Source organism: Nocardia sp. NPDC058705 (assembly GCF_042749305.1).
Lineage (GTDB): Bacteria > Actinomycetota > Actinomycetes > Mycobacteriales > Mycobacteriaceae > Nocardia.
The window spans coordinates 227,858-283,127 of record NZ_JBHYRN010000004.1; the positions used below are offsets into that span (position 1 = coordinate 227,858).

At 67.6% G+C, this 55,270-nt stretch carries 61 protein-coding genes (2 of these 61 cut by a window edge); 24 read left to right on the forward strand and 37 right to left on the reverse strand.

The window, feature by feature from the left end; genetic code table 11:
* The 3 genes from ACFW6D_RS08525 to ACFW6D_RS08535 form a co-directional block, all read right to left on the reverse strand.
* A protein-coding gene (locus ACFW6D_RS08525) for a DUF1622 domain-containing protein (RefSeq protein ID WP_379326120.1) crosses the window boundary here: on the reverse strand, nt 1-326 show its 5' portion. 22 nt of this gene lie to the left of the window's left edge; the window shows 326 of its 348 coding nt (coding positions 1-326); the start codon lies at nt 324-326; its stop codon lies off the left edge, out of view.
* Nucleotides 327-462: 136 nt separating this feature from the next.
* Nucleotides 463-1,947, reverse strand: coding sequence for a PH domain-containing protein (locus ACFW6D_RS08530; protein ID WP_379326299.1), 1,485 nt, complete (start codon nt 1,945-1,947; stop codon nt 463-465).
* 38 nt (nt 1,948-1,985) lie between these two features.
* The gene (locus tag ACFW6D_RS08535) at nt 1,986-2,486 is read right to left on the reverse strand and encodes a PH domain-containing protein (protein WP_379326122.1); all 501 of its coding nucleotides are present in this window, start codon (nt 2,484-2,486) and stop codon (nt 1,986-1,988) included.
* A 151-nt stretch (nt 2,487-2,637) separates the two neighbouring features.
* On the opposite strand from ACFW6D_RS08535, the gene ACFW6D_RS08540 reads away from it, so the two are divergent.
* From ACFW6D_RS08540 to ACFW6D_RS08570, 7 genes are all read left to right on the forward strand, one after another.
* On the forward strand, nt 2,638-5,238 hold the full coding sequence (locus ACFW6D_RS08540; RefSeq protein WP_379326124.1) for a bifunctional FO biosynthesis protein CofGH: 2,601 nt from the start codon (nt 2,638-2,640) through the stop codon (nt 5,236-5,238).
* 95 nt (nt 5,239-5,333) lie between these two features.
* The gene (locus tag ACFW6D_RS08545; RefSeq protein WP_379326126.1) at nt 5,334-5,585 is read left to right on the forward strand and encodes an Arc family DNA-binding protein; all 252 of its coding nucleotides are present in this window, start codon (nt 5,334-5,336) and stop codon (nt 5,583-5,585) included.
* A complete protein-coding gene (locus ACFW6D_RS08550; protein WP_379326128.1) occupies nt 5,582-5,998 on the forward strand; it encodes a type II toxin-antitoxin system VapC family toxin in 417 nt (138 codons plus the stop codon). Before ACFW6D_RS08545 ends, ACFW6D_RS08550 begins: the two co-directional genes overlap by 4 nt.
* 111 nt (nt 5,999-6,109) lie before the next feature.
* Nucleotides 6,110-6,433 carry a ferredoxin gene (gene fdxA, locus ACFW6D_RS08555; protein WP_056813450.1) on the forward strand — a complete coding sequence of 108 codons (324 nt, stop codon included), beginning with the start codon at nt 6,110-6,112 and terminating at the stop codon, nt 6,431-6,433.
* 26 nt (nt 6,434-6,459) lie between these two features.
* Entirely contained in the window at nt 6,460-7,545 is a 1,086-nt protein-coding gene (dapC, locus tag ACFW6D_RS08560) for a succinyldiaminopimelate transaminase (protein WP_379326130.1), read from the forward strand.
* An 84-nt stretch (nt 7,546-7,629) separates the two neighbouring features.
* Nucleotides 7,630-9,324 carry a serine/threonine-protein kinase gene (locus ACFW6D_RS08565; RefSeq protein ID WP_379326301.1) on the forward strand — a complete coding sequence of 565 codons (1,695 nt, stop codon included), beginning with the start codon at nt 7,630-7,632 and terminating at the stop codon, nt 9,322-9,324.
* A 20-nt stretch (nt 9,325-9,344) separates the two neighbouring features.
* Complete coding sequence (locus ACFW6D_RS08570; protein ID WP_379326132.1) at nt 9,345-9,716, forward strand: DUF4186 domain-containing protein; 372 nt, start codon at nt 9,345-9,347, stop codon at nt 9,714-9,716.
* A 51-nt stretch (nt 9,717-9,767) separates the two neighbouring features.
* Here the strand turns inward: ACFW6D_RS08570 and ACFW6D_RS08575 are convergent, their stop codons facing one another.
* Complete coding sequence (locus tag ACFW6D_RS08575) at nt 9,768-10,619, reverse strand: oxygenase MpaB family protein (RefSeq protein ID WP_379326134.1); 852 nt, start codon at nt 10,617-10,619, stop codon at nt 9,768-9,770.
* A 125-nt stretch (nt 10,620-10,744) separates the two neighbouring features.
* On the opposite strand from ACFW6D_RS08575, the gene ACFW6D_RS08580 reads away from it, so the two are divergent.
* A complete protein-coding gene (locus ACFW6D_RS08580) occupies nt 10,745-12,172 on the forward strand; it encodes an acyl-CoA synthetase (protein ID WP_379326136.1) in 1,428 nt (475 codons plus the stop codon).
* Here the strand turns inward: ACFW6D_RS08580 and sigJ are convergent.
* The 4 genes from sigJ to dapD all read right to left on the reverse strand — a co-directional run bounded on the left by sigJ (nt 12,161) and on the right by dapD (nt 15,892).
* The gene (gene sigJ / locus ACFW6D_RS08585; RefSeq protein ID WP_379326138.1) at nt 12,161-13,054 is read right to left on the reverse strand and encodes an RNA polymerase sigma factor SigJ; all 894 of its coding nucleotides are present in this window, start codon (nt 13,052-13,054) and stop codon (nt 12,161-12,163) included. The genes ACFW6D_RS08580 and sigJ overlap by 12 nt on opposite strands.
* Complete coding sequence (locus tag ACFW6D_RS08590; protein WP_379326140.1) at nt 13,051-14,130, reverse strand: NAD(P)/FAD-dependent oxidoreductase; 1,080 nt, start codon at nt 14,128-14,130, stop codon at nt 13,051-13,053. The genes sigJ and ACFW6D_RS08590 overlap by 4 nt, the downstream gene beginning before the upstream one ends.
* 135 nt (nt 14,131-14,265) lie before the next feature.
* Nucleotides 14,266-14,832 (reverse strand): hypothetical protein, encoded by a 567-nt coding sequence (locus ACFW6D_RS08595; protein ID WP_379326142.1) that lies wholly within the window; start codon nt 14,830-14,832, stop codon nt 14,266-14,268.
* 109 nt (nt 14,833-14,941) lie between these two features.
* Entirely contained in the window at nt 14,942-15,892 is a 951-nt protein-coding gene (gene dapD / locus ACFW6D_RS08600; protein ID WP_379326144.1) for a 2,3,4,5-tetrahydropyridine-2,6-dicarboxylate N-succinyltransferase, read from the reverse strand.
* Between the two features lie 185 nt (nt 15,893-16,077).
* Between dapD and dapE the strand changes: the two genes are divergently transcribed.
* Nucleotides 16,078-17,172 (forward strand): succinyl-diaminopimelate desuccinylase, encoded by a 1,095-nt coding sequence (gene dapE, locus ACFW6D_RS08605; protein WP_379326146.1) that lies wholly within the window; start codon nt 16,078-16,080, stop codon nt 17,170-17,172.
* A 4-nt stretch (nt 17,173-17,176) separates the two neighbouring features.
* Here the strand turns inward: dapE and ACFW6D_RS08610 are convergent, their stop codons facing one another.
* The gene (locus ACFW6D_RS08610) at nt 17,177-17,962 is read right to left on the reverse strand and encodes a hypothetical protein (protein ID WP_379326148.1); all 786 of its coding nucleotides are present in this window, start codon (nt 17,960-17,962) and stop codon (nt 17,177-17,179) included.
* A gap of 90 nt (nt 17,963-18,052) precedes the next feature.
* Here ACFW6D_RS08610 and ACFW6D_RS08615 point away from each other — a divergent pair, with 90 nt between their 5' ends.
* From ACFW6D_RS08615 to ACFW6D_RS08635, 5 genes are all read left to right on the forward strand, one after another.
* Nucleotides 18,053-18,853: a TIGR00730 family Rossman fold protein gene (locus ACFW6D_RS08615; protein ID WP_379326150.1), complete on the forward strand. Its 801-nt coding sequence runs from the start codon at nt 18,053-18,055 to the stop codon at nt 18,851-18,853.
* Nucleotides 18,847-19,401, forward strand: coding sequence for a TIGR00730 family Rossman fold protein (locus ACFW6D_RS08620; RefSeq protein WP_379326152.1), 555 nt, complete (start codon nt 18,847-18,849; stop codon nt 19,399-19,401). Before ACFW6D_RS08615 ends, ACFW6D_RS08620 begins: the two co-directional genes overlap by 7 nt.
* Nucleotides 19,402-19,410: 9 nt before the next feature.
* A complete protein-coding gene (locus ACFW6D_RS08625) occupies nt 19,411-21,177 on the forward strand; it encodes a long-chain-acyl-CoA synthetase (protein WP_379326154.1) in 1,767 nt (588 codons plus the stop codon).
* Nucleotides 21,178-21,285: 108 nt separating this feature from the next.
* Nucleotides 21,286-22,158, forward strand: coding sequence for a dihydropteroate synthase (gene folP / locus ACFW6D_RS08630; protein ID WP_379326156.1), 873 nt, complete (start codon nt 21,286-21,288; stop codon nt 22,156-22,158).
* A complete protein-coding gene (locus tag ACFW6D_RS08635) occupies nt 22,155-23,093 on the forward strand; it encodes a glucosyl-3-phosphoglycerate synthase (protein WP_379326158.1) in 939 nt (312 codons plus the stop codon). Before folP ends, ACFW6D_RS08635 begins: the two co-directional genes overlap by 4 nt.
* 53 nt (nt 23,094-23,146) lie before the next feature.
* Here ACFW6D_RS08635 and ACFW6D_RS08640 read toward each other — a convergent pair whose 3' ends face one another.
* The 9 genes from ACFW6D_RS08640 to sigE form a co-directional block, all read right to left on the reverse strand.
* Complete coding sequence (locus tag ACFW6D_RS08640) at nt 23,147-23,593, reverse strand: DUF6640 family protein (RefSeq protein WP_379326160.1); 447 nt, start codon at nt 23,591-23,593, stop codon at nt 23,147-23,149.
* 1 nt (nt 23,594) lies between these two features.
* Complete coding sequence (locus tag ACFW6D_RS08645; RefSeq protein ID WP_379326162.1) at nt 23,595-24,188, reverse strand: TetR/AcrR family transcriptional regulator; 594 nt, start codon at nt 24,186-24,188, stop codon at nt 23,595-23,597.
* Between the two features lie 270 nt (nt 24,189-24,458).
* Complete coding sequence (locus tag ACFW6D_RS08650) at nt 24,459-25,535, reverse strand: XdhC family protein (RefSeq protein ID WP_379326303.1); 1,077 nt, start codon at nt 25,533-25,535, stop codon at nt 24,459-24,461.
* 132 nt (nt 25,536-25,667) lie between these two features.
* Nucleotides 25,668-26,234: a hypothetical protein gene (locus ACFW6D_RS08655; RefSeq protein ID WP_379326164.1), complete on the reverse strand. Its 567-nt coding sequence runs from the start codon at nt 26,232-26,234 to the stop codon at nt 25,668-25,670.
* A 116-nt stretch (nt 26,235-26,350) separates the two neighbouring features.
* A complete protein-coding gene (locus ACFW6D_RS08660) occupies nt 26,351-27,208 on the reverse strand; it encodes a hypothetical protein (protein WP_379231346.1) in 858 nt (285 codons plus the stop codon).
* A 181-nt stretch (nt 27,209-27,389) separates the two neighbouring features.
* Nucleotides 27,390-27,809 (reverse strand): Sec-independent protein translocase protein TatB, encoded by a 420-nt coding sequence (tatB, locus tag ACFW6D_RS08665; protein ID WP_379326166.1) that lies wholly within the window; start codon nt 27,807-27,809, stop codon nt 27,390-27,392.
* 33 nt (nt 27,810-27,842) lie between these two features.
* A complete protein-coding gene (locus ACFW6D_RS08670; protein ID WP_379326168.1) occupies nt 27,843-29,375 on the reverse strand; it encodes a trypsin-like peptidase domain-containing protein in 1,533 nt (510 codons plus the stop codon).
* A 10-nt stretch (nt 29,376-29,385) separates the two neighbouring features.
* On the reverse strand, nt 29,386-29,757 hold the full coding sequence (locus ACFW6D_RS08675) for a hypothetical protein (RefSeq protein ID WP_379326170.1): 372 nt from the start codon (nt 29,755-29,757) through the stop codon (nt 29,386-29,388).
* A 139-nt stretch (nt 29,758-29,896) separates the two neighbouring features.
* On the reverse strand, nt 29,897-30,553 hold the full coding sequence (gene sigE, locus ACFW6D_RS08680) for an RNA polymerase sigma factor SigE (RefSeq protein WP_379326172.1): 657 nt from the start codon (nt 30,551-30,553) through the stop codon (nt 29,897-29,899).
* A 376-nt stretch (nt 30,554-30,929) separates the two neighbouring features.
* Here sigE and ACFW6D_RS08685 point away from each other — a divergent pair, with 376 nt between their 5' ends.
* Nucleotides 30,930-31,562 carry an O-methyltransferase gene (locus tag ACFW6D_RS08685; protein ID WP_379231336.1) on the forward strand — a complete coding sequence of 211 codons (633 nt, stop codon included), beginning with the start codon at nt 30,930-30,932 and terminating at the stop codon, nt 31,560-31,562.
* Nucleotides 31,563-31,640: 78 nt separating this feature from the next.
* On the opposite strand, the gene glgC is transcribed toward ACFW6D_RS08685, so the two are convergent.
* The gene (gene glgC / locus ACFW6D_RS08690) at nt 31,641-32,858 is read right to left on the reverse strand and encodes a glucose-1-phosphate adenylyltransferase (RefSeq protein WP_379326174.1); all 1,218 of its coding nucleotides are present in this window, start codon (nt 32,856-32,858) and stop codon (nt 31,641-31,643) included.
* Between the two features lie 111 nt (nt 32,859-32,969).
* On the opposite strand from glgC, the gene glgA reads away from it, so the two are divergent.
* Nucleotides 32,970-34,136: a glycogen synthase gene (glgA, locus tag ACFW6D_RS08695; RefSeq protein WP_379326305.1), complete on the forward strand. Its 1,167-nt coding sequence runs from the start codon at nt 32,970-32,972 to the stop codon at nt 34,134-34,136.
* Nucleotides 34,137-34,257: 121 nt separating this feature from the next.
* On the opposite strand, the gene ACFW6D_RS08700 is transcribed toward glgA, so the two are convergent.
* The 13 genes from ACFW6D_RS08700 to ACFW6D_RS08760 all read right to left on the reverse strand — a co-directional run bounded on the left by ACFW6D_RS08700 (nt 34,258) and on the right by ACFW6D_RS08760 (nt 44,305).
* Nucleotides 34,258-35,190 carry a putative RNA methyltransferase gene (locus ACFW6D_RS08700; protein ID WP_379326307.1) on the reverse strand — a complete coding sequence of 311 codons (933 nt, stop codon included), beginning with the start codon at nt 35,188-35,190 and terminating at the stop codon, nt 34,258-34,260.
* A complete protein-coding gene (locus tag ACFW6D_RS08705; RefSeq protein WP_011211259.1) occupies nt 35,187-35,354 on the reverse strand; it encodes a DUF3117 domain-containing protein in 168 nt (55 codons plus the stop codon). The genes ACFW6D_RS08700 and ACFW6D_RS08705 overlap by 4 nt, the downstream gene beginning before the upstream one ends.
* Before the next feature lie 106 nt (nt 35,355-35,460).
* Nucleotides 35,461-36,093, reverse strand: coding sequence for a DNA-3-methyladenine glycosylase I (locus tag ACFW6D_RS08710; protein ID WP_379326176.1), 633 nt, complete (start codon nt 36,091-36,093; stop codon nt 35,461-35,463).
* Entirely contained in the window at nt 36,090-36,410 is a 321-nt protein-coding gene (locus ACFW6D_RS08715) for a DivIVA domain-containing protein (RefSeq protein ID WP_379326178.1), read from the reverse strand. The genes ACFW6D_RS08710 and ACFW6D_RS08715 overlap by 4 nt, the downstream gene beginning before the upstream one ends.
* A 37-nt stretch (nt 36,411-36,447) precedes the next feature.
* A complete protein-coding gene (locus tag ACFW6D_RS08720) occupies nt 36,448-37,584 on the reverse strand; it encodes an Mrp/NBP35 family ATP-binding protein (RefSeq protein WP_379326180.1) in 1,137 nt (378 codons plus the stop codon).
* A 174-nt stretch (nt 37,585-37,758) separates the two neighbouring features.
* Complete coding sequence (locus ACFW6D_RS08725) at nt 37,759-38,343, reverse strand: hypothetical protein (protein ID WP_379326182.1); 585 nt, start codon at nt 38,341-38,343, stop codon at nt 37,759-37,761.
* Nucleotides 38,340-38,816 carry a hypothetical protein gene (locus ACFW6D_RS08730; protein WP_379326184.1) on the reverse strand — a complete coding sequence of 159 codons (477 nt, stop codon included), beginning with the start codon at nt 38,814-38,816 and terminating at the stop codon, nt 38,340-38,342. Before ACFW6D_RS08730 ends, ACFW6D_RS08725 begins: the two co-directional genes overlap by 4 nt.
* Nucleotides 38,817-39,542, reverse strand: coding sequence for a WXG100 family type VII secretion target (locus ACFW6D_RS08735; protein WP_379326186.1), 726 nt, complete (start codon nt 39,540-39,542; stop codon nt 38,817-38,819).
* On the reverse strand, nt 39,539-39,871 hold the full coding sequence (locus tag ACFW6D_RS08740) for a hypothetical protein (protein WP_379326188.1): 333 nt from the start codon (nt 39,869-39,871) through the stop codon (nt 39,539-39,541). Before ACFW6D_RS08740 ends, ACFW6D_RS08735 begins: the two co-directional genes overlap by 4 nt.
* A gap of 117 nt (nt 39,872-39,988) precedes the next feature.
* Nucleotides 39,989-40,843, reverse strand: coding sequence for a lytic transglycosylase domain-containing protein (locus tag ACFW6D_RS08745; RefSeq protein WP_379326190.1), 855 nt, complete (start codon nt 40,841-40,843; stop codon nt 39,989-39,991).
* Nucleotides 40,844-40,939: 96 nt separating this feature from the next.
* Nucleotides 40,940-42,298, reverse strand: a complete 1,359-nt coding sequence (locus ACFW6D_RS08750; RefSeq protein WP_379326192.1) for a lytic murein transglycosylase — start codon at nt 42,296-42,298, stop codon at nt 40,940-40,942.
* A 112-nt stretch (nt 42,299-42,410) separates the two neighbouring features.
* A complete protein-coding gene (locus tag ACFW6D_RS08755) occupies nt 42,411-43,001 on the reverse strand; it encodes a DUF1003 domain-containing protein (protein WP_379326194.1) in 591 nt (196 codons plus the stop codon).
* Nucleotides 42,998-44,305, reverse strand: a complete 1,308-nt coding sequence (locus ACFW6D_RS08760) for a magnesium transporter MgtE N-terminal domain-containing protein (RefSeq protein ID WP_379326196.1) — start codon at nt 44,303-44,305, stop codon at nt 42,998-43,000. Before ACFW6D_RS08760 ends, ACFW6D_RS08755 begins: the two co-directional genes overlap by 4 nt.
* Nucleotides 44,306-44,357: 52 nt before the next feature.
* On the opposite strand from ACFW6D_RS08760, the gene ACFW6D_RS08765 reads away from it, so the two are divergent.
* The 3 genes from ACFW6D_RS08765 (at nt 44,358) to ACFW6D_RS08775 (ending at nt 46,445) form a co-directional block, all read left to right on the forward strand.
* Nucleotides 44,358-45,287 (forward strand): HpcH/HpaI aldolase/citrate lyase family protein, encoded by a 930-nt coding sequence (locus ACFW6D_RS08765; protein WP_379326198.1) that lies wholly within the window; start codon nt 44,358-44,360, stop codon nt 45,285-45,287.
* Between the two features lie 77 nt (nt 45,288-45,364).
* Entirely contained in the window at nt 45,365-45,859 is a 495-nt protein-coding gene (locus tag ACFW6D_RS08770) for a general stress protein (RefSeq protein ID WP_379326200.1), read from the forward strand.
* A gap of 4 nt (nt 45,860-45,863) precedes the next feature.
* Nucleotides 45,864-46,445, forward strand: coding sequence for a suppressor of fused domain protein (locus ACFW6D_RS08775; protein WP_379326202.1), 582 nt, complete (start codon nt 45,864-45,866; stop codon nt 46,443-46,445).
* Here the strand turns inward: ACFW6D_RS08775 and ACFW6D_RS08780 are convergent.
* Nucleotides 46,442-47,521 (reverse strand): magnesium and cobalt transport protein CorA, encoded by a 1,080-nt coding sequence (locus tag ACFW6D_RS08780; RefSeq protein ID WP_379326204.1) that lies wholly within the window; start codon nt 47,519-47,521, stop codon nt 46,442-46,444. The two genes, ACFW6D_RS08775 and ACFW6D_RS08780, sit on opposite strands and share 4 nt — an antisense overlap.
* 78 nt (nt 47,522-47,599) lie before the next feature.
* Between ACFW6D_RS08780 and ACFW6D_RS08785 the strand changes: the two genes are divergently transcribed.
* The 5 genes from ACFW6D_RS08785 to ACFW6D_RS08805 all read left to right on the forward strand — a co-directional run bounded on the left by ACFW6D_RS08785 (nt 47,600) and on the right by ACFW6D_RS08805 (nt 52,225).
* Nucleotides 47,600-48,454, forward strand: coding sequence for a PHP domain-containing protein (locus ACFW6D_RS08785; protein WP_379326309.1), 855 nt, complete (start codon nt 47,600-47,602; stop codon nt 48,452-48,454).
* Nucleotides 48,451-48,717: a hypothetical protein gene (locus ACFW6D_RS08790; RefSeq protein ID WP_379326206.1), complete on the forward strand. Its 267-nt coding sequence runs from the start codon at nt 48,451-48,453 to the stop codon at nt 48,715-48,717. The genes ACFW6D_RS08785 and ACFW6D_RS08790 overlap by 4 nt, the downstream gene beginning before the upstream one ends.
* Nucleotides 48,718-48,768: 51 nt before the next feature.
* Nucleotides 48,769-50,325 (forward strand): FAD-binding protein, encoded by a 1,557-nt coding sequence (locus ACFW6D_RS08795; RefSeq protein WP_379326208.1) that lies wholly within the window; start codon nt 48,769-48,771, stop codon nt 50,323-50,325.
* Between the two features lie 398 nt (nt 50,326-50,723).
* Nucleotides 50,724-51,944 (forward strand): NADP-dependent malic enzyme, encoded by a 1,221-nt coding sequence (locus ACFW6D_RS08800; protein WP_379326209.1) that lies wholly within the window; start codon nt 50,724-50,726, stop codon nt 51,942-51,944.
* 71 nt (nt 51,945-52,015) lie between these two features.
* On the forward strand, nt 52,016-52,225 hold the full coding sequence (locus tag ACFW6D_RS08805; protein WP_379231306.1) for a hypothetical protein: 210 nt from the start codon (nt 52,016-52,018) through the stop codon (nt 52,223-52,225).
* A 42-nt stretch (nt 52,226-52,267) separates the two neighbouring features.
* Here the strand turns inward: ACFW6D_RS08805 and ACFW6D_RS08810 are convergent, their stop codons facing one another.
* The 4 genes in view from ACFW6D_RS08810 to ACFW6D_RS08825 are tightly spaced (at most 25 nt apart) and all read right to left on the reverse strand, a layout consistent with a single transcriptional unit that may run on beyond the window.
* Nucleotides 52,268-52,978, reverse strand: coding sequence for an ABC transporter permease (locus tag ACFW6D_RS08810; RefSeq protein ID WP_379326211.1), 711 nt, complete (start codon nt 52,976-52,978; stop codon nt 52,268-52,270).
* Complete coding sequence (locus ACFW6D_RS08815; RefSeq protein WP_379326213.1) at nt 52,975-53,628, reverse strand: ABC transporter permease; 654 nt, start codon at nt 53,626-53,628, stop codon at nt 52,975-52,977. Before ACFW6D_RS08815 ends, ACFW6D_RS08810 begins: the two co-directional genes overlap by 4 nt.
* Nucleotides 53,625-54,773: an ABC transporter ATP-binding protein gene (locus tag ACFW6D_RS08820; protein ID WP_379326215.1), complete on the reverse strand. Its 1,149-nt coding sequence runs from the start codon at nt 54,771-54,773 to the stop codon at nt 53,625-53,627. The genes ACFW6D_RS08815 and ACFW6D_RS08820 overlap by 4 nt, the downstream gene beginning before the upstream one ends.
* A 25-nt stretch (nt 54,774-54,798) precedes the next feature.
* Nucleotides 54,799-55,270, reverse strand: partial view of an ABC transporter substrate-binding protein gene (locus tag ACFW6D_RS08825; protein ID WP_379326311.1) — the 3' portion only. The gene runs 413 nt beyond the window's last position; the window shows 472 of its 885 coding nt (coding positions 414-885); the start codon falls outside the window, past its right edge; its stop codon occupies nt 54,799-54,801.

Here is a 55,270-nt window from a genome sequence, read left to right on the forward strand (position 1 = left end):
GGCCATCGGCCGGTCAGTTCGAGTTCGAGCGAGTAGCTCAGGAACGTCCGCACCAGCACGATCAAGGCCAGTACGCCGACGCTGGTGAAGGTCGGGGCGATGGCGACCGTGCGGATGATGTCGGCGGCGACCAGGAATTCCAGACCGAGCAGAATCGCCCGGCCGAGGCCGCGCCGATAGGTGCGATAGGCGAGGTCGAAATCCTGGCGGCCTGCCAGTTGCCGCAGGAACCGGATCGTGCCGACCAACCCGCCGATGACGATCGCCGCGACACCCGCCGCGTCGAGCACCTGTCCTGCGGTCTCGATTACCTCGGTGAACTGCACGACACACCCCTTGCGTCAGCGGCACGGCGATCGTGTGGAACGCTACGCCGCATTGCGGCACCACGCCGCTATCGGGGTTCGGCGGGTCTGTGCACCGTCGTGGGGGTCGGTCGCGAGTAGCGGTCTCGCGGTCGATTCAGCGTTTGCCGAGTCGTCCCGGGGTGACCGTCTCGATCAGTTCGGCGGCCTGCTCGATCGGGATGTCGACCACCGAATAGGCCTTCTTGCCCGCGGCCGTTGCCGCGACGACGGTCGCCAGGCCCGCGCGGCGTTGCCAGAAGGTCTGACGCACGGTCCAGCCGATGATGCCCGGTGCTTCGAGACAGTCGCGATTGCGATCGAGGCTGCCCCGGCGGGTGATCAGCCAGGTCGGGCCGGTGGTTCCCGGAAGCACGCGATGGCCGAGGCCTCGATAGCGGTCTTCGGCGAGCGCGGCCATGATCAGGGCGAAGACCACCGGCAACGTCCAGGTCCACGCCGGTAGGTGACCGCCCGCGATCGTGATGGCGAGCATGGCGACGATGATGCCGCCGACAGGCCACGCGGCGCGGGTGTAGCGGCGACGGCGGGCAGCGGGGCCGTGCAGGTGCAAGTCGATGGTGCCGAGGGTGGTGCCGGTGATGGGTTGTGGGGCAGTCGAATTCTCGGGGTTGGGTCGGCGGCGGGTGCGCAATAGTTCGTCGAGGGTTTGTTCGACGGCGGTGCGTGGGGCCTGGGGGAGGATCTTCTGGCGGGGGTTCTCGCCGGTCATGATCATTTCGAGCTGGGCAGCGTGTGCGGCGCGCAGCAGGAGTGGTTCGTTGAGGGTGGCGCCGCGGAAACGGGCCAAGTCGAGGGTGATCTGGCGGGTGGTGAACAGGCCGTGGCGCAGGTGCAGGGTGGTGCCGTTGTCGAGCACGCGCAGGCGGTACCAGGTGGCGAGGTATTGGGCGCAGGCCGCCAGGCTCACCAAAACCAGTGACAGCACGGTCAATCCGACGATCACGATGGTGACCCCGGCCGCACTGTCGTCCCCGAGCCCTTGCACCGCAGAGCTTTTCGAGATCACTTCGATGAGCCCGTACTGCCCCGCGAGCCCCACGATCGGCGCGAAGATCGCGAGCCCGGTCAGCGACAACGGCGCGTACCGCACCCACGCCGGCTGCCAGTGCCCGATCTCCACACCGGATTCCGCGCTCTGGTCCGGTGACGAAACCTGCACGTCCTCCGGCGCGTGTCGCGCTGTGTGCGAGAGCAATTCGGCCCGCAAAGTAGGAATCCGACTCGTGTCGAGCGCGTCGAGCTTGAATTCCTCGCCCTTGGCGGCCTGATTTCCAGTCCCGATCGCCAGCACCGCCAGCCCCAGAACCCGGTGCAGCAGATCGGCTTCCACATCCACCGACCGAATCCGCGGCCGCGGCACCGACAAGGTCCGGCGCGCCACGATCCCACTGCGCAACTGCACATGATCACCGTCGATCCGATACGACGTGGTGAACCACCGCGCCACGCCGAACGCCGCGACCAGCGACACCGGGATCAGACTCCACAGCGGATTTCCGCTGGTGGTGCCGACGATGATCGTGCCGAGCAGCACCGGAATGTATTTCACGATCTCGGTCACCGGATACACCAGCAGCATGCGTGGGTCCAGCCGCTGCCACGCGGTCTCGGTGCTGGTCACGTCGCGTCCCCGCGGTGCTGGGCGGCGATGGCGGTCAACCGCAGCACCGTCTCCTCGGCCACCGGCAGATCCAGGGCACTGATCTTCACCGCCCCCGCCGACGACGCGGTGGTCACCGTGACGGTCGCCAACCCCAGCATCCGTTCCAGCGGCCCACGCTCGGTGTCCACGGTCTGCACCCGCGAGATCGGCGCGACCCTCGAGTCCTGATCCAGCCACCCCACCCGCGTGTACACGGCCTCATCGGTGACCTCCCACCGATGCACCGCGTACCGCCACGCCGGAATCACCACGATCCCGACCACCGCGAGCGCCACGACCGCCAGCCCGGCGACCGCCTGCCACCCACGATGCCCGTCGTCGAGCACCGCCCACACCGTGAGCGCCACGATCGCGATGACGATCCCGATCACGTTCTCCAACGCCCACAGCAGCTTGGCCTTGGAACTCGGACGCCAGGCCGGTTCGGCCAGAATGGTGGAGCGCGGCAACGACATGCTGACCATGCTTCCATGCCGGTCCGACGAGTTCACCCGCTCGGGAATACCCGCGGTCACACCCGAGGTTGTCGTCGGACAAGGACGACCACGCCGCGCCCGCCGGGAGCGGCGTGAGCAGCCGACCACACGTCCGGGAGAGAAGTAGCGCATGATCGACGGGGTGAGCGACCTTCCGAAGCCGAGCGTTCCGATGCCGCCGCCGAATCCCGCCGCGATGCGCCGGGCCCTGCGCCGGGCCCGCGACGGCGTCACGTTGAACGTCGACGAGGCCACCGTCCTGCTCCACGCCACCGGCGACGACCTCGTCGACCTGTGCGCCAGTGCGGCACGGGTTCGCGACGCCGGTCTGGAATCGGCGGGCCGACCCGCCACGATCACCTATTCGCGCAATGTGTTCATCCCGCTCACCAAGCTGTGCCGGGACAAGTGTCACTACTGCACGTTCGTCACGGTGCCGGGCAAGCTGCGCGCCGAGGGCAAGGGCATGTTCCTCGAACCCGACGAGGTCCTCGAGATCGCCCGCCAGGGTGCCGCGTTGGGATGCAAGGAAGCGCTGTTCACCCTCGGTGACCGGCCGGAGGACCGCTGGCCCGAGGCCGCGCAGTGGCTCGACGAACGCGGCTACGACTCCACCCTCGACTACCTGCGCGCCGTGTCCATCCTCGTGCTCGAGGAAACCGGTCTGCTGCCGCATCTGAACCCCGGCGTGATGAGCTGGAACGAGATCTCGCGCCTCAAGCCCGTCGCCCAGTCCATGGGCATGATGCTCGAGACCACCGCCACCCGGCTGTTCACCGACAAGGGCGAATGCCATTACGGCAGTCCCGACAAGGACCCCGCGGTCCGGCTGCGTTCGATCACCGACGCGGGCAGGCTCTCGGTGCCCTATACCACCGGCATCCTGGTCGGCATCGGGGAGAATCTCACCGAGCGGGCCGAGTCGATCATGGCTATTCGCAAGCAGCACAGGGAGTTCGGGCACATCCAGGAAGTGATCGTGCAGAACTTCCGGGCCAAGAACGACACCGCCATGCGCGATGTGCCCGACGCGGGCGTCGAGGAGTTCCTGGCGACCGTCGCGGTGACGAGACTGCTTCTCGGACCGGATGTTCCGGTGCAGGCACCGCCGAACCTGGTGTCGCACAGTGATTGCCGGGCGTTGATCGACGCGGGCATCGATGACTGGGGTGGGGTGTCGCCGGTGACGGTCGATCACGTCAATCCCGAACGTCCGTGGCCGAACCTGGATACCCTGCGCGAGATCACCGAGGCGGCCGGGTTCACCCTCGTCGAACGCACCTCCGCGCACCCGAAATATGTTCGCGCGGGACATCCTTGGATCGATCCGCGTATCGGCGCGCACGTCGACGCGCTCACCGACCCCGCGACCGGGCTGGCCAGGCCCGATGTCATGCCGGTCGGTCTGCCGTGGCAGGAACCGGATGAGTCGTGGGATTCCGTCGGCCGCGTCGACCTGAACACCGCCATCGACACCGAGGGCCGAAACACCGACAGCCGCAGCGATTCCGGGCTCGGTCAAGAGGTTGTCGGCGCGTTCGGTGACTGGGAGACGATTCGCGAACACGCTCGTGACCTGGCCGTCGTCGCGCCGGAGCGTCTGGATTCCGAAGTGCTCGACGCCCTGCGAGCCGCCGAGAAGGACCCGGCCGGTCTCACCGACGACCAGTACCTCGCGTTGGCGACCGCCGACGGTGCGAATATGGAAGCTGTTGCAGCACTGGCTGATTTGCTAAGGCGCGAGGTCTCCGGTGACGAGGTCACCTACGTCGTCAACCGCAATATCAACTTCACCAACATCTGCTACACCGGCTGCCGCTTCTGCGCCTTCGCTCAGCGCAAGGGCGACGCCGACGCGTTCACCTTGAGCACCGACGAGGTCGCCGATCGCGCGTGGGAAGCCCACGTCGACGGCGCCACCGAGATCTGCATGCAGGGCGGCATCGACCCGGAACTGCCCGTCACCGGCTACGCCGACCTGGTCCGCGCCATCAAAGCGCGCGTCCCGGAGATGCACGTCCACGCGTTCAGCCCGATGGAGATCGTCAACGGTGCCTCCCGGGGCGGCCATAGCATCCACGACTGGCTCTCGGCGCTCAAGGAGGCCGGATTGGGTTCGATCCCCGGAACGGCCGCCGAAATCCTCGACGACGAGGTCCGCTGGGTGCTCACCAAGGGCAAACTCCCCACTTCGGCCTGGATCGAGGTCATCACCACCGCGCACAAACTGGGCATCCCGTCGAGCTCGACGATGATGTACGGGCATGTGGACAACCCGAAGCACTGGGTCGGCCACCTGCGGGTCCTGCGCGGCATCCAGGACGAAACCGGCGGCTTCACCGAGTTCGTGCCACTCCCGTTCGTCCACCAGAGCGCGCCGCTCTACCTCGCAGGCGCCGCTCGCCCCGGCCCGACCAACCGCGACAACCGCGCCGTCCACGCCCTGGCCCGCATCATGCTCCACGGCCGCATCCACAACATCCAGACCAGCTGGGTGAAACTGGGCACCCTCGGCACCCAGGCCATGCTCACCGGCGGCGCCAACGACCTCGGCGGCACCCTGATGGAGGAAACCATCTCCCGCATGGCCGGCTCCCAACACGGCTCCGCCAAAACCGTCGCCGAACTCACCGAGATCGCCGCGGGTATCGGTCGCCCGGTCCGCGAACGAACCACGACCTATGGGGCCATCGAGCATGCCCCGCGAGCACTGCCGCTGACAGTCAGCTGATCGCGCCCGGTTTTCTCTGGTCAAGGGACCGCGCCGGGCGTAAAGTTGGCGTCAATGAAGGCATTGGCGCCAATGACTGCACCGGGAGGGTTGTGATGGCGAGGTTGACGGTTCGTGATCTGCCCGACGATGTGCGGGAGGCGTTGCGGGTGCGCGCCGCGCAGCACGGGCGCAGTACCGAGGCGGAGGTGCGGCAGATCTTGATCGATGTCGTGTTCCCCACGGTGCAGGTGGAACTCGGCTCGCTGCTCGCCGATATCGGCCGCGAGGTGACCTTGACCGACGACGAGGTCGACCAGCTCACCGCGCGCGACAAGACCCCCGCCGCGCCGCTGGAGTTCGGATGATCATCCTCGATACCAACGTGGTCTCCGAACCGCTGCGCACCGCACCCGATCCTCGCGTGGTGAAGTGGCTCGACGATCAACCGCTACACACCCTGTACCTGTCCGCGGGGACGGTCGCCGAGATTCGCTTCGGTATCGCGGCGATGCCGGCGGGCAGGCGCCGTGACCTGCTTTCGGAGCGGGTGGAGACGAAGGTGCTGCCGCTTTTCAGCGGTCGCATCCTTGCCTTCGACCTCGCGGTATCGGAGTCCTACGCGAAACTCATGGCGAGGGCGCGGGCCGCCGGGCAGGCCATTGCTCCCGCCGACGGCTACATCGCCGCGACGGCGCTGGACGCGGGCATGTCGGTAGCGACGCGGGACGGCGTACCGTTCGTGGCAGCGGGGGTGCCGGTGATCGACCCCTGGGCATGACTGCGTCACAACATAGTTAGGGCAGGCTGACCTGGGAGTAATGTGGGCGGTCGGGATAGTGTTTCGGGGGCGGAGTAACCCCGCAGGTGAGGACAGACTAGGAGAACGGCAGTGCCGTACATCATCGCTGAACCGTGCGTTGACGTGAAGGACAAGGCGTGCATCGAGGAATGCCCCGTGGATTGCATCTACGAGGGCGGTCGCATGCTCTACATCCAACCCGACGAGTGCGTGGACTGTGGTGCGTGTGAGCCGGTCTGCCCCGTAGAGGCGATCTTCTACGAGGACGACACTCCGGACCAGTGGAGCGGTTACATCAACGCCAACGTCGACTTCTTCAACGAGCTGGGATCCCCCGGTGGCGCGACCAAGGTCGGTGTGGTCGATTTCGACCCCGCCTTCATCAAGGCGCTGCCCCCGATGGCCGAAGAGTGAGCGCGGGGGTGCCCACGCGTGGCCGTGTGAGCAGTCTGCTGCCTGATTTCCCGTGGGACACGATCGCCGCGGTGAAGCAGAAGGCGGCCGCTCATCCGGGTGGTCTGGTCGATCTGTCCGTCGGTACGCCGGTGGACCCCGTCGATCCGGTGATCCGGGCGGCACTGGGCTCGGTCGCGTCCGTGCCCGGATACCCGACCACGCACGGCACCCCTGAGCTGCGCTCCGCCGCCGTCGCGGCGCTGGCGCGCAGATTCGGCGTCACCGGCGTCGATCCGGCGGCGGTGCTGCCGGTGATCGGCACCAAGGAACTCATCGCCGGGCTGCCCAGGCTGCTAGGGCTGGGCCCCGACGATCTGGTGGTGATCCCCGAGATCGCCTACCCGACCTACGAGGTCGGCGCGCTGCTGGCGGGCGCGAAGCCTTGGCGCGCAGACGGTCTCACCCAGATCGGCCCGCAGAACCCGGCGCTGATCTTCGTGAACTCGCCCTCGAACCCCACCGGCAAGGTGCTGCCCATCGAGCACCTGCGCAAGGTGGTAGCGTTCGCTCGCGAGCGCGGCGCGATCGTCGCCTCCGACGAGTGCTACCTGGGCTTGACCTGGGAGGGCGAGGCCGTCTCGATCCTCGACCCGCGCGTCTGCGACGGCGACCACACCAACCTGCTTGCCATCCACTCCCTGTCGAAGACCTCGAACCTGGCCAGCTACCGCGCCGGTTTCGTGGCAGGCGATCCCGAGTTGGTGGCCGAACTGCTCGAGGTGCGCAAGCACTCGGGCATGATCATGCCGTTCCCGATCCAGGCCGCGATGACCGCCGCGCTCAGCGACGACGTGCACGAGGCCGAACAGCGCGAGCGTTACCGCGCCCGCCGCGACATCCTGCGAAAAGCCTTGCAGCAAGCAGGCTTCCGCATCGACTTCTCCGAAGCCGGTCTCTACCTGTGGGCTACGCGCGGCGAACCGTGCCGCGTCACCCTCGACTGGCTGGCCGACCGTGGAATCCTCGCGGCCCCAGGCGATTTCTACGGCCCCCGTTCGCCCGAACATGTGCGTATCGCACTGACCGCCACCGACGAGCGCATCGCCCAGGCCGTCGAACGCCTGTCCTGAGCCGTACGCAGCCCAGGTGGTCCGAACTCGCCGCAGTTAGGGTCAGGCGGTCGGCGTGACATCGGATCGAAAGGCTTGCAACGAATGCACGGGGTGGAGTTCGAGGCGGGCACGGTGTTCGCGGGGTATCGGATCGACCGGCTGCTCGGCCGGGGCGGCATGGGCACCGTCTATCTCGCGGCGCATCCGCGACTGCCGCGCCGGGTCGCGCTGAAACTGCTGAATCGCGAACTGTATTCGGATCACGAGGTGCGCGGCAGGTTCGAACGCGAGGCCGATGTGTCGGCGCACCTGGACCATCCCGGCATCGTATCGGTGCTCGATCGCGGCGTCGAAAACGGCCTGATGTGGATCTCCATGCAGTACGTCGACGGCACCGACGCCTCGGTGTTCCGCCACGAACCGATGGACCCCGCCCGTGCGGTCGGCATCATCGCTCAAACCGCCGACGCTTTGGACTACGCCCACGAGCGCGGCGTTCTGCACCGAGATGTGAAGCCCGCCAACATCTTGCTGGCCCCCACCCGCACCGGCGACCGCGTCCTGCTCACCGACTTCGGCATCGCCCGACTGCGCGGCGACGCCCGCCAACTCACCCGCACCGGCGCCTTCCTCGCCACCCTCGCCTACGCGTCCCCCGAACAGCTCTCGGGCACCCTGGTCGATCACCGCTCCGACCAGTACTCGCTCGGCTGCACGCTGTTCACGCTGCTTACGGGCGAAAGCCCCTTTCCCGCAGACAATCCCGGTGCGGTCGTCGCAGCTCACCTGACCAAACCGGTGCCGCGCGCCGCTGCCGTGGTCGGTGACCTGCCACCCGGAATCGACGAGGTGATCGCGCGGGCGATGGCGAAAGATCCTGCCGAAAGATTCAGCAGCTGTTCGGCCTTCGCGCACGCGGCGACAGCGGCGAGTGCATCCGGGACGCCCCAGCCTGCCGGTCACGGCGGCGGACTGGAGGGTGCCGTTGCGATGAGCGCACCCGGGACCCTCCAGCCGGGCGGTCAGGAACGTTGGTCGGCGCGCACGGAGGTGGGCGCGCCCGGTCGGACACTGATCGGTCCACCGGATTCTGCGCAGCAGCCGAGTGCGCAGCGCGCGACGGCCGCCGAACCCGTTAGCGGAGTATCTGTTTCGAGCGCCGGCTCCAACATGCCGACGACTCGCGCCGTGCCGCAGGTTCGGTCCGAACCGCTCGGGTCAGCTCGTCCGCATCGTGCGGTGTCCTCGCGGTGGCGGGTGCTGGCGGTGAGCCTGATCGTGCTCGCGATGGTCGCCGGGGTCGGCGTCATCGGCGTCGGCGCGATCTACTGGAAGTTTGTGCGCCCCAACCGAATGGCTCCAGCACCGAACTGGGGTGAGCACGCGTCGGTAGCAGCGGGCTTTACCGAGTTGATCCCGTCCGGACCGACCGGACGCGGCTGGCGGGAAGCCACCTGCTTCGCGACCCCGTCGCTGGTCGTGCTTCCCGGCGACCCGGCCCCACTGCGCCAGATCACCTGCACCGATGTCGACGGCCGCACCGCCTGGTACACCGAATTCCCGACCACCGCCGACGCCGACGCCTACCTCACCCGCCACACCACCGAAGACACCACCCGCGAGCTCCCCGGCACCAGCGTCACCGCCTACCGCCCCCGCGACCCCGCCGCACCGTTCACCCTCGCCGCCCGAGAACACAGCAACCCACTCAGCGCGAACACGGTCGTAGAGGTGTCGTGGCCGGATCATTCCTACGACGAAGCCCGCGACAGCTGGTGGCAGCAAGCCCCCTTCTGACTGTGACACCATCGATGGCGATGGACGAGTTGGATGCCAGGCTGCGCCGAATCGGACAGCACCCCTTTCGCGCGAAGTTCCGGCTCTACGGCCGGGACCGGGCGATAGTCGATCTGCGCGGTATCGTCACCGTCCGCAAGCATGCCGAGGAGCTGATCGCCACCCGGTTGGCCCCCGCCGAACCCCGCAATGACGGCAAGCAAACGCCCTATCGCGGGCATCCCGTGTTCGTGGCGCAACACGCGACCGCGACGTGCTGTCGCACCTGCCTGTCGAAGTGGCACGACATCCCGGCCGGTCATGCTCTCACGGACGCCGAGCGAGGCTATGTCGTCGACGTGATCTGCCGCTGGATCACCGCCCAGTACGTCCCCGCCCAACCCCCGCCCTGAACCGCGCGCCCAGCCGGTGAGACGAGCACGGTTAGCGCGGGGTGACCCTTGTCAGATGAGGGGCTTGCCTCGGCGGTTGCGGCGGCGCATGTCGGCGAGGCAGGCGTTGAAGGGGAAGTTGCGGATGGGGCGGGGCATCTGGCCCCAGATGGTGCCGGTGGTGCGAAGTAGGCGGTTGAGGCGGCGTTCGTCGGTGGGGGTCCAGGACAGGCCGAGTTCGTCGCGGATGTGTTGGGGGAGTAGGCCGGTGGTGAACCAGCGGTGGAAGCGGGCGAGGAGTAGACGCAGGGGTGGGGTGACCATTTTCAGGTCGAGCAGCCGGTCGAAGTAGGCCTTGATGGTGGGGTCGACGCTGGTTTGTGGCAGGTGTTCGGCCCAGTAGGCGGCGAAGGCGGCGCGGTCGGCGGGCCACATCTCGCGCGGGACCTGGAGGGTGGTGGCGAGGTGGTGGGCGTAGTCGTAGAAGTCGTCGGCGATGGTGTCGTCGACGGGGCCGTAGATGCGGTCCATCACGTCGATCGAGCCCCAGTACAGGCAGGCCGCCACCCACAGCTGCAGGTTCTTGTCGAAGGCGTTGTATTTCACGGGGCTGTCGGCGGTGGAGTGGACGTGGCGGTGCGCGCCGTTGATGGCAGTGCGGTAGGCCTCGCGGTCGGCGTCGGTGCCCATCAGTGCCACCGACAGGTAGGTGAGCGTGGTCCGGGTGCGCTTGACCGGGTGCAACATGATGCTGCCGCTGTGCACCGTCGATTCCGCGACGCCGTAGCCGACGGGAGCCAGGCTGAGCTGCATGATCACATTGGCGGTCGCGCCGTAGAAGGCGGCGGCGCCGTCGATGTAGTCGCGGATGTCGAAGGGTACCGGTTCGGATTGCTGTGAACGTGAGCGCGACAGGATGGTCATCGTTGACCCCGTTTTCGTCGAAGAGAGCGTGAGAGAGTTATACGTTGAATGTCTCATCATGTCGCCGGGGTGTCAACGGAGGCGGCGGCAGCAGGCGCCGAACCGCGTCGCGTTAGCGTTGACGGATGCCCTATGGTCCGCCGCTGCTGCTCGCGTCACTGAATCCGGCCGCCGTCGCCGCCGGGGATGACATTCCCGACGCCGTCACCATCGATGATGCCACTCTGTCGCGCAGTGATCTGCTGGGTTCGGCAACCTCGGTGGCGGAACGGATCGCCCGCGCCGACCGCGTCGCCGTGCTGGCCGAACCGACGCTGCGCACCGTGATCGCCGTGGTGGGCTGCCTGATCGCCGGGGTGACCGTGGTTCCGGTGCCGCCGGACGCGGGAGTCGCCGAACGCGCGCACATGCTGCGCGACTCGGGTGCGCAGGCCTGGCTGGGTGCGGCGCCGGACGACGCGGATCTACCGGTGGTACCGGTGCGACTGCACGCGCGTTCATGGCACACCTATCCCGAACCCGCCCCTGCGGCAACCGCTTTCATCCTCTACACCTCGGGCACCACCGGCGCGCCTAAAGGTGTGATGCTCAGTCGCGGCGCGATCGCCGCCGGACTCGACGCCCTCGCGGACGCATGGGCGTGGACGAGGAAAGACACACTGGTACACGGACTTCCTCTGTTCCACGTGCACGGGCTGATCCTCGGTCTCCTCGGGCCGTTGCGGTTCGGAAGCCCGGTGATCCACACCGGCAAGCCGACCCCTGAGGCCTACGCGGCGGCGGGCGGCAGCCTGTACTTCGGGGTGCCGACAGTGTGGTCACGCGTGGTCGAAAAGCCGGAACTGGCAAAGGAACTGGGCAAGGCGCGGCTGCTGGTCTCGGGCAGTGCGCCGCTGCCGGTGCCGGTGTTCGAGAAGCTGGCCGAGCTCACCGGGCAGCCGCCGGTGGAGCGGTACGGGATGAGCGAAACCATGATCACGCTGTCCACCCGGGCAGACGGCGAGCGCAGGCCGGGCTGGGTCGGCACGCCGGTGCGCGGGGTGGAGACGAGGCTGCGTGACGAAGCGAGCGAGCCAGTTCCGCACGACGGTACGAGTATCGGTGGCCTGCAGGTTCGCGGGCCGATGCTGTTCGACGGCTACCTGAACCGACCCGACGCCACCGCGCAGGACTGGACCGAGGACGGCTGGTTCCGCACCGGCGACGTCGCGGTGATCGACCCCGACGGCTTCCACCGCATCGTCGGGCGCGAGTCGATCGACCTCATCAAATCCGGCGGCTACCGCATCGGCGCTGGCGAGATCGAGACGGCGCTGCTCGGCCATCCGGCGGTCGCCGAAGTAGCCGTGGTCGGACTGCCCGATGCCGATCTCGGCCAGCGGATCGTGGCCTTCGTCGTCGCGCGCGACGGGGGCTCCGACGCACTCGGTGACGAGCTGACTGCCTATGTGGGCGAACAGCTTTCGGCCCACAAGCGCCCGCGGGAGGTCCGCTTCGTGGATTCGCTGCCGCGTAATGCGATGGGCAAGGTGCAGAAGAAGCTACTGGCTTGATCCCGGAATCCGTACAGCGCTGAGCTTTTCGGGGTTGCGCATGCTGTACAGCGCGGTGACGACACCTCCGCTGACCTCGATGGACGTCACCTGATCGAGCACACCGTCGACGGTCGCCAGAATCGAGGGCATCGCGTTGTAGATGCCGAAGTACACCCCCATCTCGCCCATCCGCTGCCCCTTGGCGAGCAGACCGATGACCAGCCTGGCCACCTTGTCCTGGCCGAGCACCGGTCGCCGCACGGCGTTCACCACCCCGCCACCGTCGCCGAGGAACACCACGTCGGGAGCGAGCACGTCCATCAGCGCCTGCACATTGCCGGTGGCGGCGGCGATCGAGAACCGCTCCACCACCGACTGCGCCTCGGCGGGGGTGGCTATCGCGGTGTGGCGCTGCGCGTGCACCCGGTCGCGGGCGCGCTGATTGAGTTGGCGCACAGCCGCTTCCGACTTGTCCACCGCCGCCGCGATCTCCGAGTAATCGAACGCGAACACCTCGCGCAACACGAACACCGCACGCTGCAGCGGCGTCAGCTTCTCGAACACCAGCAGCATCGCGGTGGTCACCGCCTCGCCGGTCAGCACATGCTCGACCCCGCCCTCGGCCTCGGTGGCCAAGGGCTCGGGCAACCACGGCCCGATGTACTCCTCGCGTCGGCGCGCGGCTGAGCGCAGCACGCCCAATGCCTGCCGCGTGACGATCTGGGCGAGGTAGGCCCGCGGATTGTCGATCAGTGCCAGGTCGACCCCGCGCCAGAGCAGGTAGCTGTCGTGCAGGACGTCTTCGGTGTCGACCACCGAGCCGAGGATCTCGTAGGCGATCGAGAACAGCAGTCGCCGGTTCTCGGTGAAGGTGTGCTCGATCGCCGTCTCACGAATCACCGCTTCGGACCCCGCAACCACACGGTGTTGCCGGTGCGGGAGGCGGTGGCGGCGAAGCGGCACACGCGTTCTTTGACGAACGCCGCGATCGGTCCGCTGACGAACAACCGAGACGCCGTGTCCGCGCGGTCGGTGACCTGCTGCAACCCGTCGTGCCTGCCGAGGCTGATCCCCTGCCCGACGTAACCCAGCGAAAAGGGCTGCGGCTCACGTCCTTTGATCATCCGCACCAGTGTATTGGCGGCGTGAGCACCCTGGGGTGCTGCCGTGGCGCACGCCATCCGCATGCCGGGCACCGCCGCGCAGTCGCCGACCGCGAAGATCCGGGGGTCGCTCACGCTACGCAGAGTGGCGTCGACCAGGGCCCTGCCGTCGGCGTCGACGGCCAGTCCGCTGCGCGCGGCGAGGTCGGGTACCGCGGAGAACATCGCCCAGAGCGTGAGGTCGGAGTCGAGTTCGGCGCCCGAGCCCAACCGCAGGGTCGTCCCGTCGATCTCGATGACCTGATCGGCCACGATGTCGGCGGTCAATCGGCCGAGCGTGCTGCGCACATGCCGCTGCGCACCGGTCGACAGCGAACCCGCCACTGTATCGCTCACCAGTCGCACGCGCAGGTAGGGCCGGGCCTCGGCGAGCTCGGCCGCGGTCTCGATCCCGGTGAGACCTCCACCGATCACCGTGACGATCCCGCCCGCGGCCAGCGCCTCCAGCGCGGTCCGTGCCTGTTCGGCTCCCTCCCAGGTGCCGACCGGGATCGCGCCGGGAAGCGGGTTCGCGGTGCTGCCCGTCGCGAGAATCACCGAGTCGAATTCCAGGTCGCGACCGTTGTCGAGAGTGACAGTCCCGTCGCCGATCTTGTCCGCGCTGGCGGTCTCGAGCGTGATCCCGGCGGCGAGCATCTCGGTGAGTGGGCGGGCCGCGGTGCCGCTACCCGCGATCTGCTCGTGCAACCGCACCCGTTCGATGAAGTCACCCCGCGGATTGACCACGGTGATATGCGCGTCAGGGGCCTTCTTGCGCAGCCGATTCGCCGCGAGAGTCCCGGCGTACCCTGCCCCGATCACCACGATGTTCATCAGTGCCTCCTGCCATGGATTATGCGTTCGACCATGGGATGCGATGAGAGGCTTCGTTGTGACGGTGACGTCCACCACACCAAAAGGCCCCGTACTCCGCAGAAGTACGAGGCCTTTCGTTATCGCGATGTCAGATCAGGGCTGGCCGGTGAGGTACGCGATCACGGCTTCGCGGAATGCCTCGCCGCCCATCACATAGCCACCGATGAACATGCCCGCGGGAATGGTGACGATCCACAGGAACGGGAAGAGCACGCCGATGAGGCCACCGATCACGATGCCGGGCATGTTCTTCTGGGTCTGGTACATGAAGCGGTCGTAGGCGCTGATGTCCTTCAGCTCCGCGACATCGCTGAGCTTCGCGGAATCCTGCGGCGTCATCGACGCGGCCAGCTTGACGGTGCGACCATCCTGGCTGATCTCGGGGGCGATCGCGATCGGCAGGCCCGCGACCTCCTGACGCAGCGACACCTGGTCCACCGTGGCACCGTCGGTGCCCTTGAGCAGCACGGTGGCGCCGTCGGCGGTGATCTCGAACTTGCCGGCGTCGACGGCCCAGGTGATGGCCTTGTCCGCCGGGGAAATCGTCACGCCCGGACCCGCTGTGGGCTCGACTGCGGGCGCACCGTGTGCGGTGGCCGAGGTGATCCCGACCGCCGCGACGGCCATGAACACCGCAGTACTGATCTTTCCGAACTTCATTCTTGGTGAATCCCTCCGCATTCGCTGCCCCGATCGGGGCACAAGTACGGTAACGAAAACATAAACGCCGACGGCACTTCAAGACCTATCGTCAAGAAACCGCAATGTTTCAGTCGTTGGCGTGCAGGGCGGCATTGAGTTCGACGCCGGTTCCCTTGCGCGCCACCACTTCCACGGCACCGCTGGTGGAATTGCGGCGGAACAGCAGGTTGTCCTGGCCGGACAGGGTCGACGCCTTGACGATCGAACCGTCGGGGCCGGTGACCTTGGTGCCCGCGGTGACGTAGAGGCCCGCCTCGATCACACAGTCGTTGCCCAGCGAGATGCCGAGCCCGGAGTTGGCGCCGAGCAGTGAACGCTCGCCGACCGAGATGACCTGGGTGCCGCCGCCGGACAGGGTGCCCATGATCGACGCGCCACCGCCCACATCGGAGCCGTCGCCGACCACGACGCCGGCCGAAATGCGGCCTTCGACCATCGAGTTGCCTAGGGTGCCCGCGTTGAAGTTGACGAAGCCCTCGTGCATGACGGTGGTGCCCGCGGCCAGGTGCGCGCCGAGGCGGACACGGTCGGCGTCGCCGATGCGCACACCGGCGGGGACCACGTAGTCGACCAGGCGGGGGAACTTGTCGACGCTGAGCACCGTCACCGGGCCGCGGGCGCGCAGCTTCAGGCGGGTCTGCTCGAAGCCATCGACCGCGCACGGGCCGTGGTTGGTCCACACCACATTGCTGAGCAGGCCGAACTGGCCGTCCAGGCTCAGGCCGTGCGGCTGCACGAGTCGGTGCGAGAGCAGGTGCAGGCGCAGGTAGACGTCGTGCGCGTCGATCGGGGCGGCCGACAGGTCCGCGATCGTGGTGCGCACAGCGATCACCTCGACCCCGCGCGCGGAGTCCACCCCGAGCAGCTCGGCGAACTCGCCCGCCTCGGCGGCGTCGAGGCGCTTGGAGCCGGTTTCGGTGAACTCGCCCAGCTCGGGGCTGGGGTACCAGGTGTCGAGGACGGTTCCGTCCGAGGTCACGTTGGCGATGCCGACTGCAGTTGCTCCCTGAATACTCACCCCTCCATCTTGCCGCGCGAGCGTCGGCGAGTGTTCCGCGACCCCTGTGCGTCTGGCCATACGGACTGGCGTAATCACACACTTCGACCGTTCTGAGTCAGTTTTCTGATTGGCGGCGGCCGAATTGCGTGATTACGCCGGTCTGGCCGCCCCGCGGCGGACGCGGTCCGTACTACTCTCGAGATGTGACCCTCGATTTGCGTGCTGATCCCATCCAGTTGACCGCCGCCCTAGTCGACGTGCCGAGCGTTTCGCGCGACGAGGCCAAGATCGCGGATCTGGTCGAGCAGGCATTACGGGAGCAGACCACCGGGTTCGAAGTGGTGCGTCACGGCAACGTGGTGCTGGCGCGGACCCAGCGCGGCCTGCCGACTCGGGTGATTCTCGCGGGGCATCTGGATACGGTGCCGATCGCCGACAATGTGCCGAGCCGACCGGACGAAGTCGACGGCGAAGCGGTCCTGTTCGGTTGCGGCACAGTCGATATGAAGTCCGGCGATGCAGTGTTCCTGCACCTGGCCGCGACGATCGCCGATCCGGCCCACGATCTGACGCTGATCTTCTACGACGGTGAGGAGATCGCGGCCGAGTTCAACGGTCTCGGGCACATCGAGCGGGAATTGCCGGAATGGCTCGAAGGTGATCTGGCGATTCTCGGTGAGCCGTCGGCGGGTTGGATCGAGGCGGGTTGCCAGGGCACCTTGCGGGTGCGCTTGACCACCTCCGGTGTGCGCGCGCATTCGGCCCGAGCATGGCTGGGGGAGAACGCGATTCACGAGCTGGCGGAAGTGTTGGCGCGGCTGTCGGTCTATGAGGCGCGGCAGGTCGATATCGACGGTTGTGTGTATCGCGAGGGGTTGTCGGCGGTGCGAGTCTCTGGCGGGGTCGCGGGCAATGTGGTGCCCGATGTCGCCGAAGTCGATGTGAACTTCCGTTTCGCTCCCGACCGCAGTGTCGAGCAGGCCATCGCACACGTTCGCGAGGTCTTCGACGGACTCGATGTCGCCTTCGAGGTCACCGATTTCTCGCCCGGCGCCCTGCCCGGCCTCACCGCTCCGGCCGCCCGCACCCTCATCGACTCGGTCAACGCCCACGGCGGCGGCGGGGTGCGCGCCAAGTACGGCTGGACCGACGTCTCCCGCTTCGCCGCCCGCGGTATCCCCGCCGTCAACTTCGGCCCCGGCGACCCCAACCTCGCCCACAAGCGCGACGAACACGTCCCGCTGAGCCAGATCACCGCCGTCACCGCGATGCTGCGCACCTACCTGTCGAAGCCGTAGGCACCTACCAGCCGCCGGTGAACAGGGCGGCCAGGCCGGGGACCGGGTCGGACGCGTTGGTGGTGTTCGCGACGGCGACCACGATCAGCGCGAGCGCCAGTACTGCCGAGAGGGTGCAGAACGCGGCGAGCACTCGGCGGGAGCGGCCGTCAGGGGACCGGCGGCGGGTGCGCCACAGCAGTGCGCACACTCCGAGCAGGGAGGCGGCTGTGACGGCGGCGAGTACGGCCATCGCGAGGTGGTACCGGGCGAAGTCGTCGATCATCGCGTCCAGTGGCGGTGTCCGGGTGCCGTCGGCCAACCGCTGGCCCACCTCGGCGCGGACCTCGTCGGTAGCCATCGGCAGCAGCGAGGCGAACGGGGCAACCGTGCCCTGCGCGTTGGCAAGCACCAGCACCAGCGAGCACAGCGCGAGCACAGTGGCCACGCCGCCGGACGCCGCGAGTGCCACCCGTGTGCCGGTCCCGCCCGCCGCCATGAATCTCCGCCACAGCAGCACCGCGAGCGTGACGAGCACGGCCAACAGGAGCGCGGCGAGCACTGCCTTCGCGAGGTGATAGCGGAACCAGTAGTCGACGATATTCGCCAGTTCAGCGGTGAATTCCCGGGTTCCGGAGTGCCAATAGTCGACGAAGGCCGCGCCGAACGCGTGCCGAAGATCGTCCTCGCCGCCGAAATCGGCGCCTGCCTGGTTCGCCAACAAGCGCGGAGCGAGAACGAACGCGGCGATCAGCGCACCGGCCAGCCCGACGAGCGCACCGAGAACACGACCGGGAACTGCACTGGACATCGTCAAATCCTTAGGTTCGATCGAGTGCGCCGCCGACCGATCCACCAAGTGCGCACCCGCCCCTGGAATCCAACACAGTAGGTTGGGAGCATGTCTACCGATTCCGCTGATGAACAGGTTGGGAAGGTCAAACCGAAGTTCCGTGGGCCGGTGATGTTCCGGCGCGAGCGCAAGCCCGGCGTGCGGACCGCCGACCGGAACCTGCTCGACACGCGGCAGGACAGCGAGTGGGTGCACACCGATCCGTGGCGGGTGCTGCGGATTCAGGCCGAGTTCGTCGAGGGGTTCGGCGCGCTCGCGGAGATTCCACCCGCGGTGACGGTGTTCGGTTCGGCGCGCACGGGCCCCGATCATCCCGAGTACGCGGCGGGCCGGGCGATCGGCGCGGCGCTCTCCGAGGCCGGGTTCGCGGTGATCACCGGCGGTGGACCCGGCGCGATGGAAGCGGCCAACCGGGGTTGTTCGGAGGCTGGCGGTTACTCGATCGGGCTCGGGATCGAGCTGCCGTTCGAGCAGGGGCTCAACGAGTGGGTCGACCTGGGGATCAACTTCCGGTACTTCTTCGTCCGCAAGACGATGTTCGTGAAGTACTCGCAAGCCTTCGTCTGCCTGCCCGGCGGTTTCGGCACCCTCGACGAACTGTTCGAGGCGCTCACCCTGGTGCAGACCCGCAAGATCACCCGCTTCCCGATCATCCTGTTCGGGACCGAATACTGGACCGGTCTGGTCGACTGGATGCGCAGCTCCCTGGCGGGTTCGGGCAAGATCTCGCCCGAGGATCTCGACCTGATCCAGGTCACCGACAGCGTCGACGAGGTCGTGCGGATCATTCAGGGCGAAACCGGCGAACACGCCAATATCGAACGTCTCGGCACTGAGGACCAATGGTGAGCTACTCCGTCTGTGTCTACTGTTCGGCCAGCACCACCGATCCCGATCTGATCAGCCTCGCCGCGCGCGTCGGCACCGAAATCGCCCGGCGCGGTTGGCAATTGGTGTCCGGCGGCGGTCACGTGTCGATGATGGGCGCGGTCGCCACCGCCGCGAGGGCCGGTGGCGCGCATACCATCGGGGTGATCCCGAAACACCTGGTGCACAAGGAGGTCGCCGATGTCGACGCCGATGAACTGCTCGTCACCGACACGATGCGCCAGCGCAAACAGCTGATGGAACAGCGGGCCGACGCCTTTCTCACCCTGCCGGGCGGCATCGGCACCCTCGAGGAACTGTTCGAGACCTGGACGGGCGGGTACCTCGGTGAACACGCGAAACCTGTTGTGCTGCTGAATGCCAACGGTTTCTACGACGGCCTGTTCCATTGGCTCGATGAATTGTCCGAACGCACGATTGTGCCGCGACAGGCTCGTGAACGCCTGATCGTGGCCAGTGACCTGTCCGCCGCGTTCGCCGCGCTGGAACCGGTCGCGCCCGCACAGTAGGAGATCGACGTGAGCAAAGACGCCCGCGACACGGTGAGCGTGTTCGACCTGGCCAAGGCCCTGCCCGGGATGGCACTGGATGCCCCGGGCATGTTGCGCAACGCGCGCGAGATGCTGGTGACCCCGAAGTCCACAGCATCCATCGGACAGTATTTCCAGCGCGCCGCGCATCGCCATCCCGACCGGACGTTTCTGCGTTTCGAGGGTCGCGCCTACACCTATCGCGCCGCCAACAGTGAGGTGAACCGTTACGCGGCAGTGCTTTCCGAGCGCGGCATCACCCGTGGCGACGTCGTCGGTGTGCTGATGACCAACCGGCCCGAAACCCTGTTCACCGTGCTTGCCGTGCTGAAGCTGGGGGCTACCGTCGGTCTGCTCAACTACAACCAGCGCGACGAAGTCCTCGCGCACAGCATCGGGCTGCTCGACAGCAAGCTCATCGTTGTCGGCGACGAATGCACCGACGCGCTGGATTCGCTGCCCGAGCCCGCCGCGAATATTCTCCCGGCCGACGAACTCGCCGAGACCGCGCGCACCGCGGCCGACGCCGACCCGGCCGTGTGCACCCAGATCGTCGCCGGTGAACGGGCCTTCCTGATCTTCACCTCCGGCACCACCGGGATGCCGAAGGCCAGCGTGATGACCCATCACCGCTGGTCGAAGAGCATCGGTGGGCTCGGCGGACTCGGTATCCGTTTGCGCTCCGGCGACGCCCTCTACTGCTGCCTGCCGCTCTATCACAACAACGCGCTCTCGGTCGCGCTGCCCGCGGTTCTCGCTGGTCAGGCGACCCTGGTCCTCGGTCGGAAGTTCTCGGCGTCGGGTTTCTGGGACGAGATCGCCCGTGAGCGCGCGACCGCGTTCATCTACATCGGTGAGTTGTGCCGGTACCTGCTCAACCAGCCGGTTCGCGATAGCGAGCGGGGTAACCGGGTGCGCTTGGCCGTCGGCAACGGGCTGCGGCCGGAACTGTGGGACGAGTTCCGCCGTCGATTCGGGATCGGCCGGGTGGTCGAGTTCTACGGTTCCAGCGAGGCGCCACTGGCGTTCGTCAACGCGTTCGGCGTCGACCGGACCGCCGGGTTCGGCCCACTGCCCTACGCGGTCGTCGAATACGACGACGAGACCGGCAAGGCCAAACGCGACGCCAACGGCAAGCTGCGCAAGGTCCGCTCGGGCGGTGTCGGGCTCCTGCTGGCCAAGGTGAACAACCGCCAACCCTTCGACGGGTATACCGACAAGAAGGCGTCGGAGGCCAAGTTGGTGCGCGACGGGTTCAAGAAGGGCGACTGCTGGTTCGACACCGGCGATCTCGTGCGTGATCAGCATCTATGGCACATCGCGTTCGTCGACCGGCTCGGCGACACCTTCCGGTGGAAGGGCGAGAACGTGGCGACCACGGAGGTGGAGGGTGCGCTCGGGCACGATCCGAGCGTCGATCAGGCCGTTGTCTACGGTGTCGACATTCCGGGGACCGACGGCAAAGCGGGCATGGCGGCGATCACGCTGGCCGACGGCGCCTCGTTCGACGGAAAGGCCCTTGCGACGACCGCCTACCAGCGACTGCCGCTGTACGCGGTCCCGTTGTACGTGCGCGTGGTCGCCGAATTGGAGCAGACCTCGACGTTCAAGAGCCGCAAGGTGGAATTGCGCAAGCAGGGGTACGCGCCGGATTCGGACGGTGAGCTGTACGTGCTGTCCGGCCCGACGGAAGGCTACATCCCCGCCTATGCCGAATACGCCGACGACGTCGCCGCCGGTAGAGCCCCGCGCTGACAAGGTAACGTCTGATTTCGCATGAACATGGGTAACTCGTCGGGCGCGCCCGGACTCCGACCAGAGAACGAACCGCCTGCCCGGTGCACCAGCAGTCGCGGTGCGGAGTTGTCGGCAGTCTCGGGGACCTTCTGTGGGCGCGCGGTGGCGACGGATCGCGCGTTGGTGATGGCGATCGTGAATCGCACGCCGGACTCGTTCTACGACCGTGGCGCCACGTTCAGCGACGCGGCCGCGATGGAACGGGTTTCGCGCGCGGTCGACGAAGGCGCCGATCTGGTCGACATCGGCGGTGTGAAGGCGGGGCCTGGTGCCACCGTCGACGCGGTCGAGGAAACGCAGCGGGTGGTGCCGTTCGTCGCGGCGATTCGGGCGAAATATCCGGACCTGTTGATCAGTGTGGATACCTGGCGCGGTGACGTCGCGCGGGCGGCGGTGGACGCGGGCGCCGACCTGATCAACGACACCTGGGCAGGCGCCGACCCCGACCTCGTGCACGTCGCCGCCGAAACGGGCGCGGGGATCGTCTGCAGCCACACAGGCGGGGCCGTGCCGCGCACCCGGCCGCACCGGGTCCGGTACGCCGATGTGGTGGCCGAGGTGACCGAAACGGTCGTCGCCGCGGCCGAAAATGCGGCGGCCGCGGGTGTGCGAGCCGACGGCATCGTGATCGATCCCACCCATGATTTCGGGAAAAACACCTATCACGGGCTCGAGTTGTTGCGCGGAATCGACGGTCTTGTAAAAACCGGATGGCCAGTACTGATGGCACTGAGCAACAAGGATTTTATCGGGGAGACTCTAGGGGTAGGTCTTACCGAAAGGGTCGAGGGCACACTGGCGGCAACCGCATGGTCGGCCGCCAGGGGCGCTCGGATCTTCCGGGTTCACGAAGTCGCCGAAACCCGGCGGGTCGTGGACATGATCGCCGCGATCCAGGGCATCCGGCCCCCCGCACGAACTCTGCGAGGTTTGGCATGAAACTCCAACACCGCGAGCCCGCCTGGGCCACTACCCACACCTGGGACACCCCTGATTGGACGGTCGGCGAGCTCATCGCCGCCAAGGCGGGACGCACCGTTTCGGTGGTGCTGCCCGCGCTCAACGAACAGGACACCGTCGCCGACGTCGTGGCCAGTATCCGGCCGCTGCTCGGCACGCTGGTCGACGAACTGATCGTGCTCGACTCCGGGTCCACCGATGCCACCGCCGAACGCGCACGCGCGGCGGGCGCCGAGGTGATCTCGCGCGAGGAAGCCGTTCCCGAACTCGAACCGGTCCCCGGCAAGGGTGAGGTGCTGTGGCGTTCGCTGGCCTGTACCTCCGGCGACCTGATCGCCTTCGTCGACTCCGACCTGATCGACCCCGACCCCGACTTCGTGCCCAAGCTCCTCGGCCCCCTGCTGATGATGCCCGGCACGCACCTGTCCAAGGCCTACTACCGCCGCCCCTTACGTCAGGGCGAGTCGGTCGACGCCAACGGCGGCGGCCGGGTCACCGAACTCGTCGCCCGCCCCATCCTGGCGGCCCTTCGTCCCGAACTGGCCCAGGTCATCCAGCCCCTCGGCGGCGAATACGCGGGCACCCGCGAACTCCTCACCGCGGTCCCCTTCGCCTCCGGCTACGGCGTCGAGATCGGCCTGCTCCTCGACACCTACGACGCCATGGGCATGGACGCCATCACCCAGGTCAACCTGGGCGTGCGCACCCACCGCAACCGCCCCCTGTCCGACCTCGGCGTCATGAGCCGCCAAATCCTCGGCACGGCGTTGCGCCGCAGCGGAGTCCCCGACTCCGGCGCCCCCCTGACCCAATTCCCCTTGATAGAAGGCGAATTCATCCCCCACACCACCACGGTCTCCCTCGAAGACCGCCCCCCGATGAAAACGCTCCGCCCGGAACAAGTCGCGGCCTAGCCCTGCACCTCGGGCGTCGCATCGGTCTGAAGGCCGGTACGACGCCCCAGGTGTCAGTTCCGGTGACGGGCGGTGAGCGCTGCCGCGGCGGCCAGCATCGCCAGCAAGATCACCGCGAGCAGCACCTGCGGGTGCAGCCCGATGATCGTGGCGTGGGCGAACTCGGGATCATGAATCGCGGTGCCGGGGAACAGAATCGCCGCCATCAGTCCGAGCCATGGTGTGGCCAGGATCGCGCAGGCCGTCCACAGCTGTGACCGCTTGGCACCGCCGTGCCGGATCAGCAGTGACAACGCGAGCCCGCCGAGCAGGATCGACATGGCGATGTACTGGGCATCATGGAACTTCGCGTGCGGGGGCCACGCGTCGTTACGCATGTGCTCCGCCGCGCTTGCCGGGATAACGAAATCCGCGAGCAGGGCACCGAATACGGTGACGATTGCGACGAGTACGGCGAGAATTCTCGGGGCGGAAATACTTCTGGTTGCGATGGTCGTCATGTCACGAACTTCCTTGCCGGTGTGCGGGTTTCGAGGCATTGCTCCGTAGGAAGTCATCGATGACGTCACGCACATAGTCGAGGTCGAAGGTTCGGTTGGCGACCAGCCGCCGGAAGAACAGCGGACCGTGCAGCTGATCGATGGACAGTTCCACGTCGAGTTCGACCGGGAGCTCGGCGCGGGCGACGGCCTCGGTCAGCATCGCGCGCACCGCCCGGGTTCCGGACTGGTACAGCGCCTCCTTGACCTCAGCGAATCGCGGATCCACCGCCGCTCTTTCGATGATCACGCGCATTCCCTGCTCGGTAGCCGGTTCGTGCAGCATCGCGCGGGTGGCCGTCAACTCGGTCAGCAGGTCGGCGCGCAAGTCGCCGGTCGGCTGTGACTGTGCGAGGGCGATGTGCCGGGTCAAGGTGGCGCGAACAAGATCGGTCGGTTCCGGCCAGAGCCGATACAGCGTGGCCCGACTGATCCCACTGCGCGCCGCGACCGCCCCATGCGTCAGCCCGGCCAACCCCTGCTCGACCAGCAGTTCGCGAGCCGATTCGAGTGCAGCCTCGCGACTACGCACCGTCCGTGGGTCAGGTGGTCGCACAGCACTCCTCTCGGACAATCTGTTTCATAACTTCGAAACAAACTGTATCGAAAATCTGTGACGATGAACAGCTGCCGTTGAGCTTCGCCTCGCGTTGCGGGTGTACGCGGTGGTCCGTACCGCCCGTCGGTCCTGGCGAATCAGGTTGCGGAGAGGTAGATCGATGGCAGACGAGTTGCAGTTCGATGGTGTCCGATGTCGACATTGCGGGGCGTCCCCCGCGATCGACGTGGACCTCGCCGGGCATTGGGGGAGCTAGGGCTTGGCGCCTTACTCGGGGCGGTGGATCGGGCCATGCAGCGCGGCAAGGGGTTTGGCTGTGGTGCCGGATCGGTCGGCGAGGATTTGGGCGAGGATGGAGATTGCGGTTTCCTCGGGGGTGTGGGCGTTGAGGTCCAGGCCGAGAGGGCTTCTGATGCGGGCTGTTTCGCGAGGGGTGAGGCCTGCTTCGTGGAGGCGGGTGGTGCGGTCGGTGTGGGCTCGGCGGGAGCCCAGGGCGCCGATGAAGCCGACTGTTGGTAGGCGGAGGGCCGAAGCCAGGAGGGGGACGTCGAATTTGGGGTCGTGGGTGAGGACGCAGATGACGGTGCGGGCGTCGATGCGGGCTGCGGCTTGTTCGGATTCGAGGTAGCGGTGGGGCCAGTCGACGACTACTTCGTGGGCTGACGGGAAACGGGGTGGGGTGGTGAAGGTTTCGCGGGCGTCTACGACGGTGACGTGGTAGCCGAGGGTTGCGGCGGCGACGGTGAGGGCGCGGGTGTAGTCGTTGGCGCCGGCCAGGATCATGCGGGCGGGGGAGCGGAAGACCTGGACGAAGGTGCGGGGGCGGTCAGCCTGTGCTGGGGTGCAGTCCTGGGCGCCGATGAGGCCGTTGTGGCCTGCGGTGAGCAGGGCTGCGGCATCCTGGTCCAGGCCGCGCCACGGGTGGGAATCGCCGGGGTGCAGGAGTTTGCGGTCGGGGGTCGACGCGAGGGTGGTGGCGTAGGCGACCGGGTGGCGGGCTTCGAGTGCGCGGTGCAGGGCGCCCAGTATCGGCAGGTCGGTGCGGTCGAGGCGTTCGACGAAGACTTCGATCTCGCCACCGCACGGCAGGCCGACGGTGATCTCGTCGGCCGCGGCGAAACGCTCGAGGCTCGCGTGGCCGTCGAGGAGAACCTGGTGGGCGGTGGTGAGCACCGCGGATTCGACGCAGCCGCCGGACAACGAGCCGAGCACCCGACCGTCGCCGGTCACCGCCATGGCGGCCCCGGTTTCCCGCGGACCGGCGCCCGTCCGGTCGACGATCCTCGCCAGCGCGAGGTCATGATCGGGAAGGAGTTCGAGCATCTGCCCGAGCAGATCGCGCATCACACACCGGCCTCTCCACGATCACCGTCGAGGCATTGTGACCGTGCTGACCAGCATAATCGGCACAGGATCAAGGCGCTGATACGTCCAGCTAACTCTCAGCACTCACGTGCGTCGAGCTGATCCTATGAGTCAGTCGAGGATCTCGCGCTGCTGCAGACCGGCAGGCACCGCACCGCTGTGGAAGAAGTCGCGGAAGATCTCCACCGCGCTGTCGGCGGTGAACACCTCTTCCGGGTAAACGTAGGTGTCCTCGTCGCCGTGCGGGAGGTACACCGTCGGCAGGCCGAGTCGTCCGCCCGGTAGGCCGAGGGTGAACCGCCGGGTGACGTGGTCGACCGTCGTGCGCAGCTGCAGGGTCATCGCGTCGGCCGAACCGGCGCAGCCGAGCGCGAGATCGCCACGCGCCGAACTCACCGTCGTGGTGACCTCGGCGGCGGGCACAGGCTCGGGGAGGACGGTCAGATCGAGCGCGTAGCGCTGATGGCCGTCCATCCGGCGCAATGGGCGCAGAAAGCTGTCCACGTCCTCGTGCGGGCCGATGAAGACCTTCAAACGGTCGCTGTAGGTCACGCGATGGGTGGTGACGATGACGTCGCCGGTTGTCGGCTCGGTCTCGACGGGGAAAACGGGCCTTGGGTTGACTGCGGCACGCACGGGCAGAACCCGGCATGCGCTGGCCTCAGGAGACGAGAACATGTGATGCTCACCTACTCACACTCGGTTACTCGCTAGCAATCTAACCATCGCGGACGACTTGTGATCCATAACAGTACAGTGACACAGATCACTAAGCACGGCGAGTTTAGATCAGCCTATGGACGAACCCGGGTCGTAGCCAACTTCGGGTCTGTTTCATGGCGGTATACCGGGGTGAGAAGATCCGCATCAACCGGTTCGCCGGTCGCGCGGTCGTACCGAACTGCGATGAGAACCGAGAACAAATGCGTGCTCGCACGCTCGTGCAGAGTCGCCAATCGGGTCGCCAGCAATCGGATCGCACCCAGAGAGCCGGGCGGGTGCAGGCCGTCGATCACCATGATGCTGCCGCGGCGGTCGGGCCGGGGTAAACGAGCCAGGTAGGCGATGTCGTGCGGTTCGGTGCCGCCGGGCCGGTAGACGCGGCGCGCGGCCCTGTCCTCGATGCCGCGCCGGGTATCGCCTGCCCTGGTGACGGTGCGGCGCAGGCGCGGATCGGCCACCACCAGCTGACGCAGGCTCGGCGAGAGTTCGGGGCCGCCGAGAATCACCAGCCCGTCGCGATTGAGGTCGATCGGCCTACCGGGCATGAACGTCTCGACATTGGCGGCGAAACCGAGCTGGCGCAGCAGTTCGGCCAGGCGCTGGGCGGCCTGCGGATCGGGTGCACCGAGCAGTCGGCCCGAGCGGACCTCGGGGGCGAGCACGGTCAGGGTGCCGTGGCCGAAGAACAGTCCTTCGGGGACGGGGCCCTGGGTGCTCACCTGGTGGATGCGCGCACGCGACAATCCGGCGGCGGCACCGATCCGGGCGAACGTCCAGCCGTCGGCATGGAGTTCCCGGATCACGGCTCGCCGGATCCTCGTTAGTTCGTTGATGGTCTGCTGTGCAGCCGCCACCCCGTCGGTGGCTGCTTTGAGTCTCTCGACCTTGTCCTCGATCGCGAAAACTCGTGCCACGTCATCGGCCGACATGTGCGAAGTCTAGACAGCTCGACAGCGTTGTGTGTCTATAACGGTTGACATCGAACTGTCTTGCGAGACAACGTTCTCGAACGCGGGTTGTCGGCAAATCAGCGACAGGCGAGGTCGTCGCCGCAGTGTTCGGTCGGCGCGATCTCGCAGCAAATGCCGACCGTGTGGTGTGGTTCCCGGCTCAGGTCGCGTCGTAGTCGACCGGAGGGCGCTCGTTGTGCTCGAGCGACTTCTGCGGCGCGGGTGTCGACGAGGTGCCCGGCATGCCGCTGCTGGTGCCGAACAGCTGCTTCTTGTCGGGCACCGCGCTCTCCAGATCGCGCAGCACCTTGTCGTCACCGCCGAGCAGGTGCTTGGTGACCACGGCCCGCGGGCTCATGCCGCGCAGCTCGTTGAGTTCGGCGAGCGGCTTGCGCAGATCGTCGAACTCCGGCCCGAGCTCCTGCTTCAGCTGGGAGGTGGCGCCGCTGGCGTAGTCGCGGGCCTGGCGCAGCGCACCCGTGGTCCAGCGGACGGCGCCGGGCAGTCGCTCCGGGCCGAGGATCACGAGGGCGGCGACGAGCAGGATCATCATCTCGCTCCACCCGATGTTGCTGAACACGGATCCAGGCTACCCGGCGCGCGACCGCGCAGCTCAGTCGGATTCGAGGGTGACCGGCACGTCCACCTGCCTGCCATCCCTGATCAACTGCACGTTCACCCGGTCGCCGATCTTGTGCTGCTGCACAGCGACCACCAGTTCGTCGGGCCCGGTGACCTCGCGGTCGCCGATCTTCACGACCACGTCGCCTTCGACGATGCCTGCCTTGTCGGCGGGGCTGCCCGGCACCACATCGGCGACAGCGGCACCGCTCATCACCTCGTTGGCGACGGTCTTGGTGCGCGCGCTCAGGCCGATCACCGGGTGGTGCATCTGGCCGTCGCGGATCAGGGTCTGGGTCACCGTGGTCATCACGTCGACCGGGATCGCGAAGCCGAGGCCCACCGACCCGCCGGTCTCGCTGCGGATGGCGGTGTTGATGCCCACCACGCGACCCTGCATGTCGACCAGCGCGCCACCGGAGTTACCGGGGTTGATCGCGGCGTCGGTCTGGACGGCGTCGATCACCGCGTTGGTGTCGCTGCCCTCGCCGGCGAGCTTCACAGGCCGGTGCAAGGCGCTGACGATGCCGGAGGTGACGGTCTTGCTCAGGCCGAGCGGCGAACCGACGGCCAGGACGTCGTCGCCGACCTGCACGTCGGCGGACTTGCCGAGATCGGCGACGGTCAGGTTCTTCGCCTCGACCTTGAGCACCGCGAGGTCGGTCTTGGGATCGCGCCCGACGATCTGCGCCGGCACCCGGTTTCCGTCGGAGAACTGCACCTGGATGGCGGCGCGGTCGGACTTGTCGGTCGCGGCCATCGAGATCACGTGATTGTTGGTGACCACGTATCCGCCACCGTCGATGACCACGCCGGAACCGGTGGCGCCGTTGTCGCCGACGGTGACCCGGATCGAGACCACCGAGGGCAGAACGGCATTGGCGACGGCGGCGATCTGGCTGTGCGGCGTCTCGGTACCCGCGCTCTGATCCAGGGTCACCTTGCGGGAGGTGAGGGTGGAGGCGGTCTCGGCGGTCATCCGCCCGACCAGCCCGCCGACGACGGCGATGCCGAGCGCGAGCACGGCCAGCAGTGCGAGGGCCTTGGGTGCCACGCGCGAACCGAACAGCACCTCGCGGGCACTCAACTTGGTCGCGACCGGCAGCCGGGCAGGCGGGGGAGTGTCGACAGCGGGCGACCCGAGCCGGGCGGCGGCGTCGGGATCGCGCCACGGATCGACCGGACCGGCGATGACCGTCTTCGGTGCGTCGGCGCCGGGCTCGCGCTGCAGCAGCTCCGAGGAGCCCTCGGGCCGGGCGAACGCCTCGGCCAGCACACCGTCCGGCGGACGCTGGGTGAGCCCCTCATCGGCACCGCTGTTGTTCGTGCGCTGCGGGTCGTGCGGTGCGAACGAACCGGCCTGGCCCTTGGGGCGGCGGAACGCGCGCGCGGTGTGGCTGTCGATGTGCGGCCGATAGACCGGGCGCGGCCCGAGACTCGGTGCGTCGGTGGGGCGCAGCGTGCCCCGTTGGTCCCCCGAATCCGAGTGGTCGGCCGATTCGGAATTCGTCGATTCGCCTGTCACGTCGCAGACTCTACTTGCGCCGCCACGTTGTCCACCGGGTCGCGGTGAAGGAATCTGTGATGAATCCGAGAAATGCCTCGTTACGGCGTTGCGGTTCGGGTGCGTTGCCGGGCAGATCGGCCAGCGGAATGCGCGAGAGGCTGTCGTGCAGGCTGCGCGGGATCGCCACCTCGGCGGCCCGGCGCAGGGCGATGCGGGCCTGCTGCTGGGCGTCGACCTCGGCGGCGCATTCGGTGCAGACCGAAAGATGCTGGGCGGCACGCAGATAGGCGTTCATGCGCAGTTCGCCGTCGACGAAGGCCGCGACAGCCTCACTGGCCAGATGCTCGGTGGGCTGAAAGCGCGGTGGGCGACCTGCAGAGGCACTGGGATCCACGCTCATGCCTGCACCTCGCTGGCGCTCGGCTCCGGCATGACCGTGGTCACGGCTGTGTTGATCTGCCGCTCGCTGCGCTCGCTCATGCGAAGTTCTTCCTTCCGAACCGACATCACCTGAGACACCCGGTGACGTCGAACGCCCGTCACGCTGTGTGCGCTTCAGCGGAGTACCGCTGCTCACTTCCATTATGCGCAAGGTACTCGCGCAGTGCCTGACGCCCGCGGTGGATCCGGCTGCGCACGGTGCCCAGTTTCACACCGAGCGTGGCGCCGATCTCCTCGTAGGACAGACCCTCGATGTCGCAGAGCACGACCGCGGCGCGGAACTCCGGCGCCAGCGAATCGAGTGCTTTCTGCAGGTCGGGGTCGAGGCGGGAGTCGTGGTAGGCGTCCTCGGGGGTGGGGCCTTCGGCGGGCACCCGGTCGTAGTCCTCGGGCAGCGCTTCCATGCGGATGCGGTTGCGGCGGCGGACCATGTCGAGGAACAGGTTGGTGGTGATGCGGTGCAGCCAGCCCTCGAAGGTGCCCGGCTGGTAGTTCTGCAGCGAGCGGAACACCCGGATGAAGGTGTCCTGGGTGAGGTCTTCGGCGTCCTGGGCGTCGCCGGAGAGGCGGTAGGCCAGGCGATAGACGCGGTCGGCGTGTTCGCGGACGAGTTCGTCCCAGGAGGGCATGGCGGCGCGATCGCCCGTCGCGTCGAAGGCGGCGGTGCCGGTGAGTTCGGCGTCTTCGGCTGCTGCCGCGATGAGATCGGCGGGCAGAGTCTGGTCGGTGGCGTCTTGACGCGCCGTGTCTACCATCGGGATGGGACACCTCCTACTCGGGACCGCTGGCACGAAACCTGGCTGGTCCGGGTCAGCGAACCTTGCTTATCGACAATCAACCAGCAACTGTGTGCGGTTGTTCCCGAGCCTCGTACCCGCCGCGATCGGCTGGCCTTGCGTAGGGCAACTATTTCCTGCCCTGATATGGGTCAGGTGTGGAGATCCTGAGTGTGACCTGAGAATTCTGGTCAGACTCGAGCCTAGTGTCGTCGGCAACGGAGAACCAGCAGTTGAGGGCCGGTTGTGACCTATCCGCAAACTTTCGGCAATTGTTCGGGATATGTGCGACACAGCGCCGGATGGGCACCTTTGCTGAATACACAGACCCCTTCTGTGACATAGCCTCATAACCGTGGCATCGAACGTGGAGCGGAACCTGGCCTATGTGGAGGAGTCCGTCGTCGAGGACGAAGTCCTGCTGGAAGCGCGCGAGCGGGCCACCGAACTGGGCGCCATGCCGGTGCCCGCGGCGGTCGGTGCGCTGCTGAGCATGTACGCGCAGATGCTGGGCGCGCGCTCGGTCGTCGAGGTGGGCACCGGGGCGGGCGTGAGCGGATTGTGGCTGCTCGACGGGATGCGCGAGGACGGGACACTCACGACGATCGACTCCGAACCCGAGCATCAGCGCGCGGCCAAGGAGGCGTTCCGGACAGCCGAGATCACGCCGTCGCGCACGCGGCTGATCAACGGGCGGGCGCTCGATGTGTTGCCGCGGCTCGCCGAGGGCACCTACGACCTGGTCTTCATCGACGCCGCGCCGATGGAACACCCCCATTACGTCGAACAGGGTGTGCGGTTGCTGCGGGAGGGTGGTGCGTTCATTCTCAACAACGCGCTGCTCGGCGGTCGGGTCCCCGATCAGGATCAACGCGACCCCGCTACGCAGGCGGTGCGGGCGGCGACACGGGCGATCGCGGAGAATCCCGAGCTCACCAGCGTCTTGATCCCGATCGGCGACGGGTTGCTCTGCGCCTCGCGAGGCTGAATCCTAGGCGGTCGGCGCCGAGAACCTGATGGGCGCGGACGCAGAGCGTTCCGCCACTGCGCACGGCCGGAAGTGCGCCTAACCGACCCAGATTCCCTTGCCGACAGTGACCACCCCACCGTTGCTGACGGCGAAGCGTTCCCGATCGCGATCCAGATCCAGGCCGATGATCTCGCCTTCGCCGACCACCACGTTCTTGTCCAGGATCGCGTGGCGCACCACCGCGCCACGCCCGATCCGCACACCGGGCATCAACACACTGCCCTCGACCGTGGCGCCGTCCTCGATCACCACATTCGAACTCAGCACCGAATTGCGGACCGTGGCGGCCGACAGGATCGAGCCCGCCCCGACGATCGATTCCTGCGCCAGCCCGCCCTGGGCGAACTTCGCGGGCGGCAGGTTCTCGGCGGCGCCGCGGATCGGCCAGTGCCTGTTGTAGAGGTTGAAGACGGGGTGCACCGAGACCAGGTCCATGTGCGCCTCGTAGAAGGCGTCGATGGTGCCGACGTCGCGCCAGTAGCCGCGGTCGCGTTCGGTGGCGCCGGGGACCTCGTTGTCGGCGAAGTCGTAGACGGCGGCCTTACCGTCGGCGACCAGCTTCGGGATGATGTCGCCGCCCATATCGTGGTCGGAATCGGAGTTCTCGGCGTCGGCGCGGATGGCGTCGACCAGCACGCGGGTGGTGAACACATAGTTGCCCATCGACGCGAACGTCACGTTCGGGTCATCGGGTGTGCCCGGCGGGTGCGCGGGCTTCTCCAGGAACTGGGTGATCTTGCCGGACTCGTCGGTGTCGATGCAGCCGAACGCGCTCGCCTCGGCCCGCGGCACCCGGATCCCGGCCACGGTCACACCCGCGCCCGACGCGATATGGCTGGCCACCATCTGCTCCGGGTCCATCCGGTAGACGTGGTCGGCGCCGAACACCACGATGTAGTCGGGGTCCTCGTCGTAGATCAGGTTGAGCGACTGCATGATCGCGTCGGCGCTGCCGGTGTACCAGCGTGGCCCGAGCCGCTGCTGCGCGGGCACCGGAGTGATGTACTCACCGGTGAAACCCGACAGCCGCCAGGTCTGCGAGATGTGGCGATCGAGCGAATGCGACTTGTACTGGGTGAGCACACACAGACGCAGGTATCCCGCGTTCACGAGGTTGCTCAACACGAAGTCGATCAGGCGGTAGGCCCCACCGAACGGAACCGCGGGCTTGGCCCGGTCGGCCGTGAGTGGAAACAGTCGTTTGCCCTCGCCACCGGCGAGCACGATCCCGAGTACGTGCGGCTGGCTCCTCACCCTGCTCAAAGTACAGGGCCAGCGCGGTTACGGTGGCCCATGTCGACCCGAGGGTCTAGTTTTGGTCCAGTGAGTGATGGTGGCGCTGGCGAGCGGACGCAGGCAGAACCGCTGCGGGTCGCCATGCTGACCCGGGAATATCCGCCCGAGGTGTATGGCGGTGCGGGAGTTCATGTCACCGAGCTCACTGCCCGATTGCGTGCGCTGTGTGAGGTGACCGTGCACTGTATGGGCGGGCCGCGCAACGGTGCCGTGGTGCACCGGCCGGACCCCGAGCTGTACGCCGCCAATGCCGCGTTGCAGATGATGTCGGCGCAGTTGCGGATGGCCGATGCGGCGGGTGGGGTGGACGTGGTGCACTCGCATACCTGGTACGCGGGGTTGGCCGGGCACCTCGCGTCGATGCTCTACGGGATTCCGCATGTGCTCACGGCGCATTCGCTGGAACCGCGAAGGCCGTGGAAGGCAGAGCAGCTCGGTGGCGGGTATCGACTCTCGTCGTGGTCTGAACGTAATGCGATGGAGCATGCCGACGCGGTGATCGCGGTGAGTGAGGGTATGCGCCACGACGTGCTCGACGCCTATCCCGCGATCGACCCTGATCGAGTTCACGTGGTGCACAACGGGATCGACGCTCAGGTGTGGCATTCAGGCCCGCCCGCCGGTGACGAGATGCCGGTGCTGGAGCGGCTCGGGGTGCGCGCCGACCTGCCGATCGTGTCGTTCGTCGGGCGGATCACGCGGCAGAAGGGCGTCGGGCATCTGCTCGCCGCGGCTGCCCTGTTCGACCCCGACATCCAGTTGGTGTTGTGCGCGGGCGCGGCCGATACCAAGGAACTCGAGGTGGAGGTCGCCGCCGCCGTCGACGGGTTGCAGCGGGAGCGGGGCAATGTCTTCTGGGTGAAGGAGATGTTGCCTACCGAGCAGGTACGTCAAATCCTGTCGGCCTCTTCGGTATTCGTGTGCCCGTCGGTGTACGAACCGCTCGGCATCGTGAATCTGGAGGCGATGGCGTGTGCGACCGCGGTCGTGGCATCGGATGTGGGCGGGATTCCCGAGGTGGTCGACGATGGGGTCACCGGCCGGTTGGTGCACTACGACCCGGAAGCGACGGCGGAGTACGAGCGGGGGCTCGCGGCTGCCGTGAACGAGGTTGCGGGAGATCCGGCGTTGGCGGTGCGCTACGGCGAGGCCGGGCGGGCGCGGGCGATCGCCGAGTTCGACTGGGCGCGGATCGCCGAGCGCACGCTCGAGGTGTATCGCAGCGTGTCGCGCTAGAGCTGGATGCGTACCGGGGCTGTGGGTGAGGCTCGCACTGCGGGCGTCGGGTGGCCGTCGGTCGTGTGTCGCTGAGGTGTGTCGGCGCTCGAGTCTCGTGGGCTGATCGGCGCGAGTCAGGTCAGCGGTTCGACACGTAGGTCGACACGGTCACCGAGGCCGTGACTTCGGTGATGTCGGGTAGCGCGGCGATGCGTGGATCGTCGGCGGGGGTGCCGTGGAAGGCCGACGGGCCCATCGCGACGACGTTGGTGACATCGGTGTGCGACAGCTTCATCGGGAACTCGACAGGCGTGTGGTCGGTGCGGGTGAAGGTGCCTGCCAGTGAATCGGCCAGGCGGCGGTCCTTGTCGGGGTCGACGCTGACCATGCCGAGGGGACCGATCAGCTCGCCGAGATGGCGCGCCGTCGGCGTGACGACGACGAAGCGTCCGCCGGGTGCGAGGACGCGGGCGACTTCGGCGGGGTTGCGTGGGGCGAAGACCGACAGGACTCCCGTGAGGGCATCGTCGCGCAGAGGTAGGCCACGCCAGGCGTCGGCAAGTACGGAGGCTACCCGGGGATGCGCGCGGGCGGCTCGGCGGGCGGCGGGCTTGGCCACGTCCAAGGCGATGCCGAACAGGCTGGCGTTCGCGTCGACCACGTCGGCCAGGTAGTAGCCCGTGCCTGCGCCGATTTCGAGCAGGGTGCCAACGGGCGGCATCGAGGCGACCATCTCGTCGGCGCCGGACTGTGCACCGGTGGACTCGGTCGCGTCGTCCTCGGCGGCTGTGCCGAACGGTCGCTCACCGGCCCGCGCATCGAACGCACGCGCTATCGCCGCGGCGATCGGGGCGAAATGGCCCGCGCCCTGGAAAGCGGCGCGGGCGTCGAGCATGTCGGCGGTGTCGCCGGTCATTTTCGTCGATGCGCCGGTCAGCAGCCCGACATAACCCTGGCGGGCGATGTCGAAGCTGTGGCCGGTGCCGCATCGCAGCGCACGATCGTGCGGTTGCAGTTCGTCGCCGCACTCCGGGCAGGCCAGAAGCGCGGCGACCTCGGTCAGCGCATTCAGCTGGTGACGCTCTTCAATTCGTCACCGAGCGCCGCAGCCTCGTCCGGTGTGAGTTCGACGACCAGACGCCCGCCACCCTCGAGTGGAACCCGCATGACGATTCCACGACCTTCCTTGGTTGCTTCGAGGGGACCGTCCCCGGTACGGGGCTTCATGGCCGCCATCCTCTGCTCCCTCCAGATCTGCGCGGTGGTTCTGCGCACTGTTTTCTCGTCTGCCGGTTGTCGCCAACCAGCGGGCTCGCCGGGTGTTCGGCGGGCCACACCGGTCCTATTCTTCCCTATCGCCGTCGCGGGCGGACACCTGAGTACGAAATCTGACTCTCGAGTCGGTTCCGTTCGGTACCGCTGCCACCCAGCAAACATCCAGGTGGTCGTCCACCATGCCGGTTGCCTGCATCAGGGCATACGCCGTCGTCGGGCCCACGAAAGCGAACCCGCGACGCTTCAATTCCTTTGCCAGAGCAATGGATTCGGGTGTGGTGGCGGGCACATTCGCGATCGAGGTGGGCCGTGGGCGTGGCGCGGGTGCGAACGACCACACCAGCTCGTCGAGGCTCACCGGCAGGTCGCGAGCAACCCGGGCGTTGTTGATCACCGCGTCGATCTTGGCGCGGTTGCGCACGATGCCGGCGTCGGCCAGCAGGCGCGCGCGGTCGTGATCATCGAACTCGGCGACCTTCGCGATCTCGAAACCGGCGAACGCGGTGCGAAAGGCGGGCCGTTTACGCAGGACGGTGATCCACGCCAGGCCCGACTGGAAGGCCTCGAGGCAGAGTCGTTCGAACATGGCGTCGTCGCCGTGCAGGGGCTGACCCCACTCGGTGTCGTGGTAATCGCGGTAGAGCTGGGAGCCGGTCGACCAGTCGCAGCGAACCAGTCCGTCGTTGGCGAGCTCGCTCACCCGCGCTCCTGCCCCGCCGCCACCTGCGCCTGCCAGTGCCGAGCCTGCGCCAACTCGAACTCGAGCTCATCGATCCGTTCGGCCAGCCTGCCCAGCGCCCAGTCGACCTCACCGGCCTTGTACCCGCGCACCACCTGCTGGAACCGCAACGCCCGCACATCGGCCCCCGTGACGCCGTCAGCGGGCAGCACGGTGGCCGTGGTCCCCTCGGGTAACGGCCCGAGCTCCTCGGACCGCCCGAACACCGCACTGGCGACAAGGAATAGCATCGCCGCGACCAACCCGACGATGAGCACGTAAAGAAGCAGCGTCAGCATTACCCCAGCCTAGGCAAAGCCTCCGACAACTCCCGAATTACAGATGGCGGGTGGTATCGATTCCCAGGGACATGCCCGCCAGGCCGCGCTTGCGGACGGCGAGTTTGTCGGCGACCTCGAGTAGGGCGACCGCGGCCGGGTTGGTCGGGTCGGACAGGACGATCGGGTTGCCGTCGTCGCCGCCTTCGCGCAGGGCCTGCTCGATCGGGATCTGGCCCAGCAGTGGCACATTCGAGCCGACGGCGCGGGTGAGGCGGTCGGCGACGACCTGGCCGCCGCCGGAGCCGTAGAGCTCCATGCGGGAGCCGTCGGGCAGGTCGAGCCAGGACATGTTCTCCACGACGCCCGCGATGCGCTGGCGGGTCTGCAGGGCGATCGCGCCCGCGCGCTCGGCCACCTCGGCGGCGGCGATCTGCGGGGTGGTGACGACCAGGATCTCCGCGCTCGGGATGAGCTGGGCGAGGGAGATCGCCACGTCGCCGGTGCCGGGCGGCAGGTCGAGTAGCAGCACGTCCAGGTCGCCCCAGAACACGTCGGCGAGGAACTGCTGCAGCGCGCGGTGCAGCATCGGGCCGCGCCACACCACGGGGGTGTTGCCCTGGGTGAACTGCGCGATCGAGATCATCTTCACGTCGTGCGCGACCGGCGGCATGATCATCCGCTCGACCTGGGTGGGCTTGGCGTCGGAGCCGAGCATGCGCGGGATGGAGTGGCCGTAGATATCGGCGTCGAGCACACCGACCGACAGTCCACGCTGCGCGAGCGCGACGGCGAGATTGGCGGTGACGCTGGACTTGCCGACGCCGCCCTTACCGGAGGCCACCGCGTAGACGCGGGTGAGCGAACCGGGCTGGGCGAACGGGATGATCGGCTCGGCCGAATCCCCGCGCAGCGACTTACGCAGCTCGGTGCGCTGCTCATCGCTCATCACATCGAGATCGACGGTCACCGCCCCCGCCCCGTTCACGTCGGCGACGGCCTTGGTGACCCGCTGAATGATCTCGGTCCGCAACGGGCACCCGGAGGTGGTCAGGTAGATCTCGATGTGCACATCACCGCTGTCGGCGATGGCAATGGACTTGACCATGCCCAACTCGGTGATCGGTTTGCGGATCTCCGGATCGTCGACCTTCGCGAGCGCCGCCCGCACATCCGCTTCCGTAATCACTGACATACCCAGATGCTATGCGCCTCCGCATTCATCGCAGATTCGGGGTCTGACCCTCGATTTCCCAGATGCTATGCGCCTGCGCATCCATCGCGGATTCGGGGTCTGACCCCCGATTCGCCCGAAGTTGTCCCCAGCGACAGCGAGCGTTCCCGGAGTTCGAGGACGGCCGATGATGCTTCAGCGCGTACCGGCCCGATTCCGCTCGACCGCGGCCACGAAATCCGGATGCGCGGACACGATCAACTGGTCCGCCGTCGCGTTCATCCACACATCCGCGAAGTACCCGGCGCGACTCCAAGCCAGCACCGCCGACAACAACGCGATCGGCATGCACCCCGGAACCACCGCCAACGCCAACGGAAGATAGAACTGCTCCAGCCCGAACCGCGTGGCCGTGAGCAGGGCGGCGATCGTCAGCAATACCGCGAGCAGCGACAGCACCGCGATCCACCGGAACCGCCGGACCTCGGCCAGACAGTATTCGCAGGCCGGGCACTCGAACCTGACGCGCGCCTGAGCAGCAGGGGTATTGAGCCGTCGCCAGTACGGCATCGAGCTCAGCAGAACCCGCACCGTCGGCATCTCTGAATTCGGCCCACTGGAATTCACGACAAAGGCCCGCCTGTCCACAGCAGCCAGCCCGTGCTCGCTACACACCTGCGGCATCGCCTCGGCGAGCACCAACTCCATCGGCGTCGCCGAAAGGACCGGCACCCACTCCGGATCGACCTCGGTATCGAACAAGACCTGCCGCCGCGTCATTGCAACCACCCGCGCTGCTGCCGTCCACGGAAGTACTCATCGTCTTCATCGTCCTCATCGGGTGTGACGATGCGCTCGCGGTTGGGCTTGCGGGTCCCGGGCACCACGATGTTCGCATCGGGCGCAGGCTCGGCGGGTGCTGCCGGCGGTGGCGGCGGCTGGTCTGCGAGAGGTTCCGACCGGAGCCGCACCAACTCGGCCTCACCCTGGTCGGCCAGTCGCTGACGCTCCTCCTCGGACATCTCGGCGAACTGCTGCATCGCGGCGGGCAGCGTCCGATCGAGAACCCGATTGAATCCCTCGCTGTGCATCAGGTCGCGCGCGCTGCTCGTCCCTTGGAGTACCCCGCGGAGCTGGTTCTTCAACTGCGAATCCGTGGCGGTGTCCATCAGGACCCGAAGTGCGCGCGACAGTTGCCTGGAGACCCCGATGTCACCGCGTGCCAGATCATGAATCGGTTCGGGCGTGGTCACTCAGGCCCCCGGATGGTCGTAGTCGGCGGCGGGCAGGACCGGCATTTCAGCCGACTCGACGACAGCGGTCACACCGAAACCGACACCAGCTATCGCTTCGAGTGCGACATATCCCGCGTTGAAGGTTTCGACCAACCGGCCCCACTCCGCGATGACCCGGAGTGTGGTCGCGGTCGCGGCCGCGACAAGCGCCGCCGTTGCGACGATGCCCACGCCGCTCAGTGCGGAGGCCTGGGCTGCGGCCCACTCGATCACGGCGATCGCGCCCCAGTCCAACACGGTCTGCAGCGTATTGCTCATGGCCGTCGAGAGGTGATAGGCGGACGAGGCGAAGCGGTTGATCTCGGTGGCCATGTCTTTCAAGGGCTCTACCTGCGCGGAGATCGCCGCGGAGAGTTCTGTGAAGTACGCCTGGGCGCTTGTCGCCGCGTTTCCGTCCCAAGTCGCGTCGACCGTCGCCGCTGCGGACTTGACCGATTCGGAGAAGGCCGAATTGTAGGCGGCAAGGTTCTCGACGGCCTTGCCTGCTTTCTGCAAGGCCTCCCAGTCCCCGGAGATCTTCGTGGTGACCCACTTCAACGGGTCGGTGCCGAGGACGTTTTCGCACCATTTACAAGCCCAGTAGGTCGGCGAGATGGCATTGGAGGTGATGAGGAACTCGAACTTGTCGCTGAGCGGATCCTCGAGCGCGGGCTCGGTCAGATATTCGGAGGGAGCCTTTGTCATCTCTGACCACCCGTGGGATAGGTGCGGTCCAACTCGTCGGCTCGTGCCTTGTCGGTGGTCCGGTACACCTGCGCGACCTTGGTCAGTTCGGTCGCCGCGGCCTCGGCGAGTGTTCCGAGCGCGGCGTAGTTCGGTGCGAGCTTGTCGTGTGCCTCGCTGACCGCGCTGAGCCCCGTCCGGATCAGCCCGCCGTCGCCCCACACGGTGTTGTCCAGAACCAGCCACTTCTCCAGATAGGCCGCGACATTCGCATTGGCTTCGGCGAGTGTTCGCAAACTGGCCGCGAACGTATCAACCGCGTCCGGCTCGACCTTGAAAGTCTCCGCCATTGGGTCCCCCTTCCCGGTGGCGACTCGGAAGTCGCGCGTGATCGGAGCACCTTCACATACGTGAGTTGCTGGGTGCAACCACGTCATATCGGGCAAGGGGGACTTCTGGGGCGGGCCCTAGTGGATCTGGGGGAGGTCCTGGGGCTTGGGGGCGAGGCCGCTGGAGTAGGAGCCAGACCAGGCCATCACGTTGGCGACGTAGGCCATCGAGTTGTTGTAGCGCAGGATCGCCTTGGACTGCTGGGAGAGGTCGCGCATGTTCAGGCCGCCGTCGCACAGATAGCGGCCCGCGGTGAGGGCGGCGTCGAACAGGTTCTGGGGGTCGGCGACGCCGTCGGCGTTGCCGTCGGCGGCGTAGCGGTGCCAGGTCTCGGGCAGGAACTGCATCGGACCGATGGCGCGGTCGTAGCTGCCGAGGCCGTCGAGGTCGCCGCCGTCGCTGTCGTGGATGACGTTGTTGCCTGCGAGGCTGCCGTCGAGGACGGGCCCGTAGACCGCCTTGATCGGATTGCCCTGCGCATCGGCCTTGCCGTAGGCGTGGGTGGATTCGACGCGACCGATACCTGCCAGCAGCGACCAGGACATTCCGCAGTGCGGATTCTCCACGGCCAGTTGCTGTTCGGCGGTCTGATAGGCGGCGACGGCGATACCCGGGATGCCGAGCGGGCCCGCGGGCAGATCGGCGGACGTGCGATCATCTGCCAGCGCAACGGTTTTCACGACCGGTGTGGCCGAGGCCGACTGACGCGCTTCCGCGTGGACGATCTCTGCCTGGGGCGCCGCGACCAGATTCGCCGTGGGCTCCGGGTCGACGCCGGGCAGCAGGTCGTGCTCGACTGCTGCGTTGGTTGCCGTGGTCGCCTCGGTGGCGGCCGCGGTGACGGCGACCAATCCAGCGGGGACCAAACCGGTCAGTGCGATGAGCGAGCTACGCCGGACTGTCGTAGCAGGCTGTTTCCGATGACGACCCACTGTGTGGTGCCCTCCTCAACCGTGTTGGATGAGAAGAGATTACCGCACCCGAGACCTTTTTGTTACCCCCCTGTGATCTGGGTTTCGGTTTGATTTCTATGGCGCCGGTGCGGGGGCCGGCGGCAGCGGGATGACGATGCCGAACGGCAGCGTGATGGCGGGCGGCGCGACGGGTGCCGCCGGCGCGGGCTCGGCGGGGGCGGGTTCTTCGGCGGGCGCCACGCCCGGTTCCGGTGTCTTCTCCGGCGTGACGGGGGCGGGCTCGACCGGTGCCACCGCGGCCGGGGTGCAGACGGCGGGCTCGATGACCGGCGGTTCGGGCACGGCCGGGTCCTTCGGCGCCGCGGCACCGAAGGACTGCGCGGCGGGCTTGTCAACGGGCTGTCCGGGTTCGAGCGGGTTCGGCATCTCGGCGGGCAGCGGTTCGCTCACGCAGGTCTCGGGCGGGGCGACCGGCGCGGGGCAGAAGATGCCACACGGGATCGGCGGCAGACCGGGCAGGTGGATCATCACCTGGGTAGGCGTGGTGACCTTCGGCGTGGCCGGGGCGGGCGTGGTGGTGGTCGGCGTGTTCGTCGACGCGGCCAGCACGTTCGGCGCGGGCGCCGTCGGTGCACTGCCAGGCGGGATGATCTCCGGCGAGATGGCCACCTGACTCGGTGCGCCGCCGGTGCGATACGCCGCCGACCAGCTCAACACGTTGGCCGCGTAGGACATGGAGTTGTTGTAGCGCAGCACTGCTCGCAGTTCCTGGGCCGTCTCGCGCAGGTTCATGCCACCCGAGCAGAGATACTTGCCCGCGGCCAGCGCGGCGTCGAAGACATTGTGCGGGTCCGCCGCGCCGTCGCCGTTGCCGTCGGCGGCGTAGTGCACCCAGGTGCTCGGCAGGAACTGCATGGGGCCCATCGCCCGCACGAATCCGCCGTCGGCTTCTTTGATGATCTCGTTGCCGGGCAGTGTGCCGTCGAGCGCGGGCCCGAAGATCGGCGTCGTGGTGGTGCCCGCGGGGTCGGTGCGGCCGCTGCTGGCGTGCCCGGATTCGATCCGGCCGATGCCCGCGAGGAGGTTCCAGGTGAGCCCGCAACCCGGCTGCGCCGATTCCAGGGCCAGTTCGGCATTGCGGTAGGCGGCGAGCACGATCTCCGGGATGCCGAGTGCGCCGCTGCCGGTGGGTAGCGAAATGGTTTGCAGCGGAACAGTTCCCCCGAAGGGTGTGGCCGTGTTGGCACTGAGTGCGCGCAATCTGCGCGGCGCCTCCTGTGCGATCGGCAGCAGGCCGACGATTTCGGACGGATCGGCTTCGGGAGTGTCGTCGGTGGTGCTCGCGTTGGCGGCCAGTAGGGCCTCCGGTGCGGTCGGCGCCGTGCTCGGGTTGCTGGTGTGCACCGCCGAACCCGAGGCGACAAGGCCTGCGACTACAAGGGCCGACATCGTTATCGGAGCTGAAATTCGCACGGCCACACCCTTTTCGTCGAAAAGCAGCGGCGCCGCAGAGTCCCCTTCCGGCCCGCCCGGAACAACGTGATCCAGGTTACCTACCGGTCAGGTACTTGTTGAGCATTTCCGGTCACGCGTCTGGAGCACCAGGCGAAATCGGGGCGGAAGAGGGCATTTGACCGGAGGTTTTCTTGCGGACAGATTTTCGCTTTTTGTCCGTCTTCGGCGCGCCGTCGGGCGTGGTGACCGCGTCGATGCGGTCGAGCATGTCCTTGATCTCCTCCAGTTCGCGGCGCAGATAGTCGCGAGTGGCGACCTCGCCGACCGCCAGGCGCAGCGAGGCGAGTTCGCGGGCGAGGAACTCGGTATCGGCCTTGGTCTGCGCGGCTCGGGTGCGGTCCTCTTCGAGGGAGACCTTGTCCCTGTTGTCCTGGCGGTTCTGCGCCAGCAGGATCAGCGGCGCCGCGTAGGCGGCCTGGGTGGAGAAGGCCAGGTTGAGCAGGATGAACGGGTACGGGTCCCAGCGCAGCCACACCACGAACACGTTGATGATGATCCACACGATCACTATCACCGTCTGGATCGCGAGGTAACGCCCGGTGCCGAGGAATCGGGCGACCCGCTCGCTGCTGCGCGCGAAAGCGTCGGAGTCCCAATCGAGCTTGAACCGCGAGCCGACCGGGGTCTCCAAACGTTGTCTGGCCGGATTCTTCTCGCTCATACCGCACCCCCGTTCGGCAGGAGCGGCTCGACCCGGGTGAGCCCCGGCGGTTCTTCCTCGCGCCAGTCCTCGGGCAGCAGATGATCGAGGACATCGTCGACGGTCACCGCGCCGAGCAGGTGGTTCTCCGCGTCGACCACCGGCCCGCACACCAGGTTGTAGGTCGCGAAATAACGCGTCACCGCCGAGAGCGGCACGTCCGGTGACAGCGGTGCCAGGTCGCTGTCGACGATCCCGCCCACCAGGTGTGCGGGCGGTTCGCGCAGCAGCTGCTGGATGTGTACGCACCCAAGGTAGCGTCCGGTGGGCGTGGCCGTCGGCGGTCGCACGACGAAGACCATCGAGGCCAGTGCGGGTGTGAGGTCGGGGTCGCGGACGCGGGCCAGCGCTTCGGCGACGGTGGTCGCGGGGCCGAGCACGACCGGTTTCGGCGTCATCAGACCGCCCGCGGTGTCAGGGGAGTGCGCGAGCAGCCTGCGCACCGGTTCGGATTCCTCGGGGTCCATCAGCGCGAGCAGCGATTCGGCTTCGCTCTCGGACAGTTCACCGAGGAGGTCGGCGGCGTCGTCGGGGTCCATCGCCTCGAGGATATCGGCGGCGCGGCGCACCTCGAGGTGGCCGAGCAGGTCGACCTGGTCGTCGTCGGGGAGTTCCTGGACGACGTCGGCGAGGCGTTCGTCGTCGAGGGCGAACGCCACTTCGAGGCGCCGCTTCTCTGGCAGTTCACGCAACCGGTGTGCGACATCGGCCGCGCGCAGACCCTCGAACTGAGTGAGCAATGTCGTCACATCCTGGCCTGGCCGATCCACCTCGGCGGGGGTCAGCCCCTCGACCTGCGACCAGTCGACGACGTGCACAGTCCGCCTGCGCCCGAGTCGTCGATGCCCGCGCACCGCGACCCGGCCGACGATCCAATCCCTGGTTCGCGTCTGCTCGATCCCGAGGTCGGCGACGTACACATCGACCCCTCGGAGATCGGGCAGATCCGGATCATCCACGCGTACCTGCGAATCGACGATCTGCGCCATGGCGAGGAGTTCGCCCGGTCGCTGGGCGAATCGGCGCAGGCTCACGGTGCCGGTGTTGAGCGTGACCATGCCCGGCTCGATCGCGGTGACCCGCAGCATCGGCACGAAAATCCGTCGCCGGGTCAGCAATTCGATGACGAGCCCGTGCACCCGCGCGGGCTGACGCCCGTGCCGGACAGCCACGACCACATCGCGGACGCGGCCGATAGACTCCCCGTCCGGACCCAGCACCGTCAGGCCGGCGAGCCGGGCGACGTACACCCTGGTGGTTGCCATGACCATCAGGCTATCGGTCGGGTACGACCGTACGAGTCAGGAGGCGCTCCTCATGAAGCCACGTCGTTCGGTGCTAGCGGTGCCGGGAAGCAATCCGAAGATGATCGCGAAGGCGAAAACGCTGCCGGTCGACGAGGTGTTCCTCGACCTGGAGGACGCGGTCGCGCCGGGCGCCAAGGCCGCGGCGCGCGCGAACATCGTGGCGGCACTGAACGAACCCGGCTGGGGTGAGCAGCTGCGGGTGGTGCGGGTCAACGACTGGTCGACCGAGTGGACCTTCGCCGATGTGATCAGCGTGGTCGAGGGTGCGGGCCGGTGGATCGAGGCGATCCTGCTGCCCAAGGTCACCGACGCCGGTCAGGTGCAGGCTCTCGACCTGTTGTTGACCCAGTTGGAGAAGGCCAGCGGCCTGGAAGTCGGCCGGATCGGTATCGAACCGCAGATCGAGAATGCCTTGGGCCTGCGCAATATCGACGAGATCGCCACCGCGAGCCCGCGCGTGCAGGCGCTGGTGTTCGGGCCCGCCGATTTCATGGCCAGTATCAATATGCGCACGCTGGTGGTCGGCGAGCAGCCGGAGGGCTACGACGTCGGCGATGCCTACCACCACATCCTGATGACGATCCTGCTCGCCGCTCGCGCACACGGCCTGCAGGCGATCGACGGCCCCTACCTGCAGATTCGCGATGTCGACGGGTTCCGCCGGGCCGCGGGCCGCACGGCCGCACTCGGTTTCGACGGCAAGTGGGTGCTGCACCCCGGCCAGATCGACGCGTGCAACGAGATCTTCAGCCCACGGCAGGCCGACTACGACCGCGCGGAGTTGATCTTGGAGACCTATGCCTTCCACACCTCCGAGGCGGGCGGCGCGCGTGGTGCGGTCATGCTGGGAGATGAGATGATCGATGAGGCCAGCGCCAAAATGGCTCAGGTAATAGCCGACAAGGGTCGGGCTGCGGGAATGACGAGAACACCCGCTTGATCGCCGCGAGCGGTCGGGCAACGGCGTCGAGGCGTTTCACTTCGGCACAGCCGGTCCGGAAATAGCAGAATGGGACTATGACGAATCCCCTGGGCAACACCAATCGCGGGCGGCAGGCATTGCCGACGCCGCCCTCGGGCTGGCCGGTCGGCTCGTATCCGACCTACGCCGAGGCGCAGCGCGCGGTCGACTACCTGGCCGACGGGCAGTTCCCGGTGCAGGACGTGACCATCGTCGGTGTCGATCTGATGCAGGTGGAGCGGGTGCTCTACCGGCTCACCTGGGGCAAGGTCATCGGCGGCGGCGTGGTGTCGGGTGCCTGGCTGGGTCTGTTCCTCGGTCTGCTGCTGAGCCTGTTCACCACCACCGGTGGCGCCATCGGACCGCTCGTCGTCGGTCTGCTCGGCGGCATCGTGTTCGGCGTGATCACCACCTCGATCCCGTACGCGGCCACCAAGGGCCAGCGCGATTTCGCCTCGACCATGCAGTTGGTCGCCGGGCGCTACGACGTGCTGTGTGACCCGAAGTCCGCCGAACAGGCCCGCGACTCGCTGGCCCGATTGGCTCTGTAGCGCAATGGATGTGGAGAACACGGTCCGCGCCGCGGTGCTGGATCACTTCGAAGTCGAACGCGCGCAGGTCGATTCGGCCTCGCTGACCTTCCTCGGACTCGAACCCGTCGAGATCCTGCGCATCCCAGGTGACGGCGCGGTGCACTACGCGACGCTGGGTGGTTCGCGTCATCCGATGGGTGACCCCTCCGATCTGCTGGCCGACCCGGTGCGCGGACCGCGCGCGGAACTGATCCTGACGCTGTTGATGAGCGCCGACCCGCAGGTCGGGGTGGCGAAATCGCTCGGCATCCTGGTGGCCTCGCCTGCGGTCGAAGGTGTTGTGCTGCAGGCTGATGCGCTGCTCGACCTCGGAGAACCGTTGTGGCGCAACGCGAAGTTCACCGCCGTCGTGCTCGGGGAGAGCGACATCCCTGAAATCCCGCTGCCCGACCCCGCCGATCCGGTGCGCTATCTCAGCGTCACCCCGGTGACCGCGACCGAGGCCGCCTGGGTGCGGGTGCGCGGTGCCCAAGCGCTGCGTGATGCCTGGGCCGAGGCCGGGATCGACGTGCGTGATCCCGAGCGCGGTGCGGTAACGCTCTAGAGCCACCCGTTGCGGCGGAAACTGCGGAACAGCCACGCGCAGATCACGACCATGAGCAGCAGGGTCGAGGGATATCCCCACCACTGGTGCAGCAGCCACATGTGGTCGAAGTTCATGCCGTAGACCCCGGCGATCAGGGTCGGCACGGCGGCCATCGCGGCGTAGGCCGAGATCTTGCGCATGTCGGTGTTCTGCTGAACGCTGATCTTGGCCAGTGCGGCGTTGACCAGGCCGCTGAGCGCTTCGTCGAAGTAGCTGATGTGGTCGGAGACGGTGGTCTGGTGGTCGGCGACGTCGCGCAGATAGCGGCGGATTTCCGTCGGCACCGGCAGGTCGGTGTTGTTCACCAGCCGCTCCAGCGGAACGGCCAAAGGTGCCACCGCCCTTCGCAATTCCACCACTTCGCGTTTGAGCTGATAGATCGACCCGATACCGATCTTCGAGGCGGGCGTGAACACCGCCTCTTCCATCTCGTCGATATCGCCGCCGACGGATTCGGTGACGTCGACGTAGGTGTCGACCACGTGGTCGGCGACGGCGTGCAGCACCGCGGTCGGTCCGTATTTCAGCTGATCGGGCTGCTTTTCGAGCTTGTGCCGGACACCGGTCAGGACGGTGTGTTCGCCGTGGCGCACCGTGATGGCGAAGCGCGGTCCGGTGAAGACCATGATGTCGCCGGTCTCCACGATCTCGCTGATGGAGTCGATCTCGTGGTCGATGTAGCAGACCGTTCGCAACACCAGGAACAGCGTGTCGCCGTAGCGCTCCAGCTTGGGACGTTGACGGCCCTGCACCGCGTCTTCCACCGCCAGCGGATGCAGGTCGAAGACCGAGGCGATGTCGTTCATCTGCCGCTCGTCGGGGTCGTGCAGGCCGATCCAGACGAAGCCCGCATCGGTCTTCTCCGCCGCTGTCAGCGCTTCCTCCGGTGTGAAATGCCCAGGCTGGCGCTGGCCGTCTACGTAGACCCCGCAGTCGACGATCGCTCGCGCCGTCGGCACCGGGACCTGCGGTCTCGGCGTTCTGGTCGCACGATTGGACCCGTGGAACGACGGCATCGGCGGTAGGGAGGGCATCGACCGAATCCTACGGGCACCGACCGGGTGGGCCCTCGGAACGCGCAGGACCGGCGACCGCACTGTATGACTGAGAGTGTGCGCATCGACCTGCATACCCACTCCACCGCCTCCGACGGCACCGACACCCCCGCCGAACTGGTGCGTCATGCCGCGGCGGCCGGTCTCGACGTCGTCGCGATCACCGATCACGACACCACCGGCGGCTGGGCCGAGGCCGAGGCGGCCCGTCCGCTGGGGCTCACGCTGGTGCGTGGCATGGAGATGTCGTGCACGGGCATGGGGGAGGACGGCTTCCCGGTGCCGGTGCATCTGCTGGCGTATCTGTTCGACCCCACCGATCGCGGTTTCGCCGATGAGCGCGAGCGGTTGCGCGGCGAGCGGGTGGCCAGGGTGCGGGCGATGGCCGAGAAGATGGCGGCCGACGGGCTGCCGATCGATCCCGTCGCGGTGATGGCGAGCGCGGGTCCGGCGGTGGGCAGGCCGCATCTGGCGCAGGCGCTGATGGCGGCCGGGGTGGTCGAGAGCGTGAACGAGGCGTTCGTCGATCTGCTCGCCCCGCACGGGCCCTACTACGCCGAGAAGGCCGACACCCCGCTGACCAGGGCCGTGGAGTTGATCGCGGCCGCGGGCGGGGTGAGCGTGATCGCCCACGCCCGCGCCCGCAAACGGGGCCGACTGCTGGCGCTCGACGAGATCCGGGAGTTGGCCGGGCTCGGCTTGAGCGGACTCGAGATCGACCATCCCGATCACAACGAGGCCGATCGCCTTGTGCTGAGCGACCTTTCGCGTGAGCTGGGTCTGATCCGCACCGGTTCGTCGGACTATCACGGCAGCAACAAGACCATCGGGATCGGTGCGTGCGGCACCGATCCCGACCAGTACGAGGCGCTCGTCGACGAGGCGAGCGGGGCGCCGGTGATCGCCTCGTGACGCTGGTGCGCACCGTCAGCGGCGTCGTCGCGGGCGGGGTGGTGGTGCTGTTGTGCGTGGTCGTGGGCGCCGCGGTGATCGGTGCGCGGCGCGACTTTCCCGGACCGGGTGTCGAGTCGCTGAGTTGGCATGTCGTGGCCGCGGTGGTGGTGGTTCTCGCGCAGGTTTTCGCCGACCGCCGCCGTGGGATGTCCGTATTGTTCGGGTCCGCGACGGTCTTGGTCACGGCCGGTGTATTGCTTTGGACACAATGGTGGGGTTGACGGTCGTGTAATGGTTGCGGTCGGGTGAACTGTGCCCGAATATTTCTCTTTGTGACCAGCATCGAAACGGACGTTCTGATCCTCGGCGGTGGACCCGCCGGGCTCTGGGCCGCCGTCTCCGCCGCCGCGGCGGGCGTACGGGTGGTGCTGGTCGACAAGAGCCGCTGCGGTTCCAGCGGTCCCACCGTGTACGGCACGACCGTGCTCTGGGACATTCCCCCTGGTCCGGGCCGGGCCGACGCGGTCGAGAAGGCGTTCGGTTCCGGCGGTGGGCTCGGTGATCGGGCCTGGTTGCACCGCGTCGTCGACGAGACCCACCGGCGGTTGCAGACCTGGTCGGGCACCCGCCATCGGGTCCCGGATCCGTCCGGCGACCCGGCCCACATCCACTTCGACGGTGCGAGCTATCTGCGCAGACTGCGTCGCGGCGCGCTCGAGGCGGGCGTGCGCATCCTCGATCATCATCCGGCGCTGCAACTGCTCGTCGATCCGGCGGGCACAGTGGTCGGTGCCGCGGGGGTCCAGCGCCACAACAAGTTTCGGCCGTGGACCGTGCGGGCGGGCGCGGTCGTGGTCGCGACCGGCGGCTGCGCGTTCCTGTCCGGCGGCGCGGGGACCGAGGTGAGTACCGGCGAGGGCCTGCTGATGGCCGCCGAGGCCGGGGCCGAACTGTGCGGGATGGAATTCTCCAGCGCCTACGGGTTGGCGCCGGTGCTGTCGCGAGTACATCCACATCCGGCCGTCGCGCCCGGGTTGGCGGTGCATTTCGCGGCCCTCTACGACGAAGCGGGCGTCGAACTGCCCGACCGGTATCCGGCGGCACTCACCGCCATCGCCGATGGCCGACGGGTCTTCGCCGCCTTGCACGAAGTGCCCGACACCGTCCGGCACTGGCTGAGCCGACACGGCGCGATCGACGCGACCGGCCGGGTGCCGGTGCGGGCGGTGCTCGAGGGCACCATCCGCGGTGCGGGCGGCCTTGCCATCGCCGACACCGATTGCTCGACGACGATCCGTGGCCTGTTCGGCGCGGGCGATGTGACGGGCCGACAGATCGTCACCGGGGCGGCAGGCGCCACCGGCGGCCTCAACGGCGCGTGGGCGCTGGCCTCGGGCACGTGGGCGGGCCAGGGGGCGGCCGCGTTCGCGATCGCCAACGAGCGGGCGAGCAGTGCGCGCCCCGTGCCCGGCGCGGGTCTCGGTCCGCACGCGCACATCGACCCGCGCTCGGTGGTCGGGCTGGTGCAGGAACACACGTTGCCGTTGCGCCGCAGCTACCGGCGCAGCGCGGGCAGCCTCGGCGACAGCATCGCCGAACTGGACGCCATGTGGCCCGGCGCGCACCTGGAACTCGGCGGCCTCGGTGTCCAACAGCTCCGAGCGCGGCAGGCCGCGGCACTGCTCGCCGTCGCCCGGTGGGCCGGTTACAGCGCGCTGGTGCGTACCGAGAGCCGCGGCATCCACCGTCGCATCGACCACCCCGACGCCAACGCCGACTGGCTGGTGCGGCTGCGCTGTGGTGGGCTCGACGAGGTGTGGGTGCGTCGGGAGGAATGGCCGGAGCCGCTCGGCGGCGAGCTCACCGAGGCCACCCCCGCCGCGGTGTGAAAGTTCACCGGATGTTCCCGCTGTGCTGCGAGTTTTCGCTTACGCGACGGCAATTCGACGCGGTTACGCTCGATCCATGACGCGGTTTGGCAATAGACACACCGTGCTGGCAGAATGTTGCGGATTCCCTTCCCTTGCCACCGCCGGGTTCGGGGACATGGTGACCTTCCGCAGTGTGACGCACCGTCACAGCGATGGTCGACCCGTTTTGCTCGCCCGGACCCACCTGTCCGGCTCCGCTCGGCGGATCAGTGCCGCGCCACGCGTACCGGTTTCCACCGCGAAACGCGTGCGGTCGCGCACCCGATGAGCGTGGTAGCGACCCCGAAATGTGTAGTTCCGATATACCCGGCGGTAACCGTCCCCCGGTTGAGCCCGACTCGAGCAGGAGTGAAATCGTGTCACCTGTGACTGACGCACCGAATGCCACCGCGGCGCCCAAGGCCGATGACGCAGCGAGCCTCGCTGCCATCACCAACGACGAGATCTTCGCGGGCCACCTCGGCGGCAAGCTGTCGGTCGAGCTGGCCGCGCCGCTCGAGACCCAGCGCGACCTGTCCATCGCCTACACCCCCGGTGTCGCCCAGGTCAGCCGGGCCATCGCCGAGGACCCCGCGCTCACCAAGCGCTACACCTGGACCGACCGCCTCGTGGTCGTGGTCAGCGACGGCACCGCCGTGCTCGGCCTCGGCGACATCGGCCCGCGCGCCTCGCTGCCCGTGATGGAGGGCAAGGCCGCGCTGTTCAAGAAGTTCGCGGGCCTGAACTCGATCCCGCTGGTGCTCGACACCACCGACCCCGACGAGATCGTCCAGACGCTGATCCACCTGCGTCCGAGCTTCGGCGCGGTGAACCTGGAAGACATCTCCGCACCCCGCTGCTTCGAGATCGAACGCCGCGTCATCGAGGCCCTCGACTGCCCGGTCATGCACGACGACCAGCACGGCACCGCCATCGTGGTGCTGGCCGCCCTCAAGGGTGCGGCTGCGGTGCAGGGTCGTGACATGTCGGGCCTGAAGGTCGTCGTCTCCGGTGCCGGTGCGGCCGGTGTGGCGTGCGCGAACATCCTGCTCGCCGCCGGTATCCCCGATGTGGTCGTGCTCGACTCGAAGGGCATCGTCAGCGCCGGGCGCGACGGCCTCAACGGTGTGAAGGCCGAACTGGCCGCCCGCTCCAACCCGCGCGGCCTGACCGGTGGTCCGGCCGACGCGCTCGCCGGTGCCGACGTGTTCCTCGGCCTGTCCGCGGGCAAGATCCCCGAGGAGCTCATCGCCTCGATGGCCCCCGAAGCGATCGTGTTCGCCATGTCGAACCCGGACCCGGAGATCCACCCCGACGTGGCCGCCAAGTACGTGGCGATCGTGGCGACGGGTCGCAGCGACTTCCCGAACCAGATCAACAATGTGCTCGCGTTCCCCGGTGTGTTCAAGGGCGCGCTCGACGCCGGTGCCCGCCGCATCACCGAGGGCATGAAGGTCGCCGCCGCGGACGCCATCTTCGGTGTCGTCGCCGACGAGCTGGCTGTCGACAAGATCATCCCGAGCCCGCTCGACCCGCGCGTGGCCCCGGCCGTCGCCGAGGCCGTGGCGGAAGCGGCGCGCGCCGAGGGCGTCGCCTAGTTTCTCTGCCGACAGCGCCCTCGTTCCCACCGGAGCGGGGGCGCTGTCGCGTTGTCTGGGATCATCGGATGATGACCACGATCACCGTGCAGCTACCCGACGAGGTCTACGAACAGCTGGCAGCCGGGGCCGAGGCCGACGGTGTGTCGGTGAATGTGGCGATGGTGCTCGCCGCCCAGGAGTGGATTCAGGCTCAGGCGCATCGAGCGAGCGAGCGGGCCAGAGTCAAGGAGATCTTGGCCGACGACCCGCACCTGCGCGCACTTCTCGGCGACGATTGACGCCGCAGGACCGGCCTGATCACGCACAACGGCGCGTTCCAATCAGAATTCTGACTTTGCGGCGTCGATTTGCGTGATTGCGCCGGAGCGCGTGACCCGGCCGGATCCTGGCACACTGGCCCAGACCGCCACCGCGAGCAGTCCGTCGAGCACCAGGGCAAGCATCGCAACCAGTAGCGCGCCGACCAACACCAGGTCATAGCGGTAGAGCCCGATCCCGTCGAAGATGTAGCGCCCGAGCCCACCGAGGTTGACATAGGCGGCGATGGTCGCGGTGGCGACCACTTGCAGTGTGGCGCTGCGCAATCCGCCGAGGATTACCGGCAGCGCATTGGGCACCTCGACCCGGAACAGGATCTGGCTTTCCGTCATCCCCATCGCCCGCGACGCGTCCACCACATCGGCAGGCACGTTCGCGATCCCCGCATACGCGCCCGCCAGCAGCGGCGGAATGCCGACGGTGATCAGCGCCAGCAGCGGCGGGATCAGCCCGAGCCCGAGCCCGAGCACCAGAAACGTGAGCAGACCCAAGGTCGGCAGCGCCCGCATGGCATTGGCGAACCCGACCATCACCGCACTGCCGCGACGCGTGTGCCCGATGATCAAGCCCAGCGGCACCGCGATCACCGCCGACAGCGCCACCGTGAGGAAGCTGTACCAAAGGTGTTGCAGCAGCCGGTGTTCGATGCCGGTGGGCCCGCCCCAGTTCGCGCCGTCGCTCAGGTAGTTCCAGGCTTCGATGAACAGGTTCACGCGCGCGCCCCCTTCGCATCGGCCCGGGTCCACGGCGTCGCGAGTCTGCCGAGCAGGAACACCAGTCGGTCGAAGATCAGCGCCAGCACCAGGGTGACGATGATGCCCGCGATGATCTGGTCGGGATAGTCACGCTGATAGCCCTGGGTGAACAGCTTGCCGAGCCCGCCGACCCCGATCAGTGCACCGACCGACACCATCGCGATATTGGTGACCACCACCACCCGCAGGGAAGCGGTGAAAACCGGTAGCGCCAAAGGCATATCGACGGTGACGGTCCGCCGGAACCGGCCGAAGCCGATCGCGTCGGCGGCATCGAGCACGCTGGCGGGCACCGTATCCAGTGCCGTCGGTACCGCGATCAACAGCAGCGCGGTCGAATACACGGTGAGCGCGATGATCACATTGAGCGGGTCGATCATGGAGATGCCGATCAGCGGCGGGATGATCACGAACAGGGCGAGCGAGGGAATCGTGTAGGCCAGGCTCGACACCGTGGTGGTGATCCTTCTGGCCCAACGGTTTCCGCGCACCAGCGCGCCGATCGGCACCGCGATCACCAAGCCGAGCAGCAGCGGGACCAGCGCCAGCACCAGGTGGGTGCGGGTGATCGCCATGATCTCGGCGAAGTTGTCGATCAGGTATCTCACGACGCGCCCTGCGTGAAGAACTCCTGGTTGCGTTCGGCGTCCTCGGTTGCCCGCTGCTCGGCGAGTTGGGTCAGGACGTCGGCAGCCAGCAGTCCGCCGCGCACGGCACCCGCCTCGTCGACGGCGACGCCGATGCCGGAGGGGGAGGAGATCGCCGCGTCCAGGGCCTGGCGCAGGTCGCCTGACGGCGTGAACAGTGAACCACCGGCCGAAACGCTGGCGTCCAAGGGTTTTCCGGCACGGACTCCTTCCACGCCGGTCACATCGATCCAGCCGCCCGGCTTCCCGTCGGCATCGACGATCAGCGCCCATTCGCCCTGGGTGAGCCGCAAGCCGGCGATGTCATCGGCCTCGATCGTCCGAATCGGTGCCAGCGCAACGGCATCGGCGCTGCGGAACGACAGCCCTCGGTAACCACGATCCCGGCCGACGAACCCGGCAACGAAATCTGTTGCGGGCTGGGCGAGTACGCGTTCAGGGGTGTCGTACTGCTGCAGCACCCCGCCGCGTCCGAACACCGCGATCTTGTCGCCGAGGGTGATCGCCTCGTCGATATCGTGGGTGACGAACACGATCGTCTTGTTCAGCTCCGCCTGCAATCGTCGCATCTCCGACTGCAATTCCGCCCGCACCACCGGGTCGACCGCGCTGAACGGCTCGTCCATCAACAGCACCGGCGGATCCGCCGCCAATGCCCGCGCCACCCCCACCCGTTGCTGCTGGCCGCCCGAGAGCTGGGCCGGATACCGTTGCGCCAGATCGCGATCCAGGCCGACGCGGTCCATCACTTCGAGCGCGGCGGCGCGGGCGGCCTTGCGTGATTGTCCGAGCAGGACCGGCACGGTCGCCACATTGTCGATCACCTTGCGGTTGGGCAGCAGCCCGCCGCTCTGGATCACATAGCCGATGCCGAGGCGCAATTTCACCGGGTCGACCGTCGCGATATCGCGACCGTCGATGGTGATGGTGCCCGCGGTGGGCTCGACCATCCGGTTGATCATGCGCATCGAGGTGGTCTTGCCGCAGCCGGACGGCCCGACGAACACCGTGAACGAGCCGGATTCGATGCGCAAATTCAGATCGCGCACCGCGTGCGTGCCGTTCGGATACGTCTTATCGATACCGCTGAATACGATGTCGGACAACGAGTTCTCCTCGAGGCGCAATGCCTCAGCCGATGGGGGAGTTCAACCCTTGCGCGGTGATCCAGGCGAGCGCGGCCGCCTTCGGCTCGATCTTGCTGTCGCCGGAAACGGCCGTGTTCAGCGAAATCAGTTCGGTGGTGGTCAATTTGGCCGATACCGCATCGAGCACCGCGACCGCTTTATCGGTCTTCTTCGCGGAATTGAACAGCGGCACCACATTCTGGGCCGCGAAATTGTGCTTCGGATCGGCGAGGACGACCAGGTCGTTCTGCGCGATCGCTTGCGACGTGGTGAAGATATCGGCGGCGTTCACCTGTCCGTCGACCAGGGCGCGCACCGTGGCGGGCCCGCCGCCGTCGGCGATCGGCACGAAATTGGCGTCGCTGATATCGAGCCCGTAGTTCTTCTTCAACCCCGGTAGCCCACCCGGGCGCTGCGCGAATTCGGCCATCGCACCGAATTTCACCTCGGCCGAATGCGGCGCGAGATCGGCGATG

What these genes read in the sequence shown, in the direction of transcription:
- ACFW6D_RS08530 (WP_379326299.1), bottom strand. Translation starts at nt 1,947, where the DNA reads ATGCTGCTGGTGTATCCGGTGACCGAGATCGTGAAATACATTCCGGTG.
- ACFW6D_RS08535 (WP_379326122.1), bottom strand. Translation starts at nt 2,486, where the DNA reads ATGTCGTTGCCGCGCTCCACCATTCTGGCCGAACCGGCCTGGCGTCCG.
- ACFW6D_RS08540 (WP_379326124.1), top strand. Translation starts at nt 2,638, where the DNA reads ATGATCGACGGGGTGAGCGACCTTCCGAAGCCGAGCGTTCCGATGCCG.
- ACFW6D_RS08545 (WP_379326126.1), top strand. Translation starts at nt 5,334, where the DNA reads ATGGCGAGGTTGACGGTTCGTGATCTGCCCGACGATGTGCGGGAGGCG.
- ACFW6D_RS08550 (WP_379326128.1), top strand. Translation starts at nt 5,582, where the DNA reads ATGATCATCCTCGATACCAACGTGGTCTCCGAACCGCTGCGCACCGCA.
- ACFW6D_RS08565 (WP_379326301.1), top strand. Translation starts at nt 7,630, where the DNA reads ATGCACGGGGTGGAGTTCGAGGCGGGCACGGTGTTCGCGGGGTATCGG.
- ACFW6D_RS08570 (WP_379326132.1), top strand. Translation starts at nt 9,345, where the DNA reads ATGGACGAGTTGGATGCCAGGCTGCGCCGAATCGGACAGCACCCCTTT.
- ACFW6D_RS08575 (WP_379326134.1), bottom strand. Translation starts at nt 10,619, where the DNA reads ATGACCATCCTGTCGCGCTCACGTTCACAGCAATCCGAACCGGTACCC.
- ACFW6D_RS08580 (WP_379326136.1), top strand. Translation starts at nt 10,745, where the DNA reads ATGCCCTATGGTCCGCCGCTGCTGCTCGCGTCACTGAATCCGGCCGCC.
- ACFW6D_RS08590 (WP_379326140.1), bottom strand. Translation starts at nt 14,130, where the DNA reads ATGAACATCGTGGTGATCGGGGCAGGGTACGCCGGGACTCTCGCGGCG.
- ACFW6D_RS08595 (WP_379326142.1), bottom strand. Translation starts at nt 14,832, where the DNA reads ATGAAGTTCGGAAAGATCAGTACTGCGGTGTTCATGGCCGTCGCGGCG.
- ACFW6D_RS08610 (WP_379326148.1), bottom strand. Translation starts at nt 17,962, where the DNA reads ATGTCCAGTGCAGTTCCCGGTCGTGTTCTCGGTGCGCTCGTCGGGCTG.
- ACFW6D_RS08615 (WP_379326150.1), top strand. Translation starts at nt 18,053, where the DNA reads ATGTCTACCGATTCCGCTGATGAACAGGTTGGGAAGGTCAAACCGAAG.
- ACFW6D_RS08620 (WP_379326152.1), top strand. Translation starts at nt 18,847, where the DNA reads ATGGTGAGCTACTCCGTCTGTGTCTACTGTTCGGCCAGCACCACCGAT.
- ACFW6D_RS08635 (WP_379326158.1), top strand. Translation starts at nt 22,155, where the DNA reads ATGAAACTCCAACACCGCGAGCCCGCCTGGGCCACTACCCACACCTGG.
- ACFW6D_RS08640 (WP_379326160.1), bottom strand. Translation starts at nt 23,593, where the DNA reads ATGACGACCATCGCAACCAGAAGTATTTCCGCCCCGAGAATTCTCGCC.
- ACFW6D_RS08650 (WP_379326303.1), bottom strand. Translation starts at nt 25,535, where the DNA reads ATGCGCGATCTGCTCGGGCAGATGCTCGAACTCCTTCCCGATCATGAC.
- ACFW6D_RS08655 (WP_379326164.1), bottom strand. Translation starts at nt 26,234, where the DNA reads ATGTTCTCGTCTCCTGAGGCCAGCGCATGCCGGGTTCTGCCCGTGCGT.
- ACFW6D_RS08660 (WP_379231346.1), bottom strand. Translation starts at nt 27,208, where the DNA reads ATGTCGGCCGATGACGTGGCACGAGTTTTCGCGATCGAGGACAAGGTC.
- ACFW6D_RS08675 (WP_379326170.1), bottom strand. Translation starts at nt 29,757, where the DNA reads ATGAGCGTGGATCCCAGTGCCTCTGCAGGTCGCCCACCGCGCTTTCAG.
- sigE (WP_379326172.1), bottom strand. Translation starts at nt 30,553, where the DNA reads ATGGTAGACACGGCGCGTCAAGACGCCACCGACCAGACTCTGCCCGCC.
- ACFW6D_RS08705 (WP_011211259.1), bottom strand. Translation starts at nt 35,354, where the DNA reads ATGGCGGCCATGAAGCCCCGTACCGGGGACGGTCCCCTCGAAGCAACC.
- ACFW6D_RS08715 (WP_379326178.1), bottom strand. Translation starts at nt 36,410, where the DNA reads ATGCTGACGCTGCTTCTTTACGTGCTCATCGTCGGGTTGGTCGCGGCG.
- ACFW6D_RS08720 (WP_379326180.1), bottom strand. Translation starts at nt 37,584, where the DNA reads ATGTCAGTGATTACGGAAGCGGATGTGCGGGCGGCGCTCGCGAAGGTC.
- ACFW6D_RS08725 (WP_379326182.1), bottom strand. Translation starts at nt 38,343, where the DNA reads ATGACGCGGCGGCAGGTCTTGTTCGATACCGAGGTCGATCCGGAGTGG.
- ACFW6D_RS08735 (WP_379326186.1), bottom strand. Translation starts at nt 39,542, where the DNA reads ATGACAAAGGCTCCCTCCGAATATCTGACCGAGCCCGCGCTCGAGGAT.
- ACFW6D_RS08740 (WP_379326188.1), bottom strand. Translation starts at nt 39,871, where the DNA reads ATGGCGGAGACTTTCAAGGTCGAGCCGGACGCGGTTGATACGTTCGCG.
- ACFW6D_RS08755 (WP_379326194.1), bottom strand. Translation starts at nt 43,001, where the DNA reads ATGAGCGAGAAGAATCCGGCCAGACAACGTTTGGAGACCCCGGTCGGC.
- ACFW6D_RS08760 (WP_379326196.1), bottom strand. Translation starts at nt 44,305, where the DNA reads ATGGCAACCACCAGGGTGTACGTCGCCCGGCTCGCCGGCCTGACGGTG.
- ACFW6D_RS08765 (WP_379326198.1), top strand. Translation starts at nt 44,358, where the DNA reads ATGAAGCCACGTCGTTCGGTGCTAGCGGTGCCGGGAAGCAATCCGAAG.
- ACFW6D_RS08770 (WP_379326200.1), top strand. Translation starts at nt 45,365, where the DNA reads ATGACGAATCCCCTGGGCAACACCAATCGCGGGCGGCAGGCATTGCCG.
- ACFW6D_RS08775 (WP_379326202.1), top strand. Translation starts at nt 45,864, where the DNA reads ATGGATGTGGAGAACACGGTCCGCGCCGCGGTGCTGGATCACTTCGAA.
- ACFW6D_RS08780 (WP_379326204.1), bottom strand. Translation starts at nt 47,521, where the DNA reads ATGCCCTCCCTACCGCCGATGCCGTCGTTCCACGGGTCCAATCGTGCG.
- ACFW6D_RS08805 (WP_379231306.1), top strand. Translation starts at nt 52,016, where the DNA reads ATGACCACGATCACCGTGCAGCTACCCGACGAGGTCTACGAACAGCTG.